Origin of the sequence: Thermococcus celericrescens (assembly GCF_001484195.1) — an archaeon.
Taxonomy (GTDB): domain Archaea; phylum Methanobacteriota_B; class Thermococci; order Thermococcales; family Thermococcaceae; genus Thermococcus; species Thermococcus celericrescens.
This window is the reverse complement of the sequence record NZ_LLYW01000018.1, coordinates 1-54,312: the sequence shown is the minus strand read 5'-3', so window position 1 is coordinate 54,312 and position 54,312 is coordinate 1. Positions and strand designations below refer to the sequence as shown.

At 55.2% G+C, this 54,312-nt stretch carries 65 protein-coding genes and 2 pseudogenes (1 of these 67 only partly in view); 37 read left to right on the top strand and 30 right to left on the bottom strand.

Features of this window, described 5'->3' with window-relative positions:
- Positions 1-90, top strand: the 3' end of a protein-coding gene (locus APY94_RS05270) for a PIN domain-containing protein (protein WP_083500620.1). 906 nt of this gene lie to the left of the window's left edge; 90 of the gene's 996 nt are visible here — the last part of the coding sequence; the start codon falls outside the window, past its left edge; its stop codon occupies positions 88-90.
- Here APY94_RS05270 and APY94_RS05265 read toward each other — a convergent pair whose 3' ends face one another.
- The 4 genes from APY94_RS05265 to APY94_RS05250 form a co-directional block, all read right to left on the bottom strand.
- Positions 91-378: a hypothetical protein gene (locus APY94_RS05265; RefSeq protein ID WP_058938631.1), complete on the bottom strand. Its 288-nt coding sequence runs from the start codon at positions 376-378 to the stop codon at positions 91-93.
- Positions 375-980, bottom strand: a complete 606-nt coding sequence (locus tag APY94_RS05260) for a hypothetical protein (protein WP_058938630.1) — start codon at positions 978-980, stop codon at positions 375-377. Before APY94_RS05260 ends, APY94_RS05265 begins: the two co-directional genes overlap by 4 nt.
- Positions 981-1,021: 41 nt before the next feature.
- Entirely contained in the window at positions 1,022-2,344 is a 1,323-nt protein-coding gene (locus tag APY94_RS05255; protein ID WP_058938629.1) for a RuvB-like helicase, read from the bottom strand.
- A gap of 156 nt (positions 2,345-2,500) precedes the next feature.
- Positions 2,501-3,262 carry a 7-carboxy-7-deazaguanine synthase QueE gene (locus APY94_RS05250; protein WP_058938628.1) on the bottom strand — a complete coding sequence of 254 codons (762 nt, stop codon included), beginning with the start codon at positions 3,260-3,262 and terminating at the stop codon, positions 2,501-2,503.
- Between the two features lie 84 nt (positions 3,263-3,346).
- Between APY94_RS05250 and APY94_RS05245 the strand changes: the two genes are divergently transcribed.
- On the top strand, positions 3,347-4,495 hold the full coding sequence (locus APY94_RS05245) for a WD40 repeat domain-containing protein (RefSeq protein ID WP_058938627.1): 1,149 nt from the start codon (positions 3,347-3,349) through the stop codon (positions 4,493-4,495).
- On the opposite strand, the gene APY94_RS05240 is transcribed toward APY94_RS05245, so the two are convergent.
- A complete protein-coding gene (locus tag APY94_RS05240) occupies positions 4,475-4,747 on the bottom strand; it encodes a hypothetical protein (RefSeq protein ID WP_058938626.1) in 273 nt (90 codons plus the stop codon). The genes APY94_RS05245 and APY94_RS05240 overlap by 21 nt on opposite strands.
- A 63-nt stretch (positions 4,748-4,810) precedes the next feature.
- Positions 4,811-5,311, bottom strand: coding sequence for a hypothetical protein (locus APY94_RS05235; protein WP_058938625.1), 501 nt, complete (start codon positions 5,309-5,311; stop codon positions 4,811-4,813).
- Between the two features lie 839 nt (positions 5,312-6,150).
- Between APY94_RS05235 and APY94_RS05230 the strand changes: the two genes are divergently transcribed.
- The 13 genes and pseudogenes from APY94_RS05230 (at position 6,151) to APY94_RS05165 (ending at position 14,469) form a co-directional block, all read left to right on the top strand.
- Positions 6,151-6,411, top strand: coding sequence for a 50S ribosomal protein L37ae (locus APY94_RS05230; RefSeq protein WP_058938624.1), 261 nt, complete (start codon positions 6,151-6,153; stop codon positions 6,409-6,411).
- Between the two features lie 28 nt (positions 6,412-6,439).
- Entirely contained in the window at positions 6,440-6,589 is a 150-nt protein-coding gene (locus APY94_RS05225; protein WP_014788082.1) for a DNA-directed RNA polymerase subunit P, read from the top strand.
- A 53-nt stretch (positions 6,590-6,642) separates the two neighbouring features.
- A pseudogene (locus APY94_RS05220) lies at positions 6,643-7,285 on the top strand (ribosomal biogenesis protein).
- A complete protein-coding gene (pcc1, locus tag APY94_RS05215) occupies positions 7,228-7,506 on the top strand; it encodes a KEOPS complex subunit Pcc1 (RefSeq protein WP_058938623.1) in 279 nt (92 codons plus the stop codon). The pseudogene APY94_RS05220 and the gene pcc1 overlap by 58 nt, the downstream one beginning before the upstream one ends.
- Before the next feature lie 63 nt (positions 7,507-7,569).
- The gene (locus APY94_RS05210; protein WP_058938622.1) at positions 7,570-7,923 is read left to right on the top strand and encodes a prefoldin subunit beta; all 354 of its coding nucleotides are present in this window, start codon (positions 7,570-7,572) and stop codon (positions 7,921-7,923) included.
- A 37-nt stretch (positions 7,924-7,960) separates the two neighbouring features.
- Complete coding sequence (locus APY94_RS05205) at positions 7,961-8,281, top strand: DUF3194 domain-containing protein (RefSeq protein WP_058938621.1); 321 nt, start codon at positions 7,961-7,963, stop codon at positions 8,279-8,281.
- Between the two features lie 33 nt (positions 8,282-8,314).
- A complete protein-coding gene (locus APY94_RS05200; RefSeq protein ID WP_058938620.1) occupies positions 8,315-8,635 on the top strand; it encodes a nucleotidyltransferase domain-containing protein in 321 nt (106 codons plus the stop codon).
- Positions 8,628-9,014 (top strand): HEPN domain-containing protein, encoded by a 387-nt coding sequence (locus APY94_RS05195; RefSeq protein ID WP_058938619.1) that lies wholly within the window; start codon positions 8,628-8,630, stop codon positions 9,012-9,014. Before APY94_RS05200 ends, APY94_RS05195 begins: the two co-directional genes overlap by 8 nt.
- Positions 9,011-9,994, top strand: coding sequence for a DHH family phosphoesterase (locus tag APY94_RS05190; protein ID WP_058938618.1), 984 nt, complete (start codon positions 9,011-9,013; stop codon positions 9,992-9,994). Before APY94_RS05195 ends, APY94_RS05190 begins: the two co-directional genes overlap by 4 nt.
- 1 nt (position 9,995) lies before the next feature.
- Entirely contained in the window at positions 9,996-10,322 is a 327-nt protein-coding gene (locus APY94_RS05185) for a hypothetical protein (protein ID WP_058938617.1), read from the top strand.
- Between the two features lie 1,092 nt (positions 10,323-11,414).
- Complete coding sequence (locus APY94_RS05175; RefSeq protein WP_058938616.1) at positions 11,415-12,140, top strand: tRNA-binding protein; 726 nt, start codon at positions 11,415-11,417, stop codon at positions 12,138-12,140.
- Between the two features lie 195 nt (positions 12,141-12,335).
- Positions 12,336-13,406, top strand: a complete 1,071-nt coding sequence (locus tag APY94_RS05170) for a hypothetical protein (RefSeq protein WP_058938615.1) — start codon at positions 12,336-12,338, stop codon at positions 13,404-13,406.
- An 865-nt stretch (positions 13,407-14,271) separates the two neighbouring features.
- Positions 14,272-14,469 carry a hypothetical protein gene (locus APY94_RS05165; protein WP_058938614.1) on the top strand — a complete coding sequence of 66 codons (198 nt, stop codon included), beginning with the start codon at positions 14,272-14,274 and terminating at the stop codon, positions 14,467-14,469.
- 86 nt (positions 14,470-14,555) lie between these two features.
- On the opposite strand, the gene APY94_RS05160 is transcribed toward APY94_RS05165, so the two are convergent.
- Positions 14,556-16,421 carry an aldehyde ferredoxin oxidoreductase family protein gene (locus APY94_RS05160; RefSeq protein ID WP_058938613.1) on the bottom strand — a complete coding sequence of 622 codons (1,866 nt, stop codon included), beginning with the start codon at positions 16,419-16,421 and terminating at the stop codon, positions 14,556-14,558.
- Positions 16,421-17,245, bottom strand: a complete 825-nt coding sequence (locus APY94_RS05155; RefSeq protein WP_058938612.1) for an aldo/keto reductase — start codon at positions 17,243-17,245, stop codon at positions 16,421-16,423. Before APY94_RS05155 ends, APY94_RS05160 begins: the two co-directional genes overlap by 1 nt.
- Positions 17,246-17,371: 126 nt before the next feature.
- Between APY94_RS05155 and APY94_RS05150 the strand changes: the two genes are divergently transcribed.
- Positions 17,372-17,665 carry a hypothetical protein gene (locus APY94_RS05150; RefSeq protein WP_058938611.1) on the top strand — a complete coding sequence of 98 codons (294 nt, stop codon included), beginning with the start codon at positions 17,372-17,374 and terminating at the stop codon, positions 17,663-17,665.
- Here the strand turns inward: APY94_RS05150 and APY94_RS05145 are convergent.
- From APY94_RS05145 to APY94_RS05115, 9 genes are all read right to left on the bottom strand, one after another.
- On the bottom strand, positions 17,662-17,850 hold the full coding sequence (locus tag APY94_RS05145) for a hypothetical protein (RefSeq protein WP_058938694.1): 189 nt from the start codon (positions 17,848-17,850) through the stop codon (positions 17,662-17,664). The genes APY94_RS05150 and APY94_RS05145 overlap by 4 nt on opposite strands.
- A gap of 23 nt (positions 17,851-17,873) precedes the next feature.
- Positions 17,874-18,167 carry an ArsR/SmtB family transcription factor gene (locus APY94_RS05140; RefSeq protein WP_058938610.1) on the bottom strand — a complete coding sequence of 98 codons (294 nt, stop codon included), beginning with the start codon at positions 18,165-18,167 and terminating at the stop codon, positions 17,874-17,876.
- Positions 18,168-18,228: 61 nt separating this feature from the next.
- Positions 18,229-18,918 (bottom strand): DUF2202 domain-containing protein, encoded by a 690-nt coding sequence (locus APY94_RS05135; protein WP_058938609.1) that lies wholly within the window; start codon positions 18,916-18,918, stop codon positions 18,229-18,231.
- Positions 18,918-19,538, bottom strand: a complete 621-nt coding sequence (locus tag APY94_RS05130; protein WP_058938608.1) for a translation initiation factor IF-2 N-terminal domain-containing protein — start codon at positions 19,536-19,538, stop codon at positions 18,918-18,920. The genes APY94_RS05135 and APY94_RS05130 overlap by 1 nt, the downstream gene beginning before the upstream one ends.
- A gap of 54 nt (positions 19,539-19,592) precedes the next feature.
- A complete protein-coding gene (locus tag APY94_RS13340) occupies positions 19,593-19,766 on the bottom strand; it encodes a hypothetical protein (protein ID WP_169791803.1) in 174 nt (57 codons plus the stop codon).
- A 2-nt stretch (positions 19,767-19,768) separates the two neighbouring features.
- On the bottom strand, positions 19,769-20,074 hold the full coding sequence (locus APY94_RS05125) for a hypothetical protein (RefSeq protein WP_058938607.1): 306 nt from the start codon (positions 20,072-20,074) through the stop codon (positions 19,769-19,771).
- Between the two features lie 37 nt (positions 20,075-20,111).
- On the bottom strand, positions 20,112-20,243 hold the full coding sequence (locus APY94_RS13845; RefSeq protein ID WP_281176003.1) for a hypothetical protein: 132 nt from the start codon (positions 20,241-20,243) through the stop codon (positions 20,112-20,114).
- A gap of 22 nt (positions 20,244-20,265) precedes the next feature.
- A complete protein-coding gene (locus tag APY94_RS05120) occupies positions 20,266-20,937 on the bottom strand; it encodes a DUF2202 domain-containing protein (protein ID WP_169791802.1) in 672 nt (223 codons plus the stop codon).
- A gap of 176 nt (positions 20,938-21,113) precedes the next feature.
- Positions 21,114-22,349, bottom strand: a complete 1,236-nt coding sequence (locus APY94_RS05115) for a 2,3-bisphosphoglycerate-independent phosphoglycerate mutase (RefSeq protein WP_058938606.1) — start codon at positions 22,347-22,349, stop codon at positions 21,114-21,116.
- A 121-nt stretch (positions 22,350-22,470) separates the two neighbouring features.
- Between APY94_RS05115 and APY94_RS05110 the strand changes: the two genes are divergently transcribed.
- Entirely contained in the window at positions 22,471-22,971 is a 501-nt protein-coding gene (locus APY94_RS05110) for an HIT family protein (protein ID WP_058938605.1), read from the top strand.
- On the opposite strand, the gene APY94_RS13930 is transcribed toward APY94_RS05110, so the two are convergent.
- The 6 genes from APY94_RS13930 to APY94_RS05085 form a co-directional block, all read right to left on the bottom strand.
- Positions 22,968-23,273 (bottom strand): hypothetical protein, encoded by a 306-nt coding sequence (locus tag APY94_RS13930; protein ID WP_342667067.1) that lies wholly within the window; start codon positions 23,271-23,273, stop codon positions 22,968-22,970. The genes APY94_RS05110 and APY94_RS13930 overlap by 4 nt on opposite strands.
- Before the next feature lie 44 nt (positions 23,274-23,317).
- Positions 23,318-23,683: a hypothetical protein gene (locus APY94_RS13925; protein ID WP_342667066.1), complete on the bottom strand. Its 366-nt coding sequence runs from the start codon at positions 23,681-23,683 to the stop codon at positions 23,318-23,320.
- Positions 23,684-23,754: 71 nt separating this feature from the next.
- Positions 23,755-25,383: a Na+/H+ antiporter NhaC family protein gene (locus APY94_RS05100; RefSeq protein ID WP_058938604.1), complete on the bottom strand. Its 1,629-nt coding sequence runs from the start codon at positions 25,381-25,383 to the stop codon at positions 23,755-23,757.
- Between the two features lie 140 nt (positions 25,384-25,523).
- Positions 25,524-26,180, bottom strand: coding sequence for a DUF7523 family protein (locus APY94_RS05095; protein ID WP_058938603.1), 657 nt, complete (start codon positions 26,178-26,180; stop codon positions 25,524-25,526).
- Positions 26,181-26,208: 28 nt separating this feature from the next.
- A complete protein-coding gene (gene thyX / locus APY94_RS05090; protein ID WP_058938602.1) occupies positions 26,209-26,946 on the bottom strand; it encodes an FAD-dependent thymidylate synthase in 738 nt (245 codons plus the stop codon).
- Between the two features lie 524 nt (positions 26,947-27,470).
- On the bottom strand, positions 27,471-27,986 hold the full coding sequence (locus APY94_RS05085) for a DUF996 domain-containing protein (protein WP_169791801.1): 516 nt from the start codon (positions 27,984-27,986) through the stop codon (positions 27,471-27,473).
- 234 nt (positions 27,987-28,220) lie between these two features.
- On the opposite strand from APY94_RS05085, the gene argF reads away from it, so the two are divergent.
- From argF to APY94_RS05075, 3 genes are all read left to right on the top strand, one after another.
- Positions 28,221-29,168, top strand: coding sequence for an ornithine carbamoyltransferase (argF, locus tag APY94_RS05080; protein ID WP_058938600.1), 948 nt, complete (start codon positions 28,221-28,223; stop codon positions 29,166-29,168).
- A gap of 270 nt (positions 29,169-29,438) precedes the next feature.
- A complete protein-coding gene (locus APY94_RS13840) occupies positions 29,439-29,561 on the top strand; it encodes a hypothetical protein (RefSeq protein ID WP_281176002.1) in 123 nt (40 codons plus the stop codon).
- Between the two features lie 72 nt (positions 29,562-29,633).
- Positions 29,634-30,590 carry a hypothetical protein gene (locus tag APY94_RS05075; protein ID WP_157065475.1) on the top strand — a complete coding sequence of 319 codons (957 nt, stop codon included), beginning with the start codon at positions 29,634-29,636 and terminating at the stop codon, positions 30,588-30,590.
- Between the two features lie 84 nt (positions 30,591-30,674).
- Here the strand turns inward: APY94_RS05075 and APY94_RS13170 are convergent, their stop codons facing one another.
- A complete protein-coding gene (locus APY94_RS13170) occupies positions 30,675-30,872 on the bottom strand; it encodes a hypothetical protein (protein WP_157065474.1) in 198 nt (65 codons plus the stop codon).
- 100 nt (positions 30,873-30,972) lie between these two features.
- Between APY94_RS13170 and APY94_RS05065 the strand changes: the two genes are divergently transcribed.
- Complete coding sequence (locus tag APY94_RS05065; RefSeq protein ID WP_058938598.1) at positions 30,973-31,902, top strand: NOL1/NOP2/sun family putative RNA methylase; 930 nt, start codon at positions 30,973-30,975, stop codon at positions 31,900-31,902.
- A 12-nt stretch (positions 31,903-31,914) separates the two neighbouring features.
- Here the strand turns inward: APY94_RS05065 and APY94_RS05060 are convergent, their stop codons facing one another.
- Together APY94_RS05060 and APY94_RS05055 are read right to left on the bottom strand one after the other, a co-directional pair.
- Positions 31,915-32,889: a hypothetical protein gene (locus APY94_RS05060; RefSeq protein WP_058938597.1), complete on the bottom strand. Its 975-nt coding sequence runs from the start codon at positions 32,887-32,889 to the stop codon at positions 31,915-31,917.
- On the bottom strand, positions 32,889-33,467 hold the full coding sequence (locus APY94_RS05055; protein WP_058938596.1) for a metallophosphoesterase: 579 nt from the start codon (positions 33,465-33,467) through the stop codon (positions 32,889-32,891). The genes APY94_RS05060 and APY94_RS05055 overlap by 1 nt, the downstream gene beginning before the upstream one ends.
- Before the next feature lie 58 nt (positions 33,468-33,525).
- Between APY94_RS05055 and APY94_RS05050 the strand changes: the two genes are divergently transcribed.
- From APY94_RS05050 to speB, 5 genes are all read left to right on the top strand, one after another.
- Entirely contained in the window at positions 33,526-34,626 is a 1,101-nt protein-coding gene (locus APY94_RS05050) for a saccharopine dehydrogenase family protein (RefSeq protein WP_058938595.1), read from the top strand.
- Positions 34,592-35,251, top strand: coding sequence for a 16S rRNA methyltransferase (locus APY94_RS05045; RefSeq protein ID WP_058938594.1), 660 nt, complete (start codon positions 34,592-34,594; stop codon positions 35,249-35,251). Before APY94_RS05050 ends, APY94_RS05045 begins: the two co-directional genes overlap by 35 nt.
- Positions 35,252-35,356: 105 nt before the next feature.
- Positions 35,357-36,736 (top strand): sodium-dependent transporter, encoded by a 1,380-nt coding sequence (locus APY94_RS05040; RefSeq protein ID WP_058938593.1) that lies wholly within the window; start codon positions 35,357-35,359, stop codon positions 36,734-36,736.
- A gap of 75 nt (positions 36,737-36,811) precedes the next feature.
- Positions 36,812-37,222 (top strand): translation initiation factor IF-5A, encoded by a 411-nt coding sequence (locus tag APY94_RS05035; protein WP_058938592.1) that lies wholly within the window; start codon positions 36,812-36,814, stop codon positions 37,220-37,222.
- 70 nt (positions 37,223-37,292) lie between these two features.
- Positions 37,293-38,159 carry an agmatinase gene (gene speB / locus APY94_RS05030; RefSeq protein ID WP_058938591.1) on the top strand — a complete coding sequence of 289 codons (867 nt, stop codon included), beginning with the start codon at positions 37,293-37,295 and terminating at the stop codon, positions 38,157-38,159.
- A 6-nt stretch (positions 38,160-38,165) separates the two neighbouring features.
- Here the strand turns inward: speB and APY94_RS05025 are convergent, their stop codons facing one another.
- Both APY94_RS05025 and APY94_RS05020 read right to left on the bottom strand, forming a co-directional pair.
- Positions 38,166-38,855 (bottom strand): hypothetical protein, encoded by a 690-nt coding sequence (locus tag APY94_RS05025; RefSeq protein ID WP_058938590.1) that lies wholly within the window; start codon positions 38,853-38,855, stop codon positions 38,166-38,168.
- A 136-nt stretch (positions 38,856-38,991) separates the two neighbouring features.
- Entirely contained in the window at positions 38,992-40,320 is a 1,329-nt protein-coding gene (locus APY94_RS05020) for a cation:proton antiporter (RefSeq protein ID WP_058938589.1), read from the bottom strand.
- A 162-nt stretch (positions 40,321-40,482) separates the two neighbouring features.
- Here APY94_RS05020 and APY94_RS05015 point away from each other — a divergent pair, with 162 nt between their 5' ends.
- On the top strand, positions 40,483-40,977 hold the full coding sequence (locus APY94_RS05015; RefSeq protein WP_058938588.1) for a CBS domain-containing protein: 495 nt from the start codon (positions 40,483-40,485) through the stop codon (positions 40,975-40,977).
- Positions 40,965-42,284, top strand: coding sequence for a cation:proton antiporter (locus APY94_RS05010; protein WP_058938587.1), 1,320 nt, complete (start codon positions 40,965-40,967; stop codon positions 42,282-42,284). Before APY94_RS05015 ends, APY94_RS05010 begins: the two co-directional genes overlap by 13 nt.
- 19 nt (positions 42,285-42,303) lie before the next feature.
- Here the strand turns inward: APY94_RS05010 and APY94_RS05005 are convergent, their stop codons facing one another.
- A complete protein-coding gene (locus APY94_RS05005) occupies positions 42,304-42,774 on the bottom strand; it encodes a hypothetical protein (RefSeq protein WP_058938586.1) in 471 nt (156 codons plus the stop codon).
- Positions 42,775-42,849: 75 nt separating this feature from the next.
- Here APY94_RS05005 and APY94_RS05000 point away from each other — a divergent pair.
- Both APY94_RS05000 and APY94_RS04995 read left to right on the top strand, forming a co-directional pair.
- Positions 42,850-44,572, top strand: a pseudogene (locus tag APY94_RS05000) (chloride channel protein).
- A gap of 9 nt (positions 44,573-44,581) precedes the next feature.
- Positions 44,582-45,850, top strand: a complete 1,269-nt coding sequence (locus APY94_RS04995) for a TIGR00375 family protein (protein ID WP_058938585.1) — start codon at positions 44,582-44,584, stop codon at positions 45,848-45,850.
- On the opposite strand, the gene galT is transcribed toward APY94_RS04995, so the two are convergent.
- Positions 45,843-46,826 carry a galactose-1-phosphate uridylyltransferase gene (galT, locus tag APY94_RS04990; RefSeq protein WP_058938584.1) on the bottom strand — a complete coding sequence of 328 codons (984 nt, stop codon included), beginning with the start codon at positions 46,824-46,826 and terminating at the stop codon, positions 45,843-45,845. The two genes, APY94_RS04995 and galT, sit on opposite strands and share 8 nt — an antisense overlap.
- An 88-nt stretch (positions 46,827-46,914) precedes the next feature.
- On the opposite strand from galT, the gene APY94_RS04985 reads away from it, so the two are divergent.
- From APY94_RS04985 to APY94_RS04955, 7 genes are all read left to right on the top strand, one after another.
- On the top strand, positions 46,915-47,880 hold the full coding sequence (locus APY94_RS04985) for a thiamine-phosphate kinase (RefSeq protein ID WP_058938692.1): 966 nt from the start codon (positions 46,915-46,917) through the stop codon (positions 47,878-47,880).
- Between the two features lie 40 nt (positions 47,881-47,920).
- Positions 47,921-48,802, top strand: coding sequence for a lysylphosphatidylglycerol synthase transmembrane domain-containing protein (locus APY94_RS04980; protein ID WP_058938583.1), 882 nt, complete (start codon positions 47,921-47,923; stop codon positions 48,800-48,802).
- Positions 48,778-50,001, top strand: coding sequence for a glycosyltransferase family 4 protein (locus APY94_RS04975; RefSeq protein ID WP_058938582.1), 1,224 nt, complete (start codon positions 48,778-48,780; stop codon positions 49,999-50,001). Before APY94_RS04980 ends, APY94_RS04975 begins: the two co-directional genes overlap by 25 nt.
- A complete protein-coding gene (locus APY94_RS04970; RefSeq protein ID WP_058938691.1) occupies positions 50,001-50,723 on the top strand; it encodes a polysaccharide deacetylase family protein in 723 nt (240 codons plus the stop codon). Before APY94_RS04975 ends, APY94_RS04970 begins: the two co-directional genes overlap by 1 nt.
- 24 nt (positions 50,724-50,747) lie before the next feature.
- Positions 50,748-51,797 carry an AmmeMemoRadiSam system radical SAM enzyme gene (gene amrS, locus APY94_RS04965; RefSeq protein WP_058938581.1) on the top strand — a complete coding sequence of 350 codons (1,050 nt, stop codon included), beginning with the start codon at positions 50,748-50,750 and terminating at the stop codon, positions 51,795-51,797.
- Between the two features lie 2 nt (positions 51,798-51,799).
- On the top strand, positions 51,800-52,630 hold the full coding sequence (locus tag APY94_RS04960; protein WP_058938580.1) for a hypothetical protein: 831 nt from the start codon (positions 51,800-51,802) through the stop codon (positions 52,628-52,630).
- Positions 52,631-52,831: 201 nt separating this feature from the next.
- On the top strand, positions 52,832-54,312 hold a 1,481-nt coding region (locus tag APY94_RS04955; protein WP_058938579.1), incomplete at its 3' end, for an S-layer protein.

Here is a 54,312-nt window from a genome sequence, read left to right as displayed (position 1 = left end):
CTGGTCTTTCCAACCGAGAACAGAGCCTATCACGAGTTCGAGTTCCACCTGAAGCTCAGCAGGAAGCTGATGAGGATAATGAGGGGATAACTAAGTCCCCGTTTTGAATTTAATAACGAGGGCCGTCATCACGAGGATGAAGGTAAAGAGGGCCAGTATTTCAGCGATTGCCTCATGCAAGGGCATGAGCACAATCGACATCGAGATGCCGAGTGCAACCAGCTCGTCGTTTTCCCTGCTCTCCCCACCGTAGCGGTACTCCAGAGCAAATGTGAGCCAGCCGAGGAATACAACTATCGTTCTTGTGAATGTCAACTGCCAGAACAGCAGACCCAGTCCGAAGAGCAGGAAAGGAAGGGCGTAGAGAAGCCGTCTCACTCCCCCACCCCCAGTATAAGCCCTCCACTATTTACCTCAGCATTTTTCCGGGCAGTCACGATGGAGAAGAAGTAGTATCCCGGCTCTTCGACCCTGACGACCAGCCTCAGGTCACCTATCTCCAGCAGGGTGGAGTTGGAAGCGCCGTCGAGGTAACCCCGGCTCCAGCTTCCTGAAGCCTTCACCTCATCCCTGGCCTTTACGGTCAAGAACGCCCTGTAGTCGTGGTCGTGGTACCGTATACACACCGGGATTCTCTCGGCGTAGGGGACGTAGGTGGTTCCTTTTATCTGGCGGGCGTTTATGATAACCTCGAAGTCCTCCGGTTCGTATGGGGGAGAAAGCCTCAGGACGGAGAGGATTATGCTGGCGTTCATGTCATCTCCGAGGACCTCTGCCTCGAACGAGTAGGGGGTGGTGTTGAAACCGGAGAGGTACTCCACGACCTCGTCGGAGATTCCTGCTGGAACAACGATACCGCCGGAGAAAGTTCCGTTGAGCGGGACGTAGGTCAGGGAGGGTCCACCATAGGGTAGGAAACCCAAAAGAGCTAGAACCACCGGGAAAACGAAGAGCTTTTTCCCACGAAACCCTGGCGACACATTATCACCAAGCAAAGTTAAAAGATTAAAGTTTAAAAGTTTTACTGAAGCATGCCCTCCAGCTTCTCCACGAACTCCATGCTCCGCCTGAGGTCCGCAAAGTACTCCTTCGCCCTCTCGATGTGCTCCTTCTCCACCCTTCCACCCTTTGCCAGAACGCTCGCGGGCGCGAGGAGCTGTACCGCGTAGCGCAGGCTGGTCTTCTCGCCGAGCTCCGCGAGGTACTCTATCGCCTCCTCGCTGACCTCAATCTTCTCCTCCCTCGCACGAATCTTGACTATCTCCCTTATCTCCTCCTTCCTGTAAGGCTCGGTGTTGATTATGAGCAGCCTGTCGAGCATGTCGATGGGTATTCCGTGCGGGGCCTCGAGGTCGGTGCCCCTTATCTTCGTCCTTCCGCGATTGGTGGCCAGGATGAGAATTGGCGCCAGCTCGCTCTCCATCGCCCTCGCGAGGAATGAGAACGCCTCGATGTCGAGCATGTGAACCTCGTCTATGAAGAGAACCCCCGGCACGAGGCTGGCCTTTCCTTCCTCGATCCACTTCTTGACCGTCTCATCAACGCGCTGCCTTATGTCGTCGCTTATCTCCGCCCCGGTACTGAAGAGCAGGCCGAAGATGTTGCCGCGGGCGTTGGCAACGTCGAGGTCGTGGAGCGTGACGGTGTAAGTGAACTCCTTTATCTTGAGAACCGGTCCGCTGGGGAGGTTCACCTTGCGCTTGAAGAACAGTCCCTCTTCCTCCTTCGTGGTGCCTATCTTTGAAATCCTGCCAGTTTCAGCGTCAATCTGTATGACGTCGCCCTCTTCAACGCCCATCTCCATGAGCTGATAGGCTATTTCCCTGCCGGCCCTGATGGTCTTCTCATCGTCCTTGGTGCGGAGGGTTATGACGACGCTCTCGGGAATCTCGACGTAGGGGTTGAACGGGTGCCTGGTGCGGTTTATCCTTATCTCCCTGACCTCGCCCTCGTAAACCTTCCTCTCCTCGCTTATCCTCACTCCTATGGCCCTCCTAAGGGCCTCCTTCAGGAACTCGGTCTTCTTGACCTCGGCGGAGTAAATCTCGCTTCCCGCCATCTGGACGAAAGGCACGTCCTCACCGAGTTCCCTCGCTATACCCATAGCTATTGCCGTCTTACCGCTTCCCGTCGGACCGACGAGGAGGATTCCCTTTCCGGCGAGCTTGCCGCGCTTGATGAGCTCGACCGCTATTCCCGCCGCTTCCCTAGCCTTAACCTGCCCGACCATGCCGTCGGCCATGAAAAGGGCCTTCCCCTTCTCGTCGAGGCCGAGGCCCTTGATGTGGGAGTGGCTCCCGATTCTCTCGAAGCTCCTTGCAGCCACTTCCTCTATCACTGGCATGACACCACCCCCTTTAATCTTTCCGGGGGTTACTAAAAGAAGGGAGATTTAAAAATTTGACGGCACGGCTCAGGCCGTCGATCCCGGGCATCGTTCACCCCAAAGGCCAATGTCATCATCGCCGGAAAAAGTTATGACGGGCCCTTAAAAACCCTCTCAAAGCACGTGGAGGTACTTATGAACCTGGAAGCTCAGGCCGACGTCCCTCCGGCCCATGATCAGAGCCACCTCGCGATAGAGCTCCATGAGCCTCTCCTGACTTATCTCGATCGGCTCCCTCGGCTGGATTACGAGTGGAGCCAAACCCTTCAACAGTTCAGCGTACCAGCGGACGTTCTCGATTTTCGTCCCCGACGTAACGACGAGTTTGGCGTAAACCCTGGCCCCGGCTTCCTTCAGAATCCTTATGCTCTCGACCTCGCGGAGAACCAGAGCCCTCCAGCCCTCCGTGGCCCTAGCCGTCTCGTCCTTTATGTCAACGCTCGCGTAATCTGTGAGGTCGGCAACCTCCCTAACCAGCTCCGGAAGGCCGCCGTGGGTCTCAAGGAAGTTGTCGAAGCCGAGTTCCTTCATCTTCCCCATGAGAGCTTTGAGAGGCTTGATTTGAAGGGTTGGTTCCCCACCAGTGTAGCTCACCGAGTGGATGTCTCCAGTATCAAGCCTGAGAATGGCATCGACAACATCTTCAACGCTCGCGGGATTTGGCTTATACTCAAACTTTCCGGTGAAGGGTTCAATCTCGTACCTCCAGCGCGAAACTTTGGAGGCGTCTATGTACTCTCGGGAGTCACACCACTGGCAATGAAGGTCGCAACCGGCGAAACGAACAAAGATTTGTCTCCTACCAAAGGCACTTCCGGGAACACTTCCTCCCTCGCCCTGCCAGCTGTTGAAGACTTCGGCCATTACGGGCTTCATGGATCCTCCTTAGTCACGCACAATTTAAAAGTTTGCCAGAAGTGTTATAAGGATTCCATACGTTAATACTATCGGTGAGACTTAATGCGGAAACTCGCCATCGTCATTATTATTATCCTGTGCTCTATAATATCCGCTGGGTTCTACTGGCATCATGTCCAGCAACAGCCTTTTCTGGAAGCCTACGGGGTCCGAGCACTCTCATTGTTCCCGGACGGAAGGGTCGTAGTGGTTTCCAAGGTGCCAGGCACTCATGAGGGCTTTCTCTCGGTGTACTCCCCAAACGGGACTCAGCTGTGGAACCTGACTTTTGGAGAGGATGGTACCTACTGGGACAGCGTAATCCACGCCCGAGTTTCTCCCGACGGCCGGTACCTCGGGGTCATGACAGTGAAGAGGTTTATGCTCTACAGAGAGGACGGGACGTTGCTCTGGGAGAAGAGAAACCCCCTGTCGGACGAGTTATGGTCAGCGGTGCCTCAGTGGGCATCCATTGATTTCTCAGAAGATTCCCGGTACGTGGCATTTGGACTTACCGACGAAAAAAGCGTTTTTCAGGTTTTCTCCATTGATGGGAACCCCATACTCGACGGGACTGCAGAGGGTGTAGTGCGGATAAAAGTCTCCACGGGAGGAGTATACCTGTTAACGGACTCCCTGTTCTCAGTCGGGGAAATAGGCTCAAAAGTACTCTACTACGGCTTTGATGGGAGCAACTGGAGTGTGGAGATTCCATTGGGGTCTCCCAGGAGTCTTGACGTCCTTGAAACCTCCGGCGGGGCATATCTGGCATATGCCGATTGTGGAAGGGGGTTAAGCTTGATCAAGAACGGAACCGTTGTCTGGAGCAGAGACAACGGCACCTGTTACTGGGACGTTGCCTTCTGGGACGGCAACATATACGCAGGTTATGATAGGGGGATCGCCGTTTACTCCCTCAACGGAACCCTTCTTGATGAGCTGGGGAAGGGACTAAGTACTCCCTGGACATTCCTCCGCGGAAGCGAGGATTTGATGGCTCTTAGAGTCGATCTTGTAACTGAAAAAGAAGAGACGCAGGTCTACCTCATCCGTGATGGCAAGCTGAACGGCATCTGGAAAATTCAGGGGAGATATGTGGGGGATCACATCTCCCACGCGTTTGCAGACTACAGAAGCGGGAAGCTACTGGTCGGGGTGTATGGAGAGGAAGGAAAACCCGGCAGAATATACCTAGTCCAAGTTGGAAAGTGAGTCAACATCGAGTCCCTTAACCTTCTCGCTCACGAAACCCTCGAGTATCTCCACTTTGACCCTCCTGTCCTCGCCGGTCATGTCTGCCATCAGCTGAACTCCCCTCGTGTAGTCCCAGAGGCGCCTCTTTGCCCCGTCCGTAACGCCTTCGGCCATTACGATAAGCTCCCTCTCCTCGGGATGCGCTCCCATCCATTCCACAACCTTCCTCGCGTCCTCCTCGGTAAAGACACCTTTCTTTTTGAAGAGCACGCTCCCACCCCCCAGCCAAGCGATTATGTGATTAAATAATTATTGAATTCGGTAGATAAACAATCAGACGTACCTCATCAGCAGCTCGACGGCCTCTTCAAAGATCTCCCTGTCCCGCCCATCGAGAACGCTCTCCAGATAGTGAAGGTTTGCTATGTTGAGGATTATGTACGCTGTATCCCTGTCCAGCCCGAGGTCGTAGGCTTCGTAGTAGACGATCTCCCTGCCCAGGGCGTCGTTGAGCATTTCCACGAAGTAGGCGATGTCTTCCACGCGGAGCTCGTCCCACTTGCTCTCCATCTCGTCGAAGTAGCGCTCCATGACGCGCAGAGTCTCAAGGTCAACCTTCAGGGCCCCCTCAAAGTAGGGAAACTCGCCCACGCGGAAAATTTTGACGCCTTCTTCGTCCTGAACGCCTATGTAGTCCCACAGGAGAATACCCTCCACCGGATTGTGGCCGTATTTGCTGGCTAGATATGAGAAGCGCTCCATTATCTCCGTCATGTCGTCGAGGAACTCCTCCTCGTCGTGGAAGTGTATTATCTTGCTTATCGTTCCGGCCATGTTCTGCACCTATGGGTGAGTAGGCCCAACTGTTATAAGGTTTTGTGCATAGAAATGAATGCCCGACGAGTATTGGGTTGCGATGACGTCGGGACCCCCAGGGGGCCGACATCTCCAATGGCCCCCTTACAAACTTCGCCTGCGCGACGTTGGAGCGAAGCTCCAACGCACGGGACGACAGTCCCGTTGAGTTTGATTAAGGTTCGTGGCTCCTCCTCAGGGCTTGTTTCTAAAGTGTGATTATAGTTGTGAGTTTAAGCCTTAGAATGTTGGAATTCGTTAAGGCACGCTCTTTTTAGAGGAGTTCGTTTTTAAACCGACGCCCGGAGGGCGTCAATGGAGGAGAACTCCCTTTTAGCTTGTAAAGCGAATGGATTCCGCGTTGAAAGTTCTCCACTTAGAATAATCACACTTAAGCACGTTCAAGTTTAGTGGAGCCACAAACTTTTGGTGAAGCTTTTCCCAAAAGCTTCAGCGCCGCTTTCACTGTCGTTCAAGCGTCCTTACGGATGGCGGAAAATGAGGTGCATCTTCTACAAGCTTCAGGTTCTGAAGGGTTTTTACTCACTCGCTCCTTTTGTGAGTGTTTCGCTACACAAACGGCGTCCAAAGGACGCCAAAGACACAAGTAGAAACCAAAGATGAAGTATGCATGCATAACAGGAAACCCACAGAAAGCTTTAAATTCTCGGAGTGCACGCACCCGGTTTGGAGTTTAAATGGTCCAAATCTCTTTGGTCAAGCTTTGCGTCAGCAAAGCTTGTTATGCAAAGGTTTATAAAACGTCTCCGGAAACACTCTCCAGTCGTGAAAACCGTTGATAATTAGGGGTGATGCTCATGGGAAGGACTACTAAGGTTGGTTCAGCCGGAAGGTACGGTCCAAGGTACGGTCTCAAGATCAGGAGAAGGGTCGCGGCCGTTGAGGCCAAGATGAAGCAGAAGCACGTCTGCCCTGTCTGCGGAAGGAAGGCCGTCAGGAGGATAAGCACGGGCATATGGCAGTGCCAGAAGTGCGGTGCCACCTTCGCCGGCGGCGCCTACCTGCCGACCACTCCGGCCGGAAAGGTCGCCAAGCGCATAACGGCCTCCAAGGCCTGACTTCCTTCCTTCTATTCGGGTGATAAAGATGGTGATGGCCGTTTACCGCTGTGCAAAATGCGGAAGGGAGGTCGAACTCGACCTCGAGAACACAAGGGAAGTTCGCTGCCCCTACTGCGGCAGCAAGATACTCTACAAGCCCAGGCCCCGCGTGGCCAGGCGCGTCAAGGCGATCTGATTCTTTCGTTTCGAAAGCTTTTTAGCAACCAAAGCGGGTTTTGAGTGAGGGCTATGATGCTGATAACGACATCCCACCGACCGACGAGGAGGACGAGGAGCTTCGGTCACGACCTAGAAAAGGTCTTCCCCAACTCGCTCTACCTGACCAGGGGAAAGAAGACGGTCCAGGACCTGCTCATGGAGGCCTACGACAGGAACTACGAGAGGCTCTTGATAGTCAACGTCTGGAAGGGGAACCCGCTCAAGATGACCTTCATCAAGGTCGACCCCGAGGACTGGGGCTACCTCGGCTACCTCTACCTTCACGGCATAAAGCTCCAGCGCGAGATTGGTTTTAGAGACATAAGGCCCATCCGCGAGGAGATGCCGCTTGTTGTGACCACAGCAAAGCGCGTCGGGCCTGATCATGTGGCGTTCGCCCAGGCCTTCGCCGAGCTGACGGGGGGGAACCTTCATCCCGAGGCGCGAGCGCTCCCTCCTCGGGATTGCCGATAAGTACAACACCGACGTGCTGAGCGTCATCGAGAGGCACCCGCGCGGGATGGCGATCAACTTCTACCGCTTCGATGTCGATAAGGAAAATCCCGTCGGTCCGCTCATAAGCGTCAAGATATGGATCATGGAGGACGGAAGGAGATGGGACTACAAGGAAGCGGCGTGGCTGAAGAAAAGGAATGGCCAATCGAGGGAGTGATAGAACTCTCCTTTCCCGATGAGGAGACTGCGAGAATAGTTTACGAGAGCGTTCTGTACGAGCACGAGAGCGTACCATATCGGAGGAGCAGGATAGAGTTCCTCCGCGAGGGGAACAGGGTGATAATCAGGTTCCTCGCCCGGGACAACTCCGCCCTGAGGGGAACGCTGAACTCTTATCTGAGATGGATTAAGGTTGCCATGGACTCTCTTGAGGTTTAGCCTAAACTATTTAAAGCCCGCCTCTTATTCTAACCCGGCATCGCGATTACGGAGGTGTGTGTCATGCAGAACATTCCGCCCCAGGTTCAGGCCATGCTCGGCCAGCTTGAGAGCTACCAGCAGCAGCTCCAGCTCGTTATCCAGCAGAAGCAAAAGGTTCAGCTCGAGCTCACCGAGGCAAAGAAAGCTTTAGAAGAGCTTGAGAAGGTCGAGAACGGGACCACCATCTACAAGACCGTCGGAACCCTCATCGTCAAGACCGACAAGGTCAAGGCCGTCGAGGAGCTGAAGGAGAAGGTCGAGACCCTTGAGGTTCGCCTCAGTGCCCTTGAGAGGCAGGAGAAGAAGCTCAACGAGAAACTCAAGGAGCTCACTGCCCAGATCCAGAGCGCACTCAGGCCGCCCACGGCCGGCTGATTCCCTTTTCTTTAATTGCCATCACGGAGGGAGCGAGATGGACGAGGGAAGCAGTGGAAAGAGGGTCATCCACATTGGACTTCCGGAACTGAGCGAGGAGGAACTTATAGAGGTCGGCGAGCTCGCCCAGGAGACGATAATAAAGCACGTCTTCGATGTTCTCAACAGAAGCGACGTCAAGGACATCGAGGTGACGATGAGAATAAACAGGGAAGATACCCTCGACCTCGAAGTCGAGGTCTACCTCGAGGTCCCGATATTCGTGAAGGTAGATGTTGAGGAGCTAATAGACGAGGCCGTGGAGGAGGCCTATGAAACCGTTGAGAGAAAGCTGAGGGAGATCGCGGGAAAGGGTTAAATCAGTCAACGCTTATTACAACCTGGTGAGACTATGGAGTACAGAGAGATCGCGAGAAGGTTTGCTCATGATGTCAAAAGGCTCCTCGGAGAGTCCGTCAAGGACATGATACTCTTCGGTTCCGTCGCCAGGGGAGATTATCAACCTGACAGCGACATTGACATTCTAGTGATCGTGGATGGGGATCCCTGGGATGCCCAGAAGAGGATCTCAGACGTAGTTGTCGAGTACCTGCTCAAGTATGGAGTCTACATCTCGGCTAAGGCGATAAGCATTGACGAGTTCGAGTTCATGCGGAGAATCGAAACTGCATTTTACACAAACATCAAGCGGGAGGGAATATCACTTGGGTGAAAGGGAGATAGAACTCCTTCTCGGCAACGCCCACGAGTCTCTAAACGCGGCCGAAATTTTACTTGAGAACGGCTTTTACCGAGATGCCATGAGCAGGGCATATTATGCCATGTTCTACGCGGCGAGTGCACTCCTAAGGGCTAAAGGCATCATAACAAAGAGCCACCGGGGAGTTATCGCAAAATTTGGGCTTGAATTCGTTAATGAGGGCACTATAGAGGCGTACTATGCCAAAGCACTCAGCCTCGCGGAAACTCTAAGGGAGCGCGCGGACTATGACGCCACTTTCAGGCCCAATAAAGACGAGGCTGAGGAACTTGTAGAAGACGCCAGGAGATTCGTAGGGAGGATAGAGAAGGCACTGGAGGAAATGAAATGAAGGGTAAAATCAAGCTCAAACGCTTCCTTGAGCGCTCAAAGGAAAAATCCTTCATTCTCCTCTGCCACCACAACGCCGACCCCGATTCCCTCGGCTCGGCGATAGCGTTCGCCATCTATCTCAAATCAATAGGGATTGAAAAGGTGAGGATAGGCGTCGCCCAGAGCGTTTCTTCCTACGCGAAGAGACTTTTGACGCTCTCTCCGGTCCCCGTTGAGAAGGACCCCCTCGTCGAAGAAGATGTGGTCATGATTTTTGACACATCCTCCATAGAGCAGCTTGAGCCGATCGAGATCCCAATGGGAAAGGCGGTCATCGTGATAGACCACCACGTCGAGAAGGAGAACCCGATAAGGGCGGACATTGCAGTGGTCGATTCCTCCAGGACTTCTACGGCGGAGATCGTGTGGGAGCTGTTCAAATACCTCGGCTTCTACGACGAGACCGCCGTCAGGGCCCTCCTGGCGGGAATAGTCACGGACACCGCCAACTTCCGCTTCGCCAACGCAAGGACTTTCAGGGCAGTCTCCGAGATGCTAGAGCGCTTCCCGCTTCAACTCGGGGAGATATTCCAGATGGTTGCCCCCGTAAGCGACGAGAACATCGACCAGGCGAAGAGGATGGCGATGCTCAAGGCCTGCCAGAGGCTCGAAATCAAAAAGTTCAGGAAGTACATCATAGCGGTCTCCAGGGTTTCCGCCTACGAGTCCCTCGCCTGCAAGACGTTCCTGAACCTCGGCGCGGACATAGCCGTTGTGGGAAGCGAGAAAAAGGGAGTGAGGATTTCAGCGAGAGCAAAGGAGAGCCTCGTGAAGAAGGGCCTGCACCTCGGAAAGATAATGGAGAAGGTCGGGCCGACCATAGACGGCTCGGGCGGCGGCCATGCCGGCGCCGCCGGGGCGAACGGAAGGAAGAACCTCGACGAGGCTATAAAGCTGATCCTGAAGGAGATTGAGAGGTTTTTGAGGGAGGTTGATTGAGATGGCAAAATGCCCGCTCTGCGGCAGTTCCCTTGACTGGGCAGGACTGATAGAGCAGATGCTCACCCTTGAAAACGCGAATGAGATTTTCCAGGACCGTGAAAAGTTCACGGGGACCTTCGAAGGCTTTGTCTTCAAGTGCCCCCACTGCGGCGAGGAGTTCTACGGGAGGAACCTTCCGATGAAGGAGGCCGAGAAGGTCTTCGCCCTGCTCAAAGAGTTCAAGGGCTCCATAGACTGGGAGAACCGGAAGGTTCGCCTGAGGCTCAACAGCCTTTTGGCGCTCGACACTATGCTTGAGAACTGGGACAGGAAGGTCAAGGGTTAGCGATAGCCTTTTTTACTTTCATCCCCTATTTCTAGCGGTTGGTGGTTCTCGTGGAGGCCGTGGAGCTTTACCTATCCAAAGGGGACTATAAAAACGCATTAAAAAACGCACTGGCAGTGGGGGACGAAATACGGCGGCTGGTGGCTCTCAATGAAGTCCTGACGGCCTTCCCGCGGGACGAGGTTTTAAGCCACATGCTGGAGACGCTCGAATCCGTGAGGGGAACGCCGGAGAAGGCTCTGGCGTATTCGATCCTCGGCAGGGCTCTCTACACGCTCGACAGGGACAGGGACGCGGAGGCATACTTTGAAAACGCCATAGATATCGCCGGGAGCATAGACTCACCGAGGGTCAGGGGTGAAGTGCTGGCAGGGATAGCGAGGAACCTCGTCCTTTCGGACCGCTATAAGGACGGCTTGGAGCTTTTCAAGGAAGCCGTCGAGCTCCTCCAGGCCTCGCGGGGGCTGTCATCGGCGGCAACGTCATCGCTCATAAAGGTCGCCCGGCTAATTGAGAAGAGCGCCGACGAGATACCCAACGAGATGGCCCTCGACTTCTACGGGCTGGCACGGGAAGTTTACGCCTCCATATTCTTCAAACTCCAGGCAAAGTACATTGAGGACAAAATGGGGCTCATCAGAGACGTTTTGAAAAGGGGCAAAACGGCGGTGGAGGAGCTCCTTGAAAAGGGGGAGGTCGAGCCCGCGATTTCTATGATGCGTTTCCTTCCTCTGGAGGGCAGGGCTATATCGATGCTCGAGCTGGCCTACTGGCTCTACCTCCACGAGCAGCCGAGGCTCGGCAGGAGGGTCTTCGACGACGCCCTTGAGATAATCTTTGTGGGCAAGTTCAAGCCGGCCGACAGGGAGCTGGAGGGGATAGCGAAGCGCTTCCTGCGCATCGGCTTTCTGGAGGAGCCGCTGATCCTCGCGGGGGTGATAAGAGACGAGAGGCTGGCCTCCGAGCTCCTCGGGGACGTTGCCATGGCGTACGCCCGCTGGGGCGATAAAGCCAGAGCCCGTTCGATAGCCGAGGGTATACGGGACGAAAGCGTTAAGAACCGCGTTTTAGAGGCACTGGAGGGTGAGAGTTATGTGGGACACGAGCAAGGATTACCGCTTACTGGTGGCGGAAAAGGCAGTGGAGCTGTTTCTGAAGACGGTGGAGCACGCGAAGTTCAAGGGGAAGTGGAACAAGAAGGGAGCGATTCAGCTGGCGAAGGAGATGATTCCGGAGATACAGGCGATGCGGTACAGCTACGTGGAGCCGAAGGAGCTGATTGAGACACCACAGATGAGGGCCCTGAAGGAGAAGGCCAACGGTATAATCGAGGCTTTAGGCGGTGAGGACTGGCACCACAAGTTCATCAGCCTGGCCGATAAGAGCGAGCGCGAGAAGGTCGAGGAGCAGGTGGCCAAGGTCAGGTTCTTCCTGAACACGGTGCTCGGCCTCGAGAGACGCCTCGCCCTTGGCAAGATAAACGACCCCGTCATAGCGGTGGACATCAAGGTCGGCGAGGTGATGAGTGTCGGGAAGCACCCGAACGCCAACCGCTTGCTCGTCACTAACGTTAACATCGGCGACAGAGCGATAACAGTCGTTACCAACGACCTGACGGTGAAGGAAGGAAACCGCGTTGCGGTTGCACTGCTCCCGCCGGCCAACTTCCGTGGAATCGTCAGCGAGGGAATGTTCCTCGGCGCCGGTGAAGGCGTCCTCAAGGACGTCAAGGGAGAAATAGGCGGCCTGCCGAAGGGGGTTCCGCTCGAGGCCTTCAACGAGACGAGGAACCTCGTCGAGGCGTTTTTGAAGGGATGATTTTTCGCTTTTTGTTCCGATGTATTCACTAGCTTACTCGATTACTCTTCTTTCTTTTAGCCTATCTCCATCGTAAAACCCAACTCTGAATCAATTTATACTCGAAAAAAAGGAAGAAACTCTACGAATAGTAAAAGGAAAAATTTATATGGGATAATGTTCATGAAATTATGAAAACACCTCGGGGTGAAGCACTTGAAGTGGAAGTCTTTGCTGGCAGTCCTCATAGGACTGCTGGTGGTTGGAGTGACTGCTGGAAATTCCTATGCCCCAATACAAAAACCCCGCTATCCCGTCCAGCCATCGGGGCCATTGACAAAAGTCTTCACCGGGCCTAAGGCACCGCTCTATGCTCTTTCTTTCGTTAAAGGGAGAACATTGACACTCACTATAAACTTCAGTGCCATAAAAAATGCAACTTTCATTGGAATAGCCCTGAGACCAGCAGGTAATGGGGCGTACATTCCTGCATATTACATAGTTCAAGGGGCAAAGCCTTGGGAATATTCTCTCATTCAGAGAAAGTTTACAGAATTTGCAGAAGGCCACTTTAGGGCTCAGGTTTCGGACATTAAAATTGCATCGAGCATCGAACCCAACGTAAACTGGAACTATGCCGGGAGTATTGACTATATAACTCATACTGTCTCCCATCTCGGACAGAGCGGGTATCTTGAATTTAAGGGGTTCTATTATTATTACGTGATTGACCAGAATACTATTGAGTACTATGCCCAAACAAAGCTTCGTGGGGATGTATCCTCATCGGCGGTTGCAGTTAAGGATCTTGACCTCCACGTAAGCCGAGGGCACACACATGAGGTAATAGACGATTTCCTTCCTGACGGACACATTGGACCAACTACAAGTTATTATGAATCCCTGACCGTCGAATTGACTCCAGAAGAGGCAACCAAGATCAGTGCCAGTGCAGGCTATTCTGTAAACACAAACGATGATTACTACTTTAGGATTGATACCCACACTGCAGATCCTAACAGCTATGTGGATTTCCATGCATATGACTTCAAGAAAAAATCTTGGTGGAGGGACCCTCCCGCGTGGGGTCGTTCTTTCTACATGAAAACGGCCACTACTATGAAAACCACATCAACAGCTACCACTACGTATTTCGGTGTCTTCAAATACAGGGTAAGTGGAGAGTTCTATTTCAAAACCCCCGACTATACAGTGATAACAAAATCACCCGAAGACATAGACGTTTCAGTATTTGTCTACCCACCCCATACTGTGTTTCACGGTTAATATACTGATGCCTATCTCTATTCTTTTTGAAGTCAATTCCAGGTTAAAGTTTTTTGGCTCTTATATTGACTGGCTCCAGATACAGCCTTAAACATGCTCTACGATGCAAAGTTGAGCAACTTCTCACTTAAACCTCAGTTTACATATTGGGTTGAGGCTGACCTCCTCTCCGCCGTGAAGGGTGAGAGTTCCAACGAAGAACCCCCAACCCAAGGGCGGGAAGGTTTTCGGGCGCTCATCTCCTACTCCTCTCGCGAGTTTCGGCTCGGCCCGAAGGCACGGTCTCGCGCCCGTTACCCCTACCGCCAGACAGGATTGGGGGTTATCGCTCAAGGCCACTCATTGAGTTTCAAACCGCTCAAAGGCGGTTCTTGAAAAGGACGCTTAACAGCGTCTTCCCCCCAATGGCGGGAGGACACGCTGAAACCCCCTCTCACCGGGTTCTTTTGAGTGGCCTCTCCGAGGCCTTACTACACCCCAAAGTTCAAAAGGGTTTCGACTGTTGAAATGCCGGATTACCGATTACTGCACCCCCACCCTAAAAGGCGAGGCTTTCAAAAGAAAAAGTAAAACCTGCAAGAAATTCTCTCCCGACTGCCGGATACTGCGTATGTAATCCATAGTGGAAGTTAGGGAACAGGACGTATCCGGCCTTCTTCGACTTCCAGAACAGGAGCCTGAACCTCCCCCTGCAAACGAAAGCGCGGTGCAGAAGTATCTTGAATTCTTCAGTGAGCACGATGGGAAAGTTTTTCCATGTAATTCCACAGTTAAGGCAACATACAACGGCACGAGCACCGTTAGAGTGATGGAGGGAACGTGTGTTGTTCCAGCCTGTGTAATGGTGAACGGATGAAGTATTCCGATGGTCCAGCTACCCATTCTCTCTATCATCCTCTACGGGCTCCTCTTCCTTCTACCCGAGAGATTGCCTTTCCCCCTCTACGCCCTTTTTTATTCCATAGTTTTTACCTTTCAGGCCGCCGCCGTGTTTGATGGGCTGGGCGTTGATGCGCACTTACCCGGGTCCCTGGAGCTGGTGAGCTGGCCTACTCCTCCCTGATTGGCACGCTGATGGCATCTGTTCCGCTCGTACTGATAAGGAAGAAAAGGGGAATAACAGGGCCGATTCTCTGCTCTTCGCATAGTTCAGTCCTGCCTGAACCCCATTCTCTTCTTCACGACCTCCAAAGCCCTCTCCGCGTCGTCCCTGAACTCCCCGTAACCGAGCTCCTCCATCGTCTCGGGCAGGGGAACTCCAAGCTCCTCGTGCCATCCCCTCAGCCTGTAGAACTCCCTTCTCGCCTCGAGGAAGTCGTTGTAGTCTATAAACGCCGCGTTGCCCTCCGCCGGGCCGTCCGGCTCTGGCTCCCACCAGCGCGGGGGTATGGTATCGTCGAGCGGTGGGGTAACCCAGTCGAGGGCGTCGTGTATGCGCGCGATGCTCTCAACCGCCTGCGCGATCTTCCTGAACCTTTCAACGGTCCACTCCTCGCCCGTGGCCAGTGAGTAGAACCTCGCCAGGTCCTCCATCCTGTAGGACACGAACTTGCACGTTCCGAGCATGTCGGTGATGTAGCTCTCGTCCCTGCCCTCTATCATGGAAGGCACGAGCTCCTTCGCCGGCCCCTGGTTGGGCAACTGGTGCGGCCTCGGCCAGCCGCGGAGGTGGGAAGCACCAACGTCCGCTGTGGCGTAGCTTAAAGCGTAGGTTCTCCTTCCGCGCGGGTCCCAGGCGGGGCTTTCCATGCCCTTCACGTGTACCGCGAACTCGCAGCCCCTGCCGAGCCTCTCGCAGGCCCTCTTCACGCCGTCCGCCAGAACTGCCCCAATGCCCTTCCTCTCGGCCATCAGCTTGATTAGCTTCTCCTCAGCTTCCTCATCTCCGAAGCCTTTAACGGGGAAGCCTATCTCCTCATCAGTGATTAGGCCCCTCTCGACCAGCTCGAAGAGCCAGCCGATGGTGGCGCCGGTGGCTATGCTGTCGAGGCCGAGGTGATTGACGAGCCAGTTGAAGTAAGCCACCGCCGGGAAGTTGAAGACGCCGGTCGCCGCTCCGAGCATCGCTATGCTCTCGTACTCCGGCTTGACGCGGATTTTCCTGCCCTTGTATTCCACCTCGACGTAGCGGGCGCACTTTATCGGGCAGCTCTTGCCGTGGACGAACCACTCAGGGGTTACCTCGTACTTCTTGACTTCATCCCCTGCCAGCTTGCTCGCCAGCTCGTCCGGTATGTGGGGCCTTGAAAAGTTGTAGGCAGGGCTCATTCCAAGCGATGCGGAGCTCCTCAGCGCGTCGCTCGTTCCGTAGTTCCTCGTGTGCTCGTACTTAGGGTCGGTGGCGAAGTGCTCGTAGAACTCCTGCCATAGCCTCTGGAACTCCTCCGGCTCTGCAACCTTCGGCTTCTCTCCGGGCTCAACGACCACCGCTTTGACCTTCTTGCTCCCGAGGACTGCACCGAGACCGCCCCTTCCGCTCGCGCGCTCGGTGTCGTAAATCACGTTGGCAATTCTGCTGAGCCTCTCGCCGGCGGGACCGATTAAAGCCATACTCGCCTTCGGGTGCTCCTTCCAGAGTTCCCTGGCGACCTCGTAGTTGCCCCTGCCCCAGAGGTGCTTTGCGTCCCTGATTTCCACCTCCCCGTCGTGGACGTAGAGGTAGACAGGCTCCTCTGCCTTCCCCTCGATGATTATAGCATCGAAGTGCCCCTTGAGCTTTGGACCGAAGGCGTCTCCACCGCTGGAGTCGCTGATTAGCCCCGTCTCCGGGCTCTTGCTCACGGCTATGACCTTGCTCGAACCCGGAATCAGGCCGGTTAAACCTCCGGTGGCGAAGATGAACTTGTTGGCCGGGCTGAGTGGGTCGGTTCCCGGTGGCACTTCCCTGTAAATCAGGTAGTAGCCGAGGCCCTTTCCACCCACGAACTTCCTAATCACCTCGTCGGGCAGTTCCTCGTAGGTAACCTTTCCGGTGGTCAGATTTACGCGCGCAATCCGGTTGTGGTAGCCGTACATCAGACGCACCCCCTCACTTTTTCCACATCCTCCTCCTTGAGCCTCCAGCCCATGGCACCGGCGTTCTCCTCAAGGTGAACCCTGCTCCCGGCCTTCGGAATGGCGATAACGTTATCCTCCCGGATGAGGTAGTTGAGCGCAACCTGAGAAGCCGTTTTACCGTACCTCCTCCCAATCTCCGCCAGGCAGGGGTTCCTTGCGAGCGAGCCCTTCTCCAGCGGAGTGTACGCTATGAGCGCCATTTTTTCGCGCTTCATGTAGTCGAGAAGTCCGCTCGTCTCGGGCCACCTGTCGCGGAGTGAGTACTTCACCTCGTTGGCGACTATCTCGTACCTCCTCATGGCCTCCTGGGAGCGCTTGAGAAGCTCCAAGTCAAAATTGCTGACGCCTATGTAACGAATCAAGCCCTCATCAACCAGTTCTTCGAGTGCACGGAGCGTCTCTTCAATCCTCCTCCAGCTCTCGCCGGGCCAGTGGAGGAGGTAGAGGTCTATGTAGGTGCCGAGCCTTTTGGCGCTTTGCTTGGCTGCCTTCTTTGCCTCTTCGTAGCCGAAGTGTGTTGGCCACACCTTGCTGATCATGAAAAGCTCCTCGCGTTCGAAGCCGTCGATGGCCCTTCCAACCAGCTCCTCGCTGTGGCCGGCCCCGTAGAATTCAGCTGTGTCTATGAGGTTGATCCCCATCTCCAGGCCGTACCTCAGAACCTCAACGCTCTCCCTGTCGCGCGAGTAGTCGGGGCTCTCATAGCCCCCTATACCCCATGTACCCATACCAATCGCGGTAACCGTCTCAGCCTTAATCCTCTTCAAATCCCTCTGGATCATAACCCACCACACCTTTGGAATTAGGAAGCCGAACTTAATTAAGGTTTCCGTCTAAACGCTAAGATGGACAGAAATGGGATACGGCATGTTTTTAAATTGGAATCAAGAGTATTCCGCGGTGATACTATGGACCCGATGGCAGAGGTGTTTGAAAAAGCCAAGAAAAACCCCCAGATGAGGAAGAAGCTGCGGATAAAGGCGATTTTCTCGATGACGCTGTTCATAGCGTTCCTCGGTGTGATATTCATAACCATCGGAACGTTCATCTCCGCAAAGCAGGGGACTTTCCTGGGGATGAACCAGCTTGATTTCCTCAAGCTCAGGGCCCGCTACGGCCTCGTCATGATGGTTCTGATAATAATCCACCTGATCATGAACAGAAGCATAATGAAAAAGGAGCTGGAGCTGCTGACGGGTTAAACCTCCTCCAGCTTTTTCTTTACGTCTTCCGTGTTTTTCCGCGTTTCCTCAAGCGTGTTCTTGAGCCTCTCAAGCTCGACCTTGAATTCGTTCAGGGTTTTGTTCACCTGGTAGAAGGCAAACACCAAAACCACGAGGATTATCAAACCGAGTATTATGCTTATCCACCCGCTTGGAGTCGACATGGATTCCCCTCCCCACGGCATTTTTATCCCCCCAGATTCATAATCACGTCGTTGTCTATAACGAGCCTGAACGGCCTTGCACGGTAGTATTTCTTGGCCCTTGGGTCATCCGGCTCAAGTCTAAGTTCACTCTCGACGAGGCCGGCCTTTTCGAGCTTCTTGAGATGGAGATAAAGGAGCTGCCGCGATATTCCAAGTTCCTTAGCGAGTTCGTAAACGTACCACTCCTTCTGACAGAGAAGCTTGAGTATTCTGACCCTTACGGGGTTTGAAAGCGCATCGCAGATGGTGGCCAGCTCCTCGACACTCTGTACCATTTTCAACACCGCTGAGTCAAGACTAGAGGAGGGTTGGAAAAAAGAGATAAAAGCTTTCCGCTCATCCCACTATGGCTTGGTATTCATCCCCGCTGAGCACCTGGGGGGAGTACGCTACGCCGTACCTGTTTGAGAGCACCCCGGTAAACGCCCTCAGGTGGCTCTTGCTCCCGCTCATCAGGCTTTCAAAGACGGCCTTCACGTCCTCGTTGTCGGTTCTCCTGAGGTACTCCTGGAGGTCCTTTATATCTATCTCCTCGACGAGAGCCCCGACCTTAAGGGCCTCAACTTCCCCCACACTTCCCTTGGAGACGAGGTCGTCGTAGAGGTTCTGCATTTCCTTGCTCCTGAATTCGCCCACGCCGAGTCCCTCAATGGGATTTGTCAGGTTGTATTTCTCTATTAACTCCACCACCATGTCCATGTGCGTCTGCTCGCTCCTCGCTATGTTGTCGAATACCTGAACGCCTGTCTCGTTGAAAAGCGTCAGGTAAACGTCGCGCGCGAGCTTCTCCTCCTCGGCCATGTAAAGTATCGCATCTATCTCATCCTCACTGAGCTCCTGATAGGGCAGCACCGAGATGTCCGGCATGCCCAACTCCCCGCTGGAGGAACCTTGCCCCCGGTCCTCGGGAGGTCCCCCTCTCGCAGTTGATGTAGGGGAGGTCTCAGTCTCCCCGGCTATGCATCCCGACGCCGCAACAGCAGCCAGCAGAAGCAGACCGATAATCAGAAAACCGACCTTCTTCATTAATCCCCACCCCTTAGTTCGGCTATTGCCTCCTCCAGTATGGCCTTGAACTCCTCCCCGTCCAGACCGTACTTGTACTCAATCTCGGCCAGGGTCTCGTCAGGGGATGCGTCTATTCCGTTCTCCTTGAGTTTCCCAATAAGGTCTGTCACTTCAACGTTGAACTCATCAGCGAGCTGCTGGACGGTGTAATACTTCATCATGGTTCCCGTGATATACACGTCCCCCGTGACGTCGGAGGTGTACTCTACGGTGGATGTTTCCTCACTACCGCTGTACCCCGCGAAAACCTGATATCCTGCGGCAAGGAGGATTATGGGAACAACAACGGCGGACACAGCCTTGAGCTTGGAACTCCTGAACGCGGATTTCAGCATTACCCACATGCTCTTCACTCCAATGGCCAGGTGCACCGCGACGAGCCCGGCCATCACGAAGCCGAGATACGTGTGTACCAGCGTTAGAGTGTCTTTGTCGAGACCCAGGAACGTCCAGCTTATACTCTCCGCTATCCTTCCGCTCGGTGCGAGGTAGAGACCGATGCCCGTGACGAGCACGGCGGCGAAAACCACCGCCAGCAGAAGGTCGGTAACACCCCTTATGAGAGCCGAAGCCCTCATGCGGCCACCTCCGGTGGGCATTTAAAGTTGCAGTTCTTTTTCATCTCAATCACCTCATCTCTTCATTATTGCATATAGCAGCGCTCCCAGGAGCAGGAACGGGAGCAGAAGGAATGCAAGTCTTGCAAACATGATGAAGATGGCAAATATCCCGAGGCCCCACCAGCCGAATCCCCAGCCGTGCCTTCCGTGCATGGGGCCCAGTGCAGGACCGAATCCCCTCGGCATGTTCACACCCCCAGGTAGAGCCAGCCGACGATTTTATCCCCACAGTCCAGGGTGACCTTGACTCCGAAGGGCGTCTGATAGGCGCTTCCTATGGTGACACTGGAGAGCTCACAGCCGACCACCTTGCCGATGTAGTTGCCGTACTCGTCGAGCAGCTTGAGCACCGTTCCCCTCGAAGTCTCGTAGCGCTCCACCTTAACGCGCCCGAGCAGGGTCAGGGCGTCTTCCCTTACCTCTTCAACGTCTATCTCCTCGAGCGGAAACTCACCATACTCAACGAAGTGCCAGACTCGGGACTTGACTTCCATAAGGTTCGCCTCCCGGAAAGTTAGAAAGGGAAAAACATCAGAGGGGCATTCCAACCCTGTGGGCAAAGCCCCTCATCCAGCCCCAGGCGTGTCTGAACATGTTGGCGATTCCATCGATGATACCGCCCTGGGTTCCCGCGTCGCCGTGGCGGGCGCCCATCATGCCCACGGCAGCGCCTTTCATTCCACTGTCATGGTCGGGGGCGGAGGCGGAGTATCTCGTCCACCTGCTCCGCGGGCAGCACCTGCGCGGTGTAGTCGACACCCATAACCTCAAGCTGGCCGGCGAAGGCCCTCAGGTGGCTCTCGCTGCCCGCCATGAGGTTCTCGTAAACCTGCTTGATGTCCTCGTTGTCGGTCTGGGCTATCCAGTCCTCGAGGTCCTTTATGTCGGTCTCCTCTATCAGTGCGCCGACCTTAAGTGCGTCCTCCTGGCTTACGCTTCCCATCCCAACCAGCTGGTCGTAGAGGGCCTGAAGGTCGTCGTTCTGGAAGACACCCACCTCGTCGAGAGTCTCTGGGGCGGTCAGGTTGTATTTCTCTATCAGTGAAAGAACCGCGTCCATGTGCATCTGCTCGCTCCTCGCTATGTTGCTGAACACCGGAAGGTCCCACTGCTCGTAGAGCGTCAGGTAAACGTCACGTGCGAGCTTCTCCTCCTCCACCATGTACAGCAGGCCATCTATCTCCTCCTGGCTGAGGTCGGAGTAGTACGTCTCCATAGTGCTGTTAAGCATGGGTGCGGTTGTCCGACCGGCGTACGGGTTCTCTCCCGGAGTCCCGTGCCACGCTGCCACGCTTCCCAGAGTGAACCCCAGGGCAGCCAACATCAACAGGGCGATACCCCAAATCTTTTTCCTCATGTCTCTTCACCTCTCCATGTGTAAGTTCAATATTACATATGCATGCAGGGTTTATAAAGTTTTTGGTAACCACTCATATAAAGCAACCAAATCGACGTTTAGAAAGGCCATCTGACAGTGCCAATACGGGTAGAATTCCATGCTACAAACAGACTAAACTAGAAAAAGAAAGGACATCAGGCCCCAAACTTCTCGCTCCGGTTCATGAGGTCCATCATTATGTGCACGATATCGTGGCCCTTTATCCTGCCGAGGCCGCCGCGCATGCACTCGCGCTCGCCGAAGCTCTCGGTGTGGTCGGCCCTGACGCCACCGCCGGCTATGAGGAGCGGAACCGGGTCGCCGCTGTGGTTCATAACCTCACATGGAGTGCTGTGGTCGCCGGTTATCGCTATCACGACGTCCTCGAGGTTGATGTGGTCGATGATGTAACCTATCATCCTGTCGGCCTTCTCAATCATCTCGGCCTTGAGCTTCGGGTTGTTGTCGTGGCCGGCCGCGTCGGTCGGCTTGAAGTGGAGGAACACGAAGTCGTAGTCCCTCAGGAGTTCGACGACCTTCCTGGCCTTGGCCATCTCGTCGGTGTTGTACTCGCCGGTTGCTCCCTCAGGGGTGTAAACATCAAAGCCTATCGCCCTGGCAACGCCCTTGACGAGGGAAACCGCTATGACTGCCCCAGCCCTGACCTTCCACTGCTCGGTGAACTTCATCGGGATGCCTGGGTAGATTCCGGCACCGCGGATGAGCAGGTAGTTGGCGACGGGCTTCCCCTCCTTCCTGCGCCTCTCGTTTATCGGGTGTTTGTCCAGAACCTCATGGGCCTTCCTTGCGAACTCTTCAAGGATTTCCGCGACCTTCCTGCTCTCCTCATCCTCCCAGGTGAACCTGTGGGGCGGCTTGCCCGCCTCGTGGGGGTCGTTCTCCCCGACGCGATAGCCCGCGGCCATGCCCTTGAGAACCAGAACGGCCCTGTGGCCTGTCGCACCGACGAATATGAAGTCCACGGGGAGCTTAACGTTCTCCTGGATCGACTTTGCCAGCTCGTGGGCCTCCTCGGTGCTTATCCTGCCCGCGCGCCTGTCGGTGATGATTCCGTCCTCTATGGTGGCAAAGTTCACGCGGAAGGCCAGGTCGTCCTCGCTGAGGTCGAGGCCAACCCCCATGGCCTCAAGGTAGCCCCTGCCGCGGTAAACCTTGTAGGGGTCGTAGCCGAAGATGCTCAGGTGGGCGGTATCGCTGCCGGCCGGCTGTCCGGGCTTTATGGGGTCCTGCTGGCCGAGGATTCCCATCCTGGCGAGCCTGTCCATGTTCGGAGTGTCAGCGTACTCCAGTGGGGTCTTTCCCCCGAACTCCTCTATCGGCCTGTCTCCGAGACCATCGAGGATTATAAGAAGTCCCTTTCTCTGCTTCATATCTATCACCTGGGGTGAGTAGAAGGGTGGAGTTAAAAGCTTTGTTGGATGATTGTGGCCCCTCCCACCACCCCAAAAAAGCTTTTAACCTACCCCCGTTTCTCCCACTGGAGGTGAGGTTATGAAAACCCTTTGGGCACCATGGAGGATCGAGTACATACGCTCACCCAAACACGATGGCTGCATTTTCTGCGACTTCCCGAAGGAAAACCGCGACAGGGAGAGGCTCATTCTCTACCGCGGGAAGCACTGCTTCATAATCATGAACAACTATCCCTACAACCCGGGGCACGTCATGATAGCCCCATACAGGCACGTCGGAAGGTGGGAAGACCTGACCGAGGAAGAGCTTCTCGAAATAATGAAGCTCTCTCAGCTCATGATAAAGGCCCTGAAGAAGACCATGAATCCACAGGGCTTCAATATGGGTGTGAACCTCGGCCGCGTTGCCGGGGCGGGCATAGACGACCACGTGCACCTCCACATAGTGCCGAGGTGGAACGGGGACACGAACTTCATGCCGGTTATAGCCGACACCAAGGTCATTCCGGAGTCGCTTGAGGAAGCCTACGACGAGCTGAAGAAGGCAATAGATGAAATAGCAGGAGAGACCGGGCCTTAGGCCCTCTTAACTTCTATTGTGAACTCCCTGTTGAGGAGCAGCCCCTCAAAGAGGTCGCTTCCCAGCTCCAGCACAGGAACATCGGCCTCTATAATGCTCTTTTTACCCTCCGGGTCCCCCACAGTGAGTCGGGTGAGCTTTCCGCCGCGGACAGCAGCGGATAGAAACGTTCCATCCTCCGCACGTCCCTCCAGAACAAAGTCCTCTCCCTTGAGCTCCCATGAGACCCTTTTTATCAGGGCTGGGGCGGTTTCGGGGGTCACCCTCTCAACGACGCCCCTGCCGTTCCGTATTTTCGCCACGGGACAGCTTGCCTGGGCGTTGCAGAAGTCCCTAATAGCCCCCGCTATCCCCCTTGCAAAGTTATCCAGCGGTTGCCCATCAGCGCCTCGCCGAACCCTGCCCAGCTCGCGGAGACCCTCAGCCTTCCCCCGACCACCTCAAAGGTTATTGTGAGTATCCCCCTGTCCCCGGTGAATGTGTAAACGGCACGGTGCTCCTGGAATCCCACGGTTAGTTTGAACTCGTAGCCGAAGTTGAAGATGAAGCGGGGCACTTTGAAGCGAACCCTGTCGCCCTGGATATCCTCGAAGTACGGGAAGAACGGAAGGGTTTTCTCAGGCTCGCTGAGGATAACCTGAAGGCTTTCCCACGGGTGAGAGATTTCAACTTCCCAGCTCTTCGTTTTCACGTTTATCCCCACAGAAACCATAGAAAGAGATATAAAAAGCGTTTCTTAAACCGTTGGTTTGGAACCCGGTGCAAGAGGAAAGAAAAAAGAAATCAGTCCTCAACAGCGTAGAGATGGACCTTTCCGTGCGGAATTCCAGCTTTTTTGCCGTACCATTCACTGAGGAAGCGATGGAGTACAACGAGGAGCGGTACCGCGATGGCGAGCAGCAGCCAGCCGTTCCTCAGCCCCGCGGCAAAGAGCAGGAGCACAACGGCGCCGACGAAGCCCGCGGTGAGGGCGTAAGGTATCTGGGTGTTCACGTGGTCGATGTGGTCGCAGCCTGAGAACATGGAGCTCATGATGGTTGTGTCACTGATTGGTGAACAGTGGTCCCCGAAAACGCCGCCGGCAAAGACCGAGGCGATGCTGGCGTAGACGACCGGTCCAAAGCTCCCGCTGAGCCCGTAGGAGAGGGGAACCGCTATCGGCATCATTATCGCGAAGGTCCCCCAGCTCGTTCCTGTCGTGAAGGAGATGAACGCCGCCACCACGAAGACGACGAGGGGAACCAACCCAGGTGAAAGGACGTTCGATGCGACGCTAACTATGTAGTCGGCGGTGCCAACCGCGTCGCAGGCGCTCTTGATGCTCCACGCGAGGATGAGTATCATCATGGCGAAGTGCATCTGCTTCATTCCGGCAACAAGGGTGTGCTCGACATCCTCGAGGCTCATTATCTTCATCGCCAGAACGAGAACCATTGCGACGATGACCATGGAGAACGAACCCCAGACGAGGGCCCACGTTGAGTCCGCGTTGGAGAGAACCTCTTGAAAGCCGCCCTTGGCGTAAGCGGCGCTGCCTCCGCCAGTAACCCACAGGCCGAGGAACGTCATGAAGACAAGGGCCGCAACGGGTAGTATAAACACCCAGACGCTTTCCTTGCCTTCTATGGGCATCCCCACGTCCACCTCCGTCGTCATCATCGGCTGCGCCCCATCGCGGAGGACCTTGCCCTCGGTCCTGGCACGCTGCTCAGCGTGAAGCATCGGGCCGTAGTGCCTGTGGGTGATTGCAACGAGGTAGACGAGGATAACCGCCAGGATGGGGTAGAACCTGTAGGGCCAGCTGGCAAACCACGCTGAGTAGGCGCTTATATCCGCACCGACGCTCGCTATCGCGTCCTTCAAGAGGCCGAGCTCGTAACCGATCCAGGTGGAGACGACCGCCAGAACCGCCACCGGAGCGGCGGTTGAATCGTCCGCGTAGGCTAAGAACTCCCTCGAAACCCTCGCCCTGTCCGTGATGGGCCTCATTGTGTTGCCGACGATGATGGTGTTGGTGTAGTCGTCGAAGAATATTATCGTTCCGAAGATAGCCGCCATCAGCGAGGCTGCACGGCTCGTTTTAACCTTCCGCGTCACCGCCTTCGCTATGGCGTTCATGCCGCCGGCCTTGTATATCAGCGCTACCCCTGCACCTATGAGTGCGTCGAAGAGGAGAATCCTCGTGTTCCAGAGGTCGGTAACAATCTGCCCGTTCTCCTCCCAGGCGGACGCTATGTTGAAGGCTATCCACTTTAGGGTTTCAGTCGTGGCCCCTACGGGGTTTCCCCCCGCCACCAGCAGTCCACCAACCCACACTCCGAAGAACAGGGCGAAGAGAACCCTTTTGGTCAGGATGGCGAGACCGATGGCCACGAGAGGTGGCAGGAGTGAGAGTACTCCAAAGTCCGACATGATCCGATCCCTCCCATCTTTGGCAAATTTCGTTTGATGTACCGGACAAGCGGCACCGGTGTGGGCTAACAAAAAACATTTTTATTACTTTTGTAACAAATATACCAAAAAAGCAGAATTCTGTTTCATTTGGAACAGAATTACCTCATCCCGCGTATGATCCTTTCCAGGACCTGGTACGCCCTTGGCGCTTCTTCCCGGTCAATAACAAAAATCGTGTCCTTATGGCAGGAGATCACCTGGGTTATGTTTATCCCGTTTGCGGCCAGCGCCGAGGTCATGAACACGACAACTCCGGGGGTTTCAATTATGTCCTCAGGGCTTATCACAGTAAGGGCGGTCTGGTCCCTCAGTATGCCAACGACCTCCTTCACAAGGCCAAGAACCTTTGCCTCGTCCTCACTCGCGATGACGATTGTGAACGTGTCCCTAGCCTGGGTCAGCTGGAAGAACCTCGATTTGCTCATTATTTCCAGCAGATCCTTCACGGCCCTGACAAGGTGTTCCTTCGAGACGGTTATCACGCTGACATCGGATTGGAGCTCTATGATGCTGTTTCCAACGACGCTCCTCACCCGCTCCTCAAGAAGGGACCTCTCATCCCTGAGCTCCTCCCCGAGGCGGATCAGGGCCATCTTAACCGCGGGGATGGATGCGTCCAGGCCGGCGTCGGCTACGAGTATCCTCGCAAGGGCACTGTAGTTAACGATGCCGAGGCGCATGCACTCCCGCACAAAGGGCCGCCTCATTATCTCGTCCCGCACAATCTCGGCTATGCTGGGTTTTCCGGGGTTCATTGTTCATCATCCCAAGGCCGGAAACGGATTATATCCCGGCTATTCTCTTCCATCTCTCCTTCGTCCTCCTCCAGCAGCCCGGCGGCATGAGCTCGCCCTCGGGGCAGTAGCCGAGCTGAACGCACCTGGGCCCGAGCTTCGCCCACTTTATCACGGGCCTGAGGTCATCGTTCTTTGCGATCTCCTCCAGCATCTTCCAGGCCACTTCCCGTATCTCCCACTGGGCCCTTTCGCATGCCCTCAGGCCGAAGAAGTGCTTCAGCTCGCGGAGGTTCATGGTCATGACGAGCTTCGTCCTCACCGCCTGGGGGAGTACAAAGCGCGCGTCCTCCTGGTGAACTCCCGCATTGTAGCTCTCCTCGTAGAGCTCGATAGCCTTCCTCATTAACTCCTTCCATTTCTCGTAGAGCCCAGGCTTCTCCTTCACGCTCTCTGGAATTACGAAGGTCTCTTCGACGTCGTTGGGGTTCAATTTTATATAGCGCTGTGACTGTTGGGTATAACTTGCAAGTCTGTGTCTCACAAGTTGGTGTGAACACGTCCGAGAACATCCCTCGATCGCGAAGGTGAGAACCGCGTGCTCCAGTATTGACTCGTGACCATACCCCAAAACCCGGGGCAGATGCATCCGAACGTCCCCTTCGCCCATGCGCTCGAACGCTTCCGTCTCCCATTCATCCCAGTAGCTTATGAGTGCCGCCCAAGTGACGGTTTCGAGAGGTTTTTTCGTATAATTGACAAGGGTAACCCTGATCCCATCCCCCATTCGCGCCACCGGAGATAGAATCGGGCCAGGTTTATTAGGTTTACTTTGGGATGACCTCCTCCTCGCCTTGAAGGGCGGGGGTTCCAACGAGCTAACCCCTCACTAAAGGCAGGGAGGTTTGAGGGGTTCTCATCATCACCTCTCTATTACTGCGGTAGCTTGAGCTAATTCGAAGAGGGTTTCCTCTTGGGCTTTGCTTGGTTGGAGTTTGACGGTTACTGTTCGCTTCATCTCAAAGTATGGTGTGGCTTTCAAGCCTTAATAGCTTTGCTTTCCTGCTTAATGGCTTTTTGGATGGTTGTCCGTACCCTGCCATAAAGGGCGAGGCATGTTAAAGAAAAAAGTCACGTAAAAGAGGCTGAATATGGCACCAATGCTGCCCAGGTCCGGGCATTTTTCAGACTTTCCATAATATCACCCAATGTCTGTACGATTTTCAGATATAAAAGAGTCCTCTCCAACGTCTGCGAAAAGAATGTCAAAATGATCCATCAAAAAATCGAAAAGGAAATGGGAACAAAAAACTAAACAGGTGCCGGCTCTTCAACGGGCTTGGATATCTCGTCGGGCAGTGAGAAGAACGCGATTATCTCGAGGATTGCCGCTATGACAATAAGCAGTCCACCGATCAGAACTAGCATCAGGATTGCACCGATGATGTACAGCAGCGCGACCGTGTGGAACATGCCCACCCCAGTCTCCTCAGATATCATGTCGTAGCTCTGCTTCATGAACCACACACCGATTATCATGAGAATCACTGCGATAATGCCACCGGCGCCCATCATGCCCAGGCCGAACTCGGGTGACTTCGAGGCACCCAGCATCGAGCCCCACATGGTTCCCATAAGTATCAGGCTGGCCAGTATGTTCAGTATGGCAGCCCAGAGGTACTTGCTAAATATCTCGTCCCTGTCGGTAGCCTCGGCGATGTTTTTGACGGCCAAGAGCTTCAGGATGAATCCTATGAAGCCGAGGCCCACAACGGTCAGGATGGCTCCGATGCCACCCATCATTTTGGCATTTTTCAAATCACTCACGGGCAATCACCTCGAAAATAAATGTCTTCATAATCATTTAAAAGGTTTTCCACCAGTGGCTATAAAAGTATGACACATCCATATCGGAAGTACTTCATGTGGCAAAGAATGCGGCGATGTTCATTACGTTTGGAAAGCCAGCGTGCATTGATGCTCAAAAGATTTCAGTCCTATCCCACTTTCTCCGACGAAAGGGTTATTAAAACCGGGCTCCAGCTTTAGACGGTGATGCACATGGTGGTTAGCCTTGCAGGAAGGGATGTTCTCTGCCTTCAGGACTTTACGAGGGAGGAGATTGAGACTATTCTCAAGACAGCCGAGATGATGAAGATCTGGAACAAAATAGGCAAGCCGCACCGCGTTCTTGAGGGCAAGACCCTGGCCATGATCTTCCAGAAGCCCTCAACCAGAACGAGGATCTCCTTCGAGGTTGGAATCTACCAGCTCGGCGGCTATGGCCTCTACCTCAACGCCAACGACCTCCAGCTCAGGCGCGGCGAGACGATAGCAGACACCGCCCGCGTCCTCAGCAGGTACGTGGACGGAATGATGGCGAGGGTTTACGCCCACAAGGACGTCGAGGACCTCGCCAAGTACGCCAGCGTCCCGGTCATCAACGGTCTGAGCGACTTCAGCCACCCGTGCCAGGCTCTCGCTGACTACCAGACCATCCTCGAGAAGAAGGGCCGCATAGCCGGCCTTAAGATAGTCTACGTCGGTGACGGAAACAACGTCGCCCACTCCCTCATGATAGCCGGAACCAAGCTCGGTGCCAACGTTGTTGTTGCAACCCCCGAAGGCTTCGAGCCGGACGAGAAGGTCATCAAGTGGGCCGAGAAGAACGCGGCCGAGAGCGGCGGAAGCTTCGAGCTCCTTCACGACCCGGTTCAGGCGGTTAAGGATGCGGACGTTATCTACACCGACGTCTGGGCGAGCATGGGTCAGGAGGCCGAGGCCGAGGAGAGGAGGAAGATATTCCAGCCGTTCCAGGTCAACAGGGACCTCGTCAAGCACGCCAAGCCAGACTACATCTTCATGCACTGCCTCCCGGCCCACCGCGGCGAGGAGGTCACCGACGACGTCGTTGACTCCCCGAACAGCGTCGTCTTCGACGAGGCCGAGAACCGCTTGCACGCCCAGAAAGCTGTTATGGCCCTCGTTATGGGTGGGATTAAGGTCTGAGGGCTTTTTCTTCTTCCTTTGTTCCCCTCCAGAACTCAGCCCCATGTGAAAGTCCACTTTCATAGAGGGCGTCATTTGTGAAAGTGTATTTTCATAAAAAGTGGCAGTTTATGAAAGCAGACTTTCACAGATAGTGCCTTTTGTGAAAGTGCAGTTTCATAAAACGGCGCTTTTATGAAAATGACCTTCCATAAATTCCACAACATGAGGACTAGCCAAAACAACTTAAGTTTTAAAACAGTTTTGTGTAGCACAGATCTGGGTGAGCAGATGTTTGAGGGGATTATAATGAGGCTTATTAAACTGCAAGCACCACAGGAGGAAGGATTGGACATATCCAACTACATTAAATTTATCGAACACCTTATTAAGGCGAATTTAGATACCAAATGAGAGGATGCGATCGATAGCAGAATCAATGGAGTTTAATGAGATAGTCAGGAATGGGTTTGGGGGTGATTAGAAGTGCCGGATTACTTTTTGGTATCCCTTTCAAACAAGGGGAACTTAGAACTCTGTATGAAACACAACCTCGCAGGGTTTACAAACAGTATAAACGGCCTCTGGACGTTTTTTGATATAGACGTTGGGGATTACATCTCATTTCTGTACGGGGCCCGGGTGAGGAATCTGTACAGGGTTGTTGGAAAAGTTGCATACAGGAACGCCGAGAAGCTCCCTCCGTGGCCTTCGATAACATTCAGATCAGGAAGGACATATTACTTCCCATTCAGGCTGTTCTTAAAGCTAGAGCGAGAGTTCGACGAACCTATGGTCAGACGAGAATTCTCATACGTCGCCGAGAATCTGCTTTTAAGAGGCGGCTACCGAAAAACTCACTTCCAGGCGGATACCCTCACGTTTTACAATGTTTCGGAGATGGGGGTGCCATATACTGACGAATCAACTTACTTAGAACTCAATGCAGAGACTTTTGAGCCAAGAATTGTGTTCAAACGAGAAAATCAAACGATTCCAGAGAAGTTCTATTTCAAAGAGCTTATACTTCAATCACTTGTGAGAAAAAGACTCAAAGCTACAGTTCTTCGCGATGCCTTAGAATTTTTCGGCGTGGATAATTCACCCAACGAATTTGAAGTGCTTGGGGAAAAGGCCCTCCCCGAGGGATATGCAGACATTTTCATAAAATTAAAACACCCCTCTGCGACTAATAAATATCTGCTCGCGGAAGTCAAGACTGGGAAAGCTCAGAAAAGGGACGTGGAGCAACTAAGGAAATATACTGAGGAATATGGAAAAGAGGCTGTTGGAGGAATATTAATAGCCAGAGAATTTTCAAAATTCGCCTTCAGGGACGGCAGGATACTACCCATCAGGTACTATTTTGAAGGTCTGGATTCTTCCGCAGAGTACAGCTACGGGGAACTATTGAACATGCTGAGGTTGGAGGTGGAGACATGAGAAAAAGGCTATCCATGTTTGTAACTTCAGGAAGAGATTCACGTATTCGTCTCCAAGTGAGGTGCATCATGATGTTGAGAACTCTCAAGTCTTGGATTGTGGAAGAACTTGTGGGGCCCAGTTCCCCGGTATTTGGCGTTCGCATGATGAATGCGCATGTTTTGGAGCGAATTCTCGTTTTCCTCTGAATTTGGATTTAATAATAAAATCCCCCTCTGACTTACCACCTTTATCTATCACTTTAAGTCTAAAATCATTTACCTCAATCTCTGTTTCAAACATCAAAACTAAAGGCAGTTTTTTCTGCTTATAAAAATATTGCTATTGATACGCTATCTGGATATCCTCAACCCTTTTATATTGAAGAACCATTGTTCCAACCATGCTGGAAAAGCTCTTCAGCCTCGGCTACTCCAAGACATTCGCGGAGCGCTATTACGAGCTCTGGAGCGAGAGGGCTCTAGCCATAGCCGAGGCCATGGAAAAGCCTCTGCCGAGGTGCTTCCGCGTAAACACCCTCCGCATCGAAGTACCGAAGCTCACCAAGCTCCTCAACAAGAAGGGCTTCCAGTTTAAGCGCGTTCCCTGGGCGAGAGAAGGGTTCTGCCTCACTCGCGAGCCCTTCTCGATAACCTCCACTCCGGAATATCTGAGCGGTCTCCTCTACATTCAGGAGGCCAGCTCGATGTACCCTCCCGTCGCTCTGGAACCGAAGCCCGGCGAAACCGTCGCCGACATGGCCGCCGCCCCGGGTGGAAAAACCTCCTACCTCGCCCAGCTGATGGAGAACAAGGGAATAATCTACGCCTTCGATGTCGGGGAGGAACGCTTAAAGGAGACCCGTCTGAACCTTTCCCGCCTCGGGGTAACCAATACTGTACTCATCCATAAGTCCTCACTCCACATAGCCGAGCTGGGCGTCGAGTTCGACAGAATCCTCCTCGACGCACCGTGCACGGGCTCGGGCACCATACACAAGAACCCCGAGAGGAAGGCCAACAGAACGATGGAGGACGTGAAGTTCTGCCAGGGGCTGCAGATGCAGCTTATCGAAAAAGCCCTTGAGGTTCTGAAGCCGGGAGGAATCCTCGTCTACTCAACCTGCTCCCTCGAGCCCGAGGAGAACGAGTTCGTGGTTCAATGGGTTCTCGACAACTTCGACGTTGAACTGCTCCCGCTCCGCTACGGCGAGCCCGCTTTAACGAGCCCCTTCGGAATCGAGCTTAGCGGGGAGATAAGAAAGGCGAGGCGCTTTTATCCGGACAGGCACGGGACGAGCGGCTTCTTCGTTGCGGAGATTAAGAAACTCTGAGACATCCCCAATTCAATCCTTCGATTCCGGCGCGAGCTTCTCATCGAGCTCCCTCAGCCTTTCAATGACATCCGCACTGAGGTTCTTCTCCAGCTCTTCCCACGCGGCCTTGGCCAGCTCGAATTTCGAGTCGTACTTTCCGAGGGCCGTCCAGTGAATCTTCTTCCCCTCGACGAAAACGTCTATGTCGCAGAGGCGCTTGTAGCCGTGGTACTCAATGCCTTTGAGCAGGAACTTAACGCGCACCGGGTCTTCCCATGTCAGGAGCTTGAGCTTGTAAACCGGAACGCGCATGAATGGCCTCGGATAGTCCCAGTCCCAGCCCTCTCCAATGACGAAGCCAATGTCTATGTCCTCAATCACCATCATGAGGCGCTCTATGTTCTCCTCGTAGCGCTTATCGGTGTCGTAGATTTTAATCGTGATCTCGTTCCACTCGGGCATCAGCCTGAGCAGAAGGACGGGAAGGTCAACGCTCAGCTCCCTGTAAACCTCAAGGAAGTCCCTGCGGACGAGGACGGCACCATCGATGTCCTCCGGCCCGATCGGGGAGTTGAGCTTTTTCTTGGTCACGCCGATTATCGTGTCCCCTGCCTCACCCTCGTCAAGGGCCGTCCTTATGTCCATTATCTCCCCGCCGTACTTTTCGGAGATGAGCTTCAGGCCCTCCTCAACCTTGCTGGGGACCCTTATGAATATCAGCGTGCTCTCCACATGAACCTTTTCTATCGGGAGCTTCTCGTTCAGGATAAGGCTCAGAACAACCGGGGCGTGGGAACTCACGAGAAAGGCCGTCTCCGGCGGTATCGTCTCCTTCTTCCATTCATCCGTGACGAAGACTATCGTCTCGAACTCGCTGCTCCTCTTAATCGCCTCGTCCGTTGGTATCTCACCGACCCCAAAGGCTTCCGAGAGGGCCCTCTTCACGGCCGGGATGTCCCCGGTTCTAAGGAAAATTATGGACGGTCCAAAGCGGAGAACCTTCATCACATGCCCCTCCACATCTTGTATCCTCTATCTAAATCCGTCCCGCCGGGATACTTCACCCGGTAGGTCTTCCCGCTCGGGAGAAGAACGAAGTTGACACCGAGGACGCCGTTCAGCCCCCGGTCTATCAGCTTGAAGTTGTGGCCGTAAAGTCTGAAATCGGCGTCCAGGCCGGCCACCTCCCTCCACGTGTGGCCGAGGGCGAACCTCCTGCCCTCTATCTCAACGATGGTTCCTGGCTCGACGACACTTCCCCCGAAGAACTCCCGGACTACCTCAGGCTCATCCTCGTTGCCTGGGACCACGTAGAGTTCCGTCCCAGGGTTCTTGAGGACGCGGGCCAGCTTTCTCACCGCCCCAATGTAGAGCGGCTTCATGTCGGGTCTTCGCTCAAGCTTTATGTTGTCCGCGAGGTCGCCCGTGTGGATAACGTACTCGGGACGGACCCTGTCGATGAGCCCACCTATGAAGCGGTAAGCGCTCTCTGGGGTGTCGCTGACGTGCATGACCTTCGTTTCGTCGGTGGATGACAGCAGCTCCAGGACTTTTTTCCGGAAGAGGGGGAGTTTTATCGGCATTAAATAGAGTAGGAGCAGGGTTTATATATACCTTCGCCAAGTTACTAAGGGTGTTACCATGAAGGTTCTTGTTCTCGGTGCCGGAAACGTCGGCACGGCTATAGCCTGGGATTTAAGGGACGAGTTCGACGTTCACGTTGGGGACGTCAGCGATGAGAGACTGAAGGCGGTGTCCGAATTCGCCACGCCCCTGAAAGTTGATGCGTCCAGCTTCGATTCCCTTGTCGAGGCCATGAGGGGCTTTGAGCTTGTGATAGGAGCCCTGCCTGGCAGATTCGGCTATCAGTCCGTTAGGGCCGCCATAAAAGCGGGCGTTGACATGGTTGACGTCTCGTTCATGCCGGAGAACCCGCTAGAGCTTCGCGATGAGGCTGAAAAGGCGCAGGTGACGGTTATATTCGACGCCGGCTTTGCCCCGGGGCTGAGCCACATCCTGATGGGAAGGATATGGGGGGAGATGGACGAGCTAAGGGAGGGCTACATCTACGTCGGCGGCCTCCCAAAGGAGCCCAAACCGCCACTCTATTACAGAATTACATGGTCACCGAAGGATTTAATTGAGGAGTACACGAGGCCGGCGCGCGTGATAAGGGACGGCGAGGTTAAAGCAGTTGACCCCTTCGAGAGGATTGAGGAGGTAACCGTGGGCGACTTCGAGTTCGAGGCCTTCGTAAGCGATGGTCTGAGGAGCCTCCTGGAGAGCGTTAGGGCAGAGAGGCTTGAGGAGTGGACGCTCCGCTGGCCAGGACACCTGGAGAAGATGAGGGTTTTAAGGGAGCTCGGCTTCTTCAGGCCGGAGCACGTTGATAAGACGCTTGAGGTTATAGCCCCACTCATGACCTACGAGAGCCCGGACTTCTCGATAATGCAGGTGGTCGGAAGGGGAACGCTGGACGGCGAGGAGAATGAGATAGGCTACCTCCTGTACGACGAGGAGAAAGGTGGCCTCACCTCGATGGCCCGCGTCACAGGATTCACCGCGGCCATAATAGCGAGGCTCGTGGCCGATAAGGGCTGCATCTTCGGCGTTATCCCGCCGGAGATACTCGGAATGCGCATAGACACCTTCGAGAGAATCGTCGACGAGATTACGGACAGGGGCATAAGGCTCGAGAGGTGGGAGAATGCTCCACCTGGTGATAGCCGAGGCGGAGCTTGAGCTCGTCCCGAAGGCCATACTGGACCATCCAGCCGTTGTGAACCACGCCAGGAGGAGGGGAAAGAGGCCGGACGAGATACTGCTGGACAGCACCTACCACCACGCGGCCATCAAAAAGCTCCCGGACGGAGAGAGGCGCGGGAGGCCGGACATAGTCCACATCTGCCTCCTCAACGCCCTTGAGAGCATTGCCAACAAGGAGGGGCTCTTGAGGGTCTACGTCCACACCAGAAACGACGAGGTCATCCACATCAAGCCGGAGACGAGGATTCCAAGGAACTACAACCGCTTCGTTGGGCTGATGGAGAGCCTCTTCAGGGATCGGGTCGTGCCGAGGGGCCTGGAGTTGCTCCGCATTGAGGAGAAGTCCCTCGGAGAGCTCGTGGAGGAGTTAAACCCCGACGGGGTCTTCGTGATGCACGAGGAAGGGAAGCCCACAAAGCCAAAGGACTTTGGGAAGATACTGGGTGGACTTGAGAACCCCCTCGTCATCGTCGGTGGATTCCCCCATGGGGATTTCAGGGGCGAAACGCCAGGGGAAAAAATAAGCATTTACGAGGCCCCGTTGATGGCCTGGGCGGTTGTGAACGAGGTAATCATCAACTTTGAGCATTGGGTTCCCTGAAAAAAGCGAAAAAGCTACATAATGTTTTTATATTTTGTTTATGCTTATTTTTTTGGCACTTGGAAACAACACAGCAAAGGCAATCCAATGGGGGTGTGTTAATCCATGCGAAAAATAAGCTTCCTGATGGCGTTCCTAATCGCCGGATACGTCCTTGGAATATGGAACTTCCTGGTTCTGCCGAAGTACTACATAACCTTCGGGCTCAAAGGATTCCTGATTTCACTCCTCCCGATGCTGGTGGCAATGTTCCTGATATACAGCGAGGCGGAGAGCACCAAAAAGACCCGCTACCTCATATACGAGCTGTTCTTTAAGATAGCCAGGACTCCCGCACTGATATTCAGCCTGCTGATGTTCCTGATGATAATGCTCGGCGTCACCACCTACTACTCCTCCTACGGTCTCGCCCTCATCTTCGGGATGGGCTCGGGGTACATCCCCATTCTGGCTGTCGGGACGATACTGCTCTCTGTTCTGATGCTCATACTGGCAAAGGGCAGAACCCTCGAGTTCATCTCGGTCGTCTCGATACTCTTCGTTCTTTTCGCCCTCGCTTCGGCGTTCCTGATCAGGAACCAGGCGCTCAGCATGGTCACCGCGCCACAGGCGGTTCAGTACATGAACAGTGCGGTGTCCTCAATAACGTCCTTTGACCTGTCCCTGACCACGAGAGGAGTCCTCTTCATGGTCGTTTCCGTCTTCATCTCCCTCGGTCTTGGCGCGGGGGTTTACTACGTCCTGGGAAGCTTCACCCCGGAGGAGCTTAACCTTAGAAAGGTTCTCGCGGCGGTTTTCGTCCTTCAGATAATCCTCAGCTTCGCCGCGGCTTTCACCGTCGCCTACTCCCTGGGCGCCGCCTACCAGGCCTACGGCGAGGCGTTCCAGAACCCGAACATCCCCGCCGATGAGTCTATGAAGCTTTTCATGAAGTTCAACGATCTCAAGGACTACGCCACCAACAGCGATAAAAGCCCGATGGACTCGATAGAGGTCTTCTACTCGATACCGGCCGTCCTGAGGGACAACGTGCCCAACGACACGACCCTCATAGCGCTCCTGATGCTGTCCCTCTACCTTGCGGGCCTCACGACCATAATCATCCTCATCGAGATGGGCAGCCAGATGCTCTCCGAGGTTATGCAGCTGGGAAGAAACCCGAGCCTGGGATTCGTGGGCATCCTCGGCATGATAGTGGCCGGCGCCATGGTGGTCGGCGACATCAGAACGATGTTCGTTGTTGTACCATTTTCCGTGGCGGCGCTCATGGCCGCGGTCGAGAGCTACCCGCTGCTTTCCTCTGAGCTGACGCACAATAAAGCGGTAGTCTCAGCTGTGATGCTGCTCCTCTTCGTCAGTGGGCTGACGACCCTCTACTACTCACTCACCGCCCCAAAGATGCCGGTGAAGATTGGTGCGGTGCTGGGTCTCGTGCTCCTCGTGCCGGTGCTCATGAACGGCATGCTGCTGAAGGCCCGCCGTTGAACATTTCCTCCTTTTCAAAAATTTTTTAAAGACCCTTCCTAATCGGTTTTAGAACGCTTATGGGAGGTCTGAAAGATGGGAGACAAGACCAAGGTTCAGGTTAGCAAGCTCAAGCCAGGAAGGTACATCCTCATCGACGGCGAGCCCTGCAGGATCGGCAACATAACCGTTTCCTCGCCCGGAAAGCACGGTTCAGCCAAGGCCAGGATCGAGGCCGTTGGAATCTTCGACGGCAAGGTCAGGAGCATCGTCAAGCCCACCAGCGCCGAGGTTGACGTTCCGATCATCGACAAAAGAACCGCCCAGATCATCGCCATGACCCCGGACACCGTCCAGATCATGGACATGGAGACCTACGAGCTCTTCGACATCCCGATCGAGGGCGGCGTCGCCGACGAAGTCAAGGACCAGCTCAAGGAGGGCATCAACGTCGAGTACTGGGAGACCCTCGGCAGGATTAAGATAATGAGGCTCAAGGGCGAGTGAGCCCCTCTCCGCTCTTCTATTTCCCGCAACCTTTTAAGAGGACGCTCCAATTCTCCCTGGAGGTGCGGGTATGGACTTCCTGTACACCTACGAGACGCTTAAGCTTGAGTTTCCACTTGTTGGGCCTGAAGAGGCCAAATTTGTTATCCTGGGTGTACCTTTCGACGGAACGACCAGCTTCAAGCCCGGCGCGAGGTTCGGGCCAACGCTCATCAGGCACGCGACGCTCAACCTCGAGAGCTACATCCTCGACTACGACGTTGACATAGCGGAACTTCCCATAGCAGACATTGGGGATGTGGCAGTTGTCGCCGGCGACCCCCGTAAGACCGCGGACAGGGTTAGGGAAACCGTCGAGGAGCTCAAGCGCGTCAATCCCAGCGCCATCCCGATACTCCTGGGCGGCGAGCACTCCCAGACCCTGGGGGCGGTTGAGGCGCTTAAGCCTGCCAGCTACGTCGTCTTCGATGCACACCTCGACCTGCGCGAGAGCTACGAGGACAACCCCTACAACCACGCCTGCGTAGCGAGGAGGATAGGTGAGCTGGGAGTCAGGGAAGCCATGTTTGGAATAAGGAGCGGCACGAGGGAAGAGGTCGAGTACGCGGAGAGGGAAGGTATAGCGTGGGTGCACGCGAGGGACTACGACTTCGATGCCTTCGTTGAGCTGGTGAAGTCCCTCCCGGAGCCGGTTTACCTCTCGGTTGATATCGACGCGTTCGACCTTTCTCTGGTCCCCTCAACCGGAACCCCCGAAGCCGGGGGTTTGAAGTTCTGGGACATTGTTGAAGCCGTGGAGTGGCTCGTGGAGAACAAGAGGGTAGCCGGCTTTGACATAATGGAGGTCGCGGGCAGCGGGCTCGGTGACGTTACCGCGCTGACGGCGGCAAAGCTGCTGTTCTACTTCATAGGGGCGATTGGAAAGAAAATGCTCTGAACTTTTTCATTCTTTCACGTGATCCGGCTGGGGAAGTATGTCCACCGACATGGTTCCAAACTGCACGGGGGCGTTTTCGAGGGGCTTCTTCATGGAGTACGGGTACTCCAGCCTGAAAACCATAAGTATTCCCGTTCCAAAGCCGAGCAGCTCCATAACGACGTCCTGAATCTTGTTGTTCATACTCTCGTAGAGCCAGGGCATGTCCGGCTGGAGGACCACCTCGAAGAACTCCCAGAGAACCCCAACGAGAACGAGGGCGAAGAGGCTTATGGAGACTATCTTCAGCGGGCTCCAGTGGAGGTTGTAGGTCCTCGACGATTCCAGAACGACCTCGTTGAATATGGCCCACGTCACGAGGCCGCCCAGGTAGTGGCTCGGGACGTCGGCACCCTTCCAGACCCGGTTGTAAAGGTCAAGCTGGAGGAAGGGGACGTTGAGAAACGTTATGTGGGCCGCCATGAATATCGCGAAGAGTGCGTAGATGCTGTCGTTGTAGAAGGGGCTGACCCACGGCCAGATCCTTCTGCTGGGGCGGGGGTATGTCTTCCGGACGATGCTTGGAACGAAGAGGGCGAATAGACCCGCGGCCGTGCTGAGAATCTGGTCAAACTTTCCGTACATAAGGTTGCTGATAAGGCCGAAGAAAACGATGGCCCTGGCGATCATAATTATTCCCTTTTCCCAAGTCCTCATTCAAATCACCTAAACCCCCTCCACGTAATTCCATAATCCACCGAACTTTATATACTTGCCGGCCAAAAATGGGCCGTATCCGAACCAAAATAAGCCAGAACAAAACCCAATCCCTTCGGGAAGCGTAAAAGGTAGCCTAGGAGTTGGGCCGGTAGCCGGCCTTCTCCATCTCCCTCTCGATGCTCCTCACCTCGAGCAGTTCTCTCCTGAGTACCGGAACCCAGAGGGTCTCAACGAGGACAGTGACTAAGACGGTGATTATGGTGACGCTGAGGATGGTTTCTCCCCACTGAATCAGGTCGGGGTTGTTGTACGTGATTCCGAGAGTCAGGGGGAGACTGGCCAGGGCGGCGGGAACGACGCCCCTCGGGCCCTCAAGCGATATGAACAGGTACTCCTTGAAGGAGCACCACTTCAGGACGGGAAGGGAGGCGAGAGGCCTGGCCACCAGCATCAGAGCGAACGCTATGATAACGCCCTGCACGATGTGGCCCCTTATTATCCCCGGGTTCAGGCTCGCACCCAGGAGAGTGAAGATGAAGATGGTGGATATGGTCGCGAGGCTCTCGTTGAAGTGAACCTCCCTCTCGACGGCCCGCATGACCCTCCTCACCACGGAGATATCGTCCCTGAAGAAGACCTTATGGTTGCCGAGAACGATGCCCGTAACGGTGGCCACAAGGTAGCCCGAAGCCTGCGCCAGTTCACCGAGAAGGAAGCCTCCGAACGCCATCACAAGGGAGAATATGACGATCTCAGGAAAGTCCCTAACCTCAGTCCTCTTCAGGATGTTGTACCCGACAACACCGAGCAGCGCCCCCATGAGTATCGAGGCACCCATCTGGTACAGGAAGAAAAGACCGATGTAGCCGGCTATGGCCTCCAGGAACCTCGCGCTGGACGCCTCTGGAACCAGCATCGCGACGGCCACCGATGCGAGAACTATTCCCATCGGGTCGTTGAATATTGACTCGGTGACGATGACCGTCTCGATGTCCTCGCGAACACTGTACTGCCTGAACAGGGGAATTAATGTAGCCGGGTCTGTGGCACCTATGATCGCCCCGAAAAGGAACCCGACGATGAAGGGCACGTGAAAGAGCCACGAGAATATTCCGCCGATGATGAACGCGGTGAGGAGGAGTCCGATGGTATCTAGGGCCAGTATGGTCTTGAAGTTCCTTTTGAGCATCTTCCAGCTGAGGGTGTGACCCTCCGTGAAGAGTATCATCACCAGGCCGAAGACGCGGACGTAGTTGAAGAGCTCGTTGGCAAGGTTCCGGTTCAGGAGCCCAAGAACGGGGCCGACCAGTATGCCGAGGAACATGAAGAGGGGAATGTAGGATACATTGAACCTCCTGCTCACGAGGAGTGAAACCAGTCCCACCGCAAGGACGACGAAGAACACGTAGACCAGCAGGTCAACGCTTGGAACCAGGACGTTCGATGCACCGGTCACAGACATCGCTATTCCTCCCACAGATTTTGTCTTTAGAGTTAATAAGCATGCCGGGGAACTTCTTTTGTTATCCTTTTGGTACAATGTTCTAAACGTTGCCTCGGTGTCGCGTTCGACCCACAAAGCCTTAAATAGAACTTTTTCCACCAGCTGAAAATGGTGGTGGTCATGGAAGTCGAGTCCGCCCTTGAGAGATTCCACTCACTCAAGCTGACCGACATAATGCCGAGATTCGAAACGATGCCCGTGGTAACGGCCGACTCCGACCTCCTCAGCGTCCTCAAGATACTCAGAACCAGACACCACGTGTGGGTGGTTGACAGCAGGGAGAACATGAAGCTAGTGGGGGTCATCAGGTACAGGGACGTCATAGACGTCCTTCTGCCGCCGGAGGCCCACAAGTTCAAGCTGGGGATGACGAGCAAAACCATGCGCTCGATGCTCGGTGGCGCCACAAAGGCGGAGGACGTTGCCGAGAGACACGTGCTGACGGTGGAGGAAGACGCAACGGTTCTCGACGCACTGATGAAGATGCGCAAATACAAGATTCAGGTGCTGGCGGTCGTAAAGGACGGCAAGCTGGTGGGCGAGGTGAGCCTCCGCATACTGATAGACGAGCTACTCAGACTGCTGCGGGTGGGTGGTGCCCAATGGAGAGCGTGACGTGGCTGCTCTTCGCCCTTGGACTCTCGCTAATCCTCGCGAAGATAGGAGACAGTATCATCGAGCGCTACGAGCTCCCGGGAGTCCTCGGAGAGCTGCTGATGGGAATGATACTCGGAAACCTGGTCTACTTCGGCATAGTCGCGCCCCAGTACCTCCCGATAGTCAGCGGTGAGGCATTCACCACCGACATGACGGTGGTGGCCAACTTCCTCGCCAAGCTGGGCATAATATTCCTCCTGTTTCTCGGTGCCCTCGATGCAGACCTCGAACAGCTCAAGAAGACGGGCCTCACGGCCACCGTCTCGACGGTTCTCGGTGTCTTCGTTCCACTCGTGATCGGCTGGTTCGCCCTCATGGAGATGGGGTACCCGAGCAGGGAGGCCTTTGCCGGCGGTGTTCTCCTCACCGCAACCAGCATCGGCCTGACCATCAGGGTGATGATGGATCTGGGGGTTCTCAAAAGCGAGGTTGGAGCAGCTTCTCTGAGCGCGAGCGTTATGGACGACTTTCTGGGCATAGCCCTCGTCATCTTTGCCGTCGGAAGCGGCGGCCTTCTGGAGCTCTCGGTTAAAATCGTGGCGTTCTTCATTCTGACCGGGGTCATCTGGTGGTTCCTCGTCGATTATTACATAAAGTTCGCCGAGAGGCTTCACGTGGAGAAGGGAATCCTCGGAGTGGTTCTCGGAATGATGTTCCTCTTCGCGGCCCTGGCGGAGGGCTGGTTCGCCGCGGCCATCGAGGGTGCGTTCATGATGGGCCTCGTCCTCTCGAAACTCCCCGAAGGAAAGCGCCTCATGGAGGACGTGAAGGCCATCGGCTACGGCCTGCTGATACCGTTCTTCTTCGTCCACACGGGAGCGATGCTCAACCTCACCGTTTTCGAAAACGCCAACGCCCTGATCCTCGCCGCCGTCCTAACTGCTGTCGCAGTCTTTGGAAAGGTGGCAGGAAGGGGGCTGGGAGCGTGGATAACCGCCTGGGGACGCGGAAGGGATTTCCTCTTCACAAAGAAGAACCTCTGGATGTCGCTCCAGATGGGAATCGGTTCGGTTCCAAGGACGGAGGTTGCACTCGTTGACCTGATGGTGGCAATCCACGGCGGCGCGATAAGCCCGGAGCATGCCCCGGAGTTCATAGCGGCGACCCTGATATTCATAACGGTCTCCGTGCTGATAACCCCGCCGCTCCTCAAATGGGCGTTCAGGGAGGAGATAGAGACAACGAGGGCACAGAAGGCCAGCGCAAAGGTCAAGAGGATAGAGAGCACGAAGAAGAGGATAAAAGAACTGAAGGGCTCTGGGTGAGCCCGTTTCCTTTTCCACATCAGCCGAAGAAGGCCCCCATCATGTCCATCTGCTCCTCGCTCATGGATTTTATCTTGAACTCCGGCATCTTCGGAATCAGACCCTCGTAATCCTCTTTCGTTATCTCCTCCGCCTCTCCGTTCCTGACGCGATAGAAGATGCCGTATTCGGGGTCGCGGTACGCAACGAGGAACTCCTCAACCTCGATATCGCCGAAGTCCACGAATATCACGTTTCCGCCGGTATAGGGCTTCCTGCACTTGAAGGGGAAGCTTGAGGAGTTGAGCATCGCATCGCCGAGGGCCTGGTTGGCCTTCTCCCCGTTTATCTCGGTCCAGAACCTCCTTCCCTCGAAGTCGCCCTCAACGACTATGAGAAACCTCTTCCCGTCGAGCTCGACGACAGGGGCCCCTTTCTCCGCGAGTATCTTGAACAGTCCGCCGATCCTCTCGGCGTTTCTAAGGGAAGCAACGAATCCTTCAACTTTCATAGTTTCCACCAGGGAAGGTTCGGGAAGGTGGTATAAAAGCTTAAGCTTTTTATTTGGGACGCCAACCCCCATTTGATGACCTCTGGAGACGGGGCGTACCTCAGGAAGTGGGGCATCGTAATGGTGTTCTCCATACTGGCCGGCCTAGTGGGTGGTATAGGGGCCGTAGTTTTCAGGGTCCTGGTGACCCTTGTTCACGGGTTTTTCTTCGGGGAACTGCTCCCCAGGGTTTCTTACGAGGTAGGAAGCTTTAATCTCGGGTACCTGCTCCTCCCCACGCTCGGCGCGTTCATCGTCGCGTTCTTCGTGATCACATGCCCCGAAATCAAGGGGAACGGCATCCCCGAGGTCATAGAGGCGGTCATATTCAAGGGGGGCAACATCCCCGGAAAGTTCGCGGTTCTGAAGACGATAGCCACAGCGATAACCATAGGCTCCGGGGGAAGCGTTGGGCGCGAAGGTCCCATAGGCTTCATAGGCGCGGCTTTAACCTCCATCCTCGCGCGCTGGTTCAGCCTCTCAAAGGAGATGAAAAAGCTCCTAGTCACCTGCGGTCTGGCGGCAGGTATAGCCGGCACCTTCAACACCCCGCTCGCGGGGGCGGATGTTTGCCCTGGAAGTCGTCTACATGGGTGCCTTCTCGATAAACCTCGTGCCCATATTCATAGCCGCCGTCACCGGGAACGCAATTACCCTTGCCGTCCTCAACAGGGCGGTGGAGATAGACATTCCAGGAGGCATCGGTCACACACTTCCAGAGCTCCCCCTGTTCTTTCTCCTGGGCCTGAGCCTCGGCCTCCTGGCGGCGTTCTACGCGCGGTTCCTCTACCGCGTGGTTGACGGGTTCTCGAAGGCCAACGTGCCTGAAATCATAAAACCCGCGATGGGCGGCTTTGGAGTCGGCGTTCTTGGGATGCTGTTCCCCACCCACGGCATATTCGGAATAGGCTACGAGGGAATGAAGATGGCCTTCTATGGGGAGCTGGCGATAGGGCTCCTCATCGTCCTCGGGCTGGTTAAGATGCTGGCCACCACCCTGACGATAGGATCCGGCCAGAGCGGCGGCGTCTTCGCCCCGAGCCTCTACATAGGAACGATGTTCGGAGCTGCCTTTGGAGAGGTCGTAAGACTTCTCTTCCCGGGTCTCGGCTCGAATCCTGCTGTTTACGCCCTGGCCGGAATGGCGGCCTTTTTCAGCGGCATGACCCAGGCACCGCTAACTCAGATACTGATGGTCACGGAGCTCACCAGGAGCTACGCCGTTCTGCCCGCAGTAATGACCTCCGCGACCATAGGCTTCCTAACGGCCAGGTTCTTCCTTAAGGGGGAGTCTATCTACACCCTCAAGCTCATCAGAAAGGGCTACCACGTGAAGACCGGAAAGCCGGTCATACTCGAAACAATCTCCGTCGGCGAGATAATGACCCGCGAGCCCGTCTACGTCACCGAGAACCAGACTCTCTTTGACGTGGAGCACCTGATAGGCGAAACCGGTCACGACTGCTTCCCAGTGGTCAACGAAAACATGGAGGTAGTGGGCATAGTCGGCATAAAGGACATCCTGAAAAAACCCCCGAGCGTTAAGCGGATGCCGGTGAAGCGATTCATCCGCCGGCCCTACGGGGCAACTTACCCGACGGAGACGGCCGAGGATGCCTTTGAGAAGCTCATGGCCCACGACCAGAACCTTCTGCCCGTCCTGGAAAGCCCCGAGAGCAGGAGGCTCATCGGAGTCGTGACCAAAAGGGACATATACCGCGCCTACTACCGCGGTCTGGAGGGAATGTACATAGACTGAGGTGGTTTCATGCAGGTTGATGCCGACCTTCACATACACTCGCGCTACTCCAAGGCGGTCTCAAAAGCCATGACTATTCCCAATCTCGCCGAGAACGCAAGATTCAAGGGTCTCGGGGTAGTCGGAACGGGCGATATACTCAACCCGAAGTGGGAGGAGGAACTGTTAAGGTACACTGAAAAAGTGGACGAGGGAACCTACGAGAGAAACGGAATCCGCTTCCTCCTCACGGCCGAGGTGGAGGACAGCAGAAGGGTGCACCACGTCCTGATCTTTCCGAGCATCTCCACCGTCCGGGAGATGAGGAAGGAGCTGAAGGGGTACTCACAGGACATAGACACCGAAGGAAGGCCGAGGGTTAACCTTTCCGCGGCAGAGATAGCGGATATTGCCAACGAGTTGGGAATCCTAATCGGGCCTGCACACGCCTTTACTCCCTGGACTGCCCTCTACAAGGAATACAACAGCCTCAAGGAAGCCTACCAGGGGGCAAAGGTGCATTTTCTTGAGCTCGGCCTCTCGGCGGATTCGGAAATGGCGGACAGGATAAAAGCCCACCACTCTCTGACCTACCTCAGCAACAGCGACGCCCATTCCCCGATGCCCCACCGCCTCGGAAGGGAGTTCAACCGCTTTGAAGTGAGGGACGCAACCTTCGAGGAGACACGGAAGGCCATTCTGAAGCGCGGGGGGAGAAAAATCGTCCTCAACGCCGGTCTTGACCCCAGGCTGGGCAAGTACCACCTGACTGCCTGCTCCCGCTGCTACAGGAAGTATTCCCCGGAGGAGGCGATGGTATTCAAGTGGAAGTGCCCGAAGTGCGGCGGCAGAATAAAAAAGGGTGTTCACGACAGAATCCTCGAGCTGGCCGACACGGAGGAGAGACCAAAGGACAGGCCGCCCTATCTCCGCCTAGCTCCCCTCGCTGAGATAATCGCGATGGTTATAGGCAAGGGGGTGGAGACGAAGGCAGTGCGCGTAATCTGGGAGCGCTTTTTGAAGGAGTTCGGGAGCGAGATAAGGGTTCTCGTGGATGTCCCGCTGGAGGGCCTGGCGGAGGTCCACGAGGAGGTTGCAAAAGCCGTCTGGGCCTACAGGGAGGGCAAGCTCATAGTGATCCCCGGCGGCGGAGGAAAATACGGCGAGATAAGATTGCCAGAGGAGATAAGGAAGGCGAGCATAGCGGAGCTGGAGAGCCTTGAGGTCGAAGTTCCAAAGGAGGAATACCGGCCGAAGCAGACGAGCCTCATGAAGTTCCTCCGGGGAGCCCCTAAGTGAAGCACCTGCCCCTCGCGCCTGTTCTTTTTGTCGCCTTTCTGCAGGCTTCTTTCAGCTTTTCTGCATTCTCCTCGGGGACGCCGTCGTAGGTGAAGTCCCACGTCCCCATCTCTATCCCGGCGGCGTACTTGATTTTGCCGTTCTCCCGCAGGATTGGGTAGAACCCGACGTGGAGGTGGTAGAAGCCGTAGGTTCCTTTGAACGGCGCCTGGTAGAGCATCATCGTGTAGGGCATTCCCCTCCCCAGAACGGTGTTGAGGGTTCCCGTTGCAACGCGGAGGGCGTCGGCCAGGTCCGCGAGCTCTTCCTCCGTCAGCTGGGTGAGCCACTGAACGTGCCTCTTCGGATAGACGTGAACCTCAAAGGGCCAGCTCGCGAAGAAGGGCAGGAAGATGGCGAAGCTTTCGTTCTCGTATATCGCCCTCTCACTTTCCAGCTCCTCGCGTAGAATCCTGCAGAAGAGGCACTCGCCGGTGCGCTTGAAGTATCTCCTCGAGTTCTCGATTTTGAGACGAACCTTGAGCGGTATGAATGGAGTCGCGTAGAGCTGGCCGTGGGGGTGGGTTAGGCTAACACCTATCTCCTCCCCCTTGTTCCGAAAGATCGAGAGGTAGGCAACGCGGGGATTTTTCTTCAGTTCTGCGGTTACGTTTTTCCATAATTCAACAACTCGAACCATAGCCTCGAGGGAAAGCTCGTCGAGGTCTCTGAGGTCGTGCTCCGGCGTTTCGACGATCACGCTGCACTGGCCGAGCGCCCTTGCCCTCCGGTAGAACACTTCTTGTTCAGGCCGGGGTGCATCGAAGGAGAGCATCGGAAACCTGTTAGGGAGCAGAAGAACCTCCCAGCCGTAACCGGTCTCCTCGCCACCAGGGCAGAAGGGGCAGAAGTTCCGCGGCCTCCATGGGCGTTTCTTCCTCACCGCCGAGACCATGATCCACTGACCGGTCAGGGGATTGTACCTCAGCTCCCGCATCTTCACCACTGGATTAGATTGGCGAAGGGGCATAAAAGCTTGGCGAAGGCTTTAAATCCCATGGCCAAACTGGGAGTGAGGGATGGAGGTGGAGAGGGAGATAATCGAGCTCTTCAGAAGGTACCTCAAGCTCCAGGGAGACCTGCCTCTGGGGGACGATGCCGGGGCGATCATGCTCGGTGACGAATGGTTGGTCGCCACCAACGACATGCTCGTGAGAAAAACGGACGTTCCAGATATAATGACACCCGAACAGGTGGGCTTCAAGGCCGTCACCATGAACGTGAGCGACGTCGCGGCTATGGGAGCGAGACCGGTGGGGTTTCTCTTCTCACTGGGCGTTCCGCGGAATATTGAGATGGATTACCTCGAAGGCGTTGCGGAAGGGATAGAAAAGGCCCTCGAGTTCTACGGGGTTCCCGTTCTCAGCGCCGATACGAACGAGGCGGACGATTTGATAATAGACGGAATCGCCCTTGGGAGAACGAAGAGACTTCTAACCCGGAGCGGGGCGAGGCCGGGTGACCTGGTTTGCATTACCGGCGACATCGGCAGGTCCCTGGCGGGGCTCCTCGTGTGGAGGCGCGCCCTCGACGTGCCGAAAAAGATAAGGGAACCCCTCTATGAGAAGCTCCTCGAACCGAGGGCCAGGGTCCCCGAGGGAATTGAACTGAGCGAGCTTGCGAACGCGGCCATCGACGTAAGCGACGGCCCGAGCAAGGAGCTGCACCTCCTGGCCCATATGAGCGGGGTGAGGATAGGGATCGAGGCCCAAAAACTGCCGATCAGGGAGGAGGTTAGGGCAGTAGCCGAGGCCCTGGGGCTGGACCCGATTGAGATGGCCCTCGCGAGCGGGGAGGAGTTCGAGCTGATCTTCACCATCCCGGAAAACCTACTGGACGAATGTCCCGTGCGATGCACCGTCATCGGAAGGGTTCTCAAAGGAGTCGGGGTTTACATTACCATCGACGGAAAAAGACAGGAGATGCCCGTTCTCGGCTGGGAACACCTTAACCGGGAAGTAAAAGGGACGTATAGAGAGATGTTCCGATAACGTTTTAAAATCCTAGGCCGACTTAAGGTAGGTCGTGACTATGCTGGGGAGCCTTACCACGTCGGCACAGCAGTATTTTTCAGTGGTCGTTAGCGCGTCCCTCAAGTACCTCATCCTAGCCTTTCTCACGTACTACGTGAGCGTCGTTCTCTACGGCATCCGCTGGAAGCTCGTTCTGAGGGGCGTCGGCAGGGACGCCCCCCTGCATGAACTCGTCAAGGCAATACTCGCCTCGATTTTCATGAACAACGTTACCCCAATGAGCAGGAGCGGGGGAGAACTGCTCAGAATGGCGTGGGTTTCCAAAAAGGCCAACATCCCCACGGGAGTTTCCGCGGTTAGCATAGTCTACGAGCGCATACTGGAGACCATCCCCATATTCGCCCTGTTCCTCGTGGGCATGATGTACTTCTCATCCGGGGAGCCCATTCCCTTCGTGATCCTCGGCATAGCAGGGGTAGTTCTGATATGGATCAAGTGGGGCGCCTTCGTGAGGCTCTCGCTCCGCGTCTTCCGAACCCCCGTGACGGATGAGGAGATGCGAAAGATAACCGCACTCCGGAGCATGCACAGCCTCAACATGGCTGCAGTCCTGCTCAGCTCCACCGTCTGGCTCCTCGACGTCGTCAGGCTGAAACTCATAGCCCTCGCCTTTGGTCTCAACCTGGCGTGGAGCTTCATAGCGGTGATTTCAATCGCGAACCTCCTCTTCGGCCTCGTCGCCTTCACCCCGGGAGGTGTGGGCATAATCGAGGGCGGCTTAGTGGGGACACTCACCTACTTCGGAATCCCCATGGCGCTCGCGGTTTCGATAACCCTCCTGGAGCGCTTTGTCTCGTACGTCGCCAGCAGTCTAGTGGGACTAGCAGTTCTCCTGACGTCCGGAGGGGTTGAAATATGGAAAGCCTTAAAATCGCAATAGCAAGCGACTGGTTCTATCCGAAGATAGGGGGAATAGAATCACACATCGATGAACTCGCCCGCAACCTCGTTCTCATGGGGCACGAACCCTACGTCCTGACCCACGACTACAGGTACATGAAGCCGTACATTGACAGCTTTCCCTATCACGTTGTCAGGTTTTCCGCGACGCTTTACTTCCGCAAATACCACTCCAGCGTGGGATTTTTGCAGTTCTGGAGGATAAACGAGTTCTACAAGAAAGCGGAATTCGACATAACCCACGTCCACAGCATATACTCGCCCCTGGCCGTTGCCGTGTCAAAGATATCGAGGGGAATCAGGAACGTCCCGGTGGTCGCCACCAACCACTCCTTCTACGGCAGACCCTCCCTGGACTTCCTGATTGGCCCACTCATCAGACACCACCTCAAGCGGATAGACACCTTCGTGGCCGTCAGCACCCCCGTCGCCGAGGACACCAGGAACCTGCTGGAGAACAAGCTCAACGGGCGTCCGGTCGTCGTGGTTCCCAACGGGATAGACGTCAGGAAATGGCGTCCCCCAGAACCAGAGGAGAGGGAGAAGGCCAGAAGGGACATAGGGGTGAGGGATGAGGTAGTCGTGCTTTACCTCGGGAGGATGACCGAGCGCAAGCAGGCCCACAGGATACCTGTGATGATGAGGGAGGCGCTGAAGCGGAGCGGAATTCCGAAAAGCAAGGTGAAGCTCATAATGGTAGGAAACGGCCCTATGCGCCCTGTGCTGGAGAGAAACCTCAGGGAAACCGGCATCGGGGAGATAACCGAACTGTACGACTTCATGGAGAGGGGAAGGCTTCTCCCGCTGTACTGGGCGGCAGACCTGGTTCTCATGCCCGGCATCCTCGAGGCATTTCCCGTCGTGGGGCTTGAGGCGATGGCCACGGGAAATCCCGTCATCGGCCGGAACGAGAGCGGGCTGTCTGACATGGTAGTTCCGGGCATCACGGGCCTGCTTGCCGTGAGTGAAGAGGGGATGGCGGACAACCTCGCCAGGGTTTTCGAGGAACCGGAACTCCTTGTGGGAATGGGAGTGGCTGCCAGAGAGCGGGCCAGGAGGGAGTTCTCATGGGAGGTCGTGCTCAAGAGACTCCTTCGGGTTTACAGGACGACGATTGAAATGGGCTCAGAGGTGGACAGGCTGTACCTCACCTACAAGCTGATGAGGAGGCTGGGATGATGCTCATTTCAATAACGTTTGACGTTGAACACGACTGTCCTCCGTACCTCACGACGACGAGAGGCATGGAGGACGGGCTTCCGAAGCTGCTGGATTTGATGGCGGAGAAAAAAGTGAGGGCAACGTTCTTCTTCACGGCGGAGATGGCCAGGCGCTTTCCGGAGCTTGTTAAACGGGTCATAGACGAAGGACACGAGCTGGGAAGCCACAACTACAACCACGAGCGGCTGGACAGACTCACCAGAGCCGAGGGTGAAAGGGCCATCGTGAAGTCCCTGAATGTGCTGAGGGAGTTCGGGGAGGTCCTCTCGTTCCGCGCGCCTAATCTGCAGTTTCCGGATTACTATTATGACATACTGGAAAGGAACGGCATCCTGGTGGACTCTTCGAAGGCGACCTACAAGGGCTACCGGAGGGGCGTGAGGTTTTTCGGTGATGTTCTTGAAGTCCCAGCATCTACCACGAGCTCGGTCATAAGACTGCCCTGGAGGGTGCAGAAGCTCATCCATGCCCGCCTGAAGGAGCCCCGTGTTTACTTCGCCCACCCCTGGGAGTTCGTTCCCATGCAGAGGGAAAAAATCCGGTGGGACTGCAAGTTCAACACTGGAGACAAGGCCGTTGAACTGCTCGGAAGGCTTATCGACTATTACAAGAGCCGGAATGCGAAGTTCCTGACGATGCGTGATTACTACGAAGTATGCCAAAAACTTAAACGGAAGTGAGCCTATCACAATACGGTGAGAAGCATGCGTGAAGCCATGTACTGGGAGCCGCTCGAGGGCGGAAGGGTGAGGTGCAGACTGTGCCCCCTCAACTGCATAATAAACGATGGCCAGCGCGGCTCCTGCAAGGTGAGGAAGAACATCAACGGAAAGCTCTACACGTTCAACTACGGCAAGGTCTCATCCATAGCGGCGGACCCTGTTGAGAAGAAGCCCCTCTTCCACTTCTGGCCCGGCTCCTGTGCGCTCTCGATAAGCACAGTCGGTTGCAACATGCACTGCAAGCACTGCCAGAACTGGGAGATAAGCCAGGCCGGCGAGAACTTCCCGTACCTCCACGATGTGACCCCCGAGGGAATAGTGGCCCTGGCAAGAAAATACGACTGTGAGAGCATAGCCTACACGTACAACGAGCCCGTGATATGGTATGAGTTCGTTCTCGATACGGCCAAGCTTGCTAAGGAGGCCGGTATATACAACCTCCTCATAACCAACGGCTACATAAACGAGGAGCCGTTCAGGGAGCTGGCACCGTACATAGACGCCATGAACATCGACATCAAGGCGTTCGATGACGCCTTCTACATGAAGATAGCCGGCGTTCCGGGCGGCGAGCCGAGCAGGAGAACCGCGGAGATAGCCAAAAAGGAGTTCGGAATCCACGTCGAGCTGACATATCTCATAATATCAAAGCTCAACGACAAAGAGGAGGAGCTCAGAACCTTCGCCAGATGGGTGGTCGAGAACCTCGGGGACGACACGCCGGTTCATTTCTCCCGCTTCTTCCCGCACTACAAGATGATCCACCTCCCTCCAACGCCGGTCGAAACGGTTGAAATGGCCTACCGCATTGCCCGGGAGGAGGGGTTGAAATTCGTCTACATCGGTAACGTACCCGGGCACGATGGGGAAACCACATACTGCCCCAAGTGCGGCAAACCTTTAATAGTCCGCTGGGGATTCAAAATCACCGAGTACAACCTAACCCACGATGGGAAGTGTAAGTACTGCGGCGAACCGATCTCCGTTGTGGGGGCATACCAAAAAAAGCGATATGATAGGATGTGGTGGTGAAATTGGAGACGATTGAGGTTATTTTCTACATCGAAGGTCTGGGAAGCGACAAGAAAGTTTTAGAAAGGGCTATGGAGGAGACCGCGGAACGGCTGAAGGCCGAAAAATCCATCAGGGTTCATGACGTGAGGGTGGAAGAGATAATCGAAGACCCCGACAACGACACGTTGCCGTACTCCGGAATGATAGAGGCAAGGATCTCAGGACCCCTCAATGCGGTGTTCAATACCGCGGTGCGCTACGCACCGGCCGCCGTGGAGGTTGTATCCCCTCCAAAGATTGAGGTGGACGCAAAGGGACTCATGGAACTGCTTGGAGGACTTTCCTACGCCATGGGGCAGCTCATAGACAAATTTGGCCCACTGGCAGCCTATCCTTCCCTGGAAGAGTTTCCCGAGCCCCAGATAGGGTACAGCAGGGAGGAGATTGAAGAGTTCATTGTGGAGGACAGAAAAATCCTCTACCGCTTTGTCGTGGAGGTCTTTGGGGACGACGAGGAAACCGTCACCAGGAATTTTGCAAAGGCCCTCGCGTATGAGGGATGCACCATAAACAAACTCGTTCCTAAAGTCCAGAGCGAAGACGAGAACGGAAGGAAGTACATACTAATCGCGGCGGAGCTTCTGTCCACGTTTGAGAATCTGATCCAGCTGACCGCCAAATATTCTCCCGTGGCGATAGCGATACTGGAACCCGAAGTGGTGGACATAACCGCCCCTGAACTCCAGGGTGCACTGGCGGATGTGGCGGGTTTTGTCTACGAGCTCACGATGCGCCCCCTGAAAAAGCGCATCCTCGAAAAAAAGAACACCGAGTTCAAGCTAGACCTATAAGGTATTATCGTCAAAAGGCGAAGGGCCTATAGTCATTTAATTAAGCTTCCTTTCATTTTTACGGCAATGAGCGAGCTTTTTTTAAGCATAGAAAGGGTCTGAAAGCGAAAAGTATATATACCCCTTAAGGGCAGAAAATCAGTGACAACACATATTAGACCATTCCAGGGCGTAAGCCCAAAGTTAGGGAGGTGTTGTGAAATGAAAGTGAAGAAGATCGCGGCCCTTGCTGTTGGTGCCGCCATGGTTGGAGCAACTATCGGCATCGCCAGCGCTCAGCCGACCGTCCCGGAAATACCGAAGGACTTCTTCGTTGAGGACGGACAGCCCAACGTTAAAATCGTCGTTGGAAGCCAGGGTGCTGCTCTTGACGTTTCAAGCGCCGCTGACATAGCTGTCGCTCTTGGTACCATGCTTTACACCACTGAGGACGTTAAGGTTAAGGACGCCAGCGTCGTCGTCAAGAAGGACACCGCCTACGACCCGGACGACATCCCGGTGTTCGACAACACTTACACCGGTGACTACGAGGTTGATGACGACATCGGAAACCAGGCCTACTGGTGGAACGGCAGCTTTGACGCCGACGGCAACCCGATATTCAGCGAGACCTTCGACAACTCCGCCTGGAGCGATGGAATCTACAGCGACGGTTGGCCCATAACAGTTTATGGAGCTGTTGAGTGGAAGGACGGCAACAACAACAACTACTGGAAGGACCCGAATGACCAGTGGCACAGCGCCACCGACGTCAAGATTCACTACACGGTTAACATCGGGAAGGTTACCCTCAAGCAGATCAACGAGGACGATGTGGACTTCACCGACATCGACGACTTCGACGACTTCACCCTCATAGTGGACGACGTCGTCGCCAACGTGACCTTCAAGCTCAACGCATACGAGAAGACCCTCTGGGACCCGGTCCTCGGGGCCACCGGCACCACCTACACCGTGAGTGACACCACCCCAAGCTACTACAGCCTCTATGAGGCGGGCGTCATAGAGGGCGTTGAGGCCGGAGACACCATCGACCTCTTCGGCAAGACCGTCAAGGTCCTCGACATCGGAAGCGACTACATCGAGTACGGTAACGACTGGGGCGAGACCTACATCGACGCCGGCGCCACCAAGCCCTTCGGCGACTACAGCATCAAGGTCCTTGACATAGACGTCAACCAGGAGAAGGCCCTCCTCGAGGTCTCCGGCCCGGCCGGAAGCGAGAAGATTACCCTCAACACCGACGACAACCCCACCGAGACCCTATTCAACGGAGGCATAAGGGTCACCCTCAAGGACACCTTCATCGGTATCGGCGGAACCACCAGCGTCAAGGTTGAGGTCCAGACCGACATCAGCTACATCGAGGACGGCGACGAGTTCATACCGGGATGGATCGCCCACCTCGGCATCAGCGGAGGCAAGCTCAACTGGTTCGCCCTCACCAACAAGGAGGAGCTCGAGGGCAAGGAGGTCAAGCTCTTCGACACCTACGTCATGGACTACAAGGCCGACATCATGAAGAAGAAGAACCCCTCCGATGACAAGACCTACGCCGCCATGAGCGCTTGGGTCGTCATCGACCCGCTCAAGGCGGAGTACACCACCGAGACCCTCAGCGCCGGTGACGAGCTCGAGGGATGGACCATCGACGAGATAACCGCCACCGCTGACCCGGCCCA

Coding starts and splice junctions, on each gene's coding strand:
- APY94_RS13925 (WP_342667066.1), bottom strand. CDS start 23,683: ATGGTTTCTGTGGGGATAAACGTGAAAACGAAGAGCTGGGAAGTTGAA.
- APY94_RS05130 (WP_058938608.1), bottom strand. CDS start 19,538: ATGAGGGCTTCGGCTCTCATAAGGGGTGTTACCGACCTTCTGCTGGCG.
- APY94_RS05225 (WP_014788082.1), top strand. CDS start 6,440: ATGGTGATGGCCGTTTACCGCTGTGCAAAATGCGGAAGGGAGGTCGAA.
- APY94_RS05115 (WP_058938606.1), bottom strand. CDS start 22,349: ATGAAGCAGAGAAAGGGACTTCTTATAATCCTCGATGGTCTCGGAGAC.
- APY94_RS13340 (WP_169791803.1), bottom strand. CDS start 19,766: ATGCCGAGGGGATTCGGTCCTGCACTGGGCCCCATGCACGGAAGGCAC.
- argF (WP_058938600.1), top strand. CDS start 28,221: ATGGTGGTTAGCCTTGCAGGAAGGGATGTTCTCTGCCTTCAGGACTTT.
- APY94_RS05185 (WP_058938617.1), top strand. CDS start 9,996: ATGGCAAAATGCCCGCTCTGCGGCAGTTCCCTTGACTGGGCAGGACTG.
- APY94_RS05160 (WP_058938613.1), bottom strand. CDS start 16,421: ATGTACGGCTACCACAACCGGATTGCGCGCGTAAATCTGACCACCGGA.
- APY94_RS05095 (WP_058938603.1), bottom strand. CDS start 26,180: ATGAACCCCGGAAAACCCAGCATAGCCGAGATTGTGCGGGACGAGATA.
- APY94_RS05100 (WP_058938604.1), bottom strand. CDS start 25,383: ATGTCGGACTTTGGAGTACTCTCACTCCTGCCACCTCTCGTGGCCATC.
- APY94_RS05155 (WP_058938612.1), bottom strand. CDS start 17,245: ATGATCCAGAGGGATTTGAAGAGGATTAAGGCTGAGACGGTTACCGCG.
- APY94_RS05205 (WP_058938621.1), top strand. CDS start 7,961: ATGGACGAGGGAAGCAGTGGAAAGAGGGTCATCCACATTGGACTTCCG.
- APY94_RS05190 (WP_058938618.1), top strand. CDS start 9,011: ATGAAGGGTAAAATCAAGCTCAAACGCTTCCTTGAGCGCTCAAAGGAA.
- APY94_RS05040 (WP_058938593.1), top strand. CDS start 35,357: ATGCGAAAAATAAGCTTCCTGATGGCGTTCCTAATCGCCGGATACGTC.
- APY94_RS05060 (WP_058938597.1), bottom strand. CDS start 32,889: ATGAAGGTTCTCCGCTTTGGACCGTCCATAATTTTCCTTAGAACCGGG.
- APY94_RS13840 (WP_281176002.1), top strand. CDS start 29,439: ATGTTTGAGGGGATTATAATGAGGCTTATTAAACTGCAAGCACCACAG.
- APY94_RS05050 (WP_058938595.1), top strand. CDS start 33,526: ATGAAGGTTCTTGTTCTCGGTGCCGGAAACGTCGGCACGGCTATAGCC.
- APY94_RS05020 (WP_058938589.1), bottom strand. CDS start 40,320: ATGTCTGTGACCGGTGCATCGAACGTCCTGGTTCCAAGCGTTGACCTG.
- APY94_RS05230 (WP_058938624.1), top strand. CDS start 6,151: ATGGGAAGGACTACTAAGGTTGGTTCAGCCGGAAGGTACGGTCCAAGG.
- APY94_RS05250 (WP_058938628.1), bottom strand. CDS start 3,262: ATGAAGCCCGTAATGGCCGAAGTCTTCAACAGCTGGCAGGGCGAGGGA.
- APY94_RS05165 (WP_058938614.1), top strand. CDS start 14,272: ATGGTCCAGCTACCCATTCTCTCTATCATCCTCTACGGGCTCCTCTTC.
- APY94_RS05140 (WP_058938610.1), bottom strand. CDS start 18,167: ATGGTACAGAGTGTCGAGGAGCTGGCCACCATCTGCGATGCGCTTTCA.
- APY94_RS05025 (WP_058938590.1), bottom strand. CDS start 38,855: ATGAGGACTTGGGAAAAGGGAATAATTATGATCGCCAGGGCCATCGTT.
- APY94_RS04975 (WP_058938582.1), top strand. CDS start 48,778: ATGGAAAGCCTTAAAATCGCAATAGCAAGCGACTGGTTCTATCCGAAG.
- APY94_RS04995 (WP_058938585.1), top strand. CDS start 44,582: ATGCAGGTTGATGCCGACCTTCACATACACTCGCGCTACTCCAAGGCG.
- pcc1 (WP_058938623.1), top strand. CDS start 7,228: ATGGGACTACAAGGAAGCGGCGTGGCTGAAGAAAAGGAATGGCCAATC.
- APY94_RS04970 (WP_058938691.1), top strand. CDS start 50,001: ATGCTCATTTCAATAACGTTTGACGTTGAACACGACTGTCCTCCGTAC.
- APY94_RS05210 (WP_058938622.1), top strand. CDS start 7,570: ATGCAGAACATTCCGCCCCAGGTTCAGGCCATGCTCGGCCAGCTTGAG.
- amrS (WP_058938581.1), top strand. CDS start 50,748: ATGCGTGAAGCCATGTACTGGGAGCCGCTCGAGGGCGGAAGGGTGAGG.
- APY94_RS05015 (WP_058938588.1), top strand. CDS start 40,483: ATGGAAGTCGAGTCCGCCCTTGAGAGATTCCACTCACTCAAGCTGACC.
- APY94_RS05065 (WP_058938598.1), top strand. CDS start 30,973: ATGCTGGAAAAGCTCTTCAGCCTCGGCTACTCCAAGACATTCGCGGAG.
- APY94_RS05235 (WP_058938625.1), bottom strand. CDS start 5,311: ATGGCCGGAACGATAAGCAAGATAATACACTTCCACGACGAGGAGGAG.
- APY94_RS05035 (WP_058938592.1), top strand. CDS start 36,812: ATGGGAGACAAGACCAAGGTTCAGGTTAGCAAGCTCAAGCCAGGAAGG.
- speB (WP_058938591.1), top strand. CDS start 37,293: ATGGACTTCCTGTACACCTACGAGACGCTTAAGCTTGAGTTTCCACTT.
- APY94_RS05200 (WP_058938620.1), top strand. CDS start 8,315: ATGGAGTACAGAGAGATCGCGAGAAGGTTTGCTCATGATGTCAAAAGG.
- APY94_RS05120 (WP_169791802.1), bottom strand. CDS start 20,937: ATGAGGAAAAAGATTTGGGGTATCGCCCTGTTGATGTTGGCTGCCCTG.
- APY94_RS04980 (WP_058938583.1), top strand. CDS start 47,921: ATGCTGGGGAGCCTTACCACGTCGGCACAGCAGTATTTTTCAGTGGTC.
- APY94_RS05010 (WP_058938587.1), top strand. CDS start 40,965: ATGGAGAGCGTGACGTGGCTGCTCTTCGCCCTTGGACTCTCGCTAATC.
- APY94_RS05045 (WP_058938594.1), top strand. CDS start 34,592: ATGCTCCACCTGGTGATAGCCGAGGCGGAGCTTGAGCTCGTCCCGAAG.
- APY94_RS05175 (WP_058938616.1), top strand. CDS start 11,415: ATGTGGGACACGAGCAAGGATTACCGCTTACTGGTGGCGGAAAAGGCA.
- APY94_RS05005 (WP_058938586.1), bottom strand. CDS start 42,774: ATGAAAGTTGAAGGATTCGTTGCTTCCCTTAGAAACGCCGAGAGGATC.
- APY94_RS13170 (WP_157065474.1), bottom strand. CDS start 30,872: ATGTTTGAAACAGAGATTGAGGTAAATGATTTTAGACTTAAAGTGATA.
- APY94_RS05150 (WP_058938611.1), top strand. CDS start 17,372: ATGGACCCGATGGCAGAGGTGTTTGAAAAAGCCAAGAAAAACCCCCAG.
- thyX (WP_058938602.1), bottom strand. CDS start 26,946: ATGGGGGATGGGATCAGGGTTACCCTTGTCAATTATACGAAAAAACCT.
- APY94_RS05110 (WP_058938605.1), top strand. CDS start 22,471: ATGAAAACCCTTTGGGCACCATGGAGGATCGAGTACATACGCTCACCC.
- galT (WP_058938584.1), bottom strand. CDS start 46,826: ATGCGGGAGCTGAGGTACAATCCCCTGACCGGTCAGTGGATCATGGTC.
- APY94_RS05145 (WP_058938694.1), bottom strand. CDS start 17,850: ATGTCGACTCCAAGCGGGTGGATAAGCATAATACTCGGTTTGATAATC.
- APY94_RS05245 (WP_058938627.1), top strand. CDS start 3,347: ATGCGGAAACTCGCCATCGTCATTATTATTATCCTGTGCTCTATAATA.
- APY94_RS05125 (WP_058938607.1), bottom strand. CDS start 20,074: ATGGAAGTCAAGTCCCGAGTCTGGCACTTCGTTGAGTATGGTGAGTTT.
- APY94_RS05055 (WP_058938596.1), bottom strand. CDS start 33,467: ATGCCGATAAAACTCCCCCTCTTCCGGAAAAAAGTCCTGGAGCTGCTG.
- APY94_RS05255 (WP_058938629.1), bottom strand. CDS start 2,344: ATGCCAGTGATAGAGGAAGTGGCTGCAAGGAGCTTCGAGAGAATCGGG.
- APY94_RS05135 (WP_058938609.1), bottom strand. CDS start 18,918: ATGAAGAAGGTCGGTTTTCTGATTATCGGTCTGCTTCTGCTGGCTGCT.